Raw genomic sequence first — 57,671 nt, 5'->3', positions numbered from 1 at the left:
CCTTGTCATCGAACGTCACCACCTGCAGGTAACTGGTCCCGCTCACTACCTCGAGCCGACCGTCTTCGCGCGGCACACTCTGGATCGCGTTATAGATCCCCAGCGTCCCCGGTCCCCCGTGGATCGGCGTCTGTTTACCGCCGCTGCTGACCACCTGCACATCACCCCAGCGCATGTCCGCGCGCAAGCCCATTTTCGTCGCCAGTTCGGCGGAGGCCAGCATCGCTTCACGCAACGCCTTGGCAACCGGCGCCTGCTCGATGGCCAAGCCGCGTGGCGTGTGTTGCGCATCCTGCGGATCGAACGCGACACGCCAGACGTCCGGCGACTCCTGCAAGGTGCTCATGATGTTCTGGAAGTGCACCAGGCCCACGCCCGAGTCGAGGTTCGCCCGGCCGTCCCAGGCCTTGAGGCTGGCGCACACCGGTTTGAGTGCCGAGGCATCGGCACCCAGGTCAGCGGCGCAGAACTTCAGCAGATCCGGCATCACCTGGCCTGCCAGATACACCTGATCGTCCATGACCATGTGTTGCAGGTCCTTCACCGCCAGTGTCTCGCCCTGGTTCGGCGCCGTGAGGCGACTCAAGGCAAAGCGTGCACGCAGTCCCAGCGGCTGGCCGTCCTGGCTGATCAGCGGGGAGAACCCGGTCAGCGGCTGCGCCGGGTTGGCCAGCCACGCCGAATCGTTGGAATGCTGGACGAAGTCCTTGCGCAACAGCTGCGGCAACTGACTGGCAGGGTAAATGCCTGGCTGCGCCGCCTGCGGGTCAATATCCCAGGCGCAGGCGCTGTTGGAGCCGTCGAGCACGATCATTTGCAGGCCTGCGCGCGGATCGCTGCACTGGCCCAGTTTCTCGGCGTTGACGTTCGGCACCACCGACAGGTTCATGTACAGCGTCTGGCCCTTGTCATCCACGGCCAGGGTATTGACCCACGGGATGCCCTGGATCTTGTGTACCGAATCCTGCAGGTCCTGAAGGCTGGCCGCACGGTTCATCGCGTACCACTGCTTGAGCACCCGATCGTTGTCGAGATTGGCATCGCGCAGGCTGTAGGCGTACTGGTTGTCCCAGTCGAGTTTGCCCGGCCACTGCACGATCGGGCCGAACTGCGAGCTGTAGACATCGCGCGACACCGGCACGACCTGGCCGTCCGCCTGCTTGACCTGCACGGTCAGCGTCTGCTTGCTCATCGGCACGGATTTGCCATCGAGCAGATAGCGCGTCGGATCCTTCGGGTCGAGTTGCAGACGGTACAGCGTGAAATGCTTCGACGCGTCAACGGTGTGGGTCCAGGCCAGATGCTGGTTGAAGCCGATATTGATCATCGGCAGGCCCGGCAGGGCCGCGCCCATCACGTCGAGTTTGCCGGGGATGGTCAGGTGCATCTGATAGAAGCGCATGCCGCCCACCCACGGGAAATGCGGGTTGGCCAGCAGCATGCCGCGACCGTTGAACGAACGCTCGCTGCCCACCGCCACCGCGTTGCTGCCGCGATCCAGGGCGAAACGCTGCAGGCGTGCGTCTGCCAGCTCATAGGCGCGGGCGTCGTTGTCGATGCGCGCGGTGGCCGCTTGCGGCGGTGTGGCACCGGCCAGCGCTTCGGCGAACTGGCCGACACCGCCCTCGACCAGCAGGCGCCGGGTCAGCTTGACCAGATCGGCGGCGCCGATGTCGCGCACCCATTCACCCTGGCACTGCTGCGGCAGGCCCTGCTGGCGACGTTCGGCGAGGTACTGGTTGTAACCCGCCGCATAACCTTGCACCAGGTTCTGTACTTCAACCGGTTGCGCCTGCCAGAACGTGTTCACCGCCTGCGGGGTGTTGAGCCAGCTGAAAAACAGGTCACTGACGCGGTTTTCGCGTTGCTCGACGGTGAACTGCTCAGGCCCGAAGAACCGGGAACGCTCGCCGTTGACCGTGACGATTTCGTTGGCCAGCAGGCACAGGTTGTCCTGGGCATAGGCATAGCCGATGCCGAAGCCGAGGCCGCGTTCGTCCTGCGCGCGGATATGCGGTACGCCAAACGATGTGCGGCGGATGTCGGCGCCTCCCTGGCTGGTGGGGCTGAGTGCATGGGCCGACAGGCTCAGTCCGAGAAACATACCGGCGACGGCCAGTCCGGTTAACTGCCTGGAAATAATCACGCTCGCTCCTGATCGAAATACCGAAGAGCAGGCCTGCGTCGCCGGTCATCTGGCGCGCGACAGCCTGCTGCGGAAAACAGCCACGCACGCGTCCACGCGCAATGAGCCTTGCAAGGGAAACGAAGCCGGGGGAAAAAATTTAGCCGGGCGAACCGCGATATCGCCCCGTGATTACGGAGAAAACACGAATTAGCGACAAATTTTCTACATTTTGCCCTTCATGATTTGTCGGGCTGATTCGTCTTATACGCTGAGAGCACCCCAATACGTTTCCGAGCACGCTCTGAAAAGGAGTAACCGCATGTACAACTCGCAACTACCAACGGACGGTAGCCTGGCGCCAAAAGGAGCTTCCATGGGTTCGCGCGTCGGCGATTTCGGACACCGGGTCGAGCGCCACGGCAACGAGCGCATTCGACTGCTGCTCAAGAGTTTCGGACTGCGTACCAGCCTGATCCGGCTGAAAGTCATCGACGCCCTGCTGGTGGCCGCGCAAACCGACCGGCGCCTGGGTGTGCGCGGTGTCCATAGCCAATTGCTGGATCTGGACGTTCCGCTGTCGTTTCTCAGTGTGCGCGAAGTGCTCAAGCGGCTGTGCGCCGAAGGTGTGATCACCTTCAACGCCGACAAGAGCTACAGCCTGCATCCGCAGGCTGCCGCGGTGCTCAACTGCGATTGAAGCCCCCGCCGATCGCCGTCAGGGTTTGACCTTGCGGCGCATCACCCCGTTGATCACTACCACGACCACCGCCACGCCGATGGCGATGTACTGGAACATCTTCTCGCTGAGCATGCCCTGGTTTTGCAGCCAGGACAGGCCGAGCATGATCGCCAGCACCGTGAGGGCGATCAGAATCGAGTATTTCAAACGTTGCGACTGGGTCATTGCGGGTTCCTGAAACGATGGAAATGTATCCGGTTTGTATCGATTTGCATGCCATGCACTTACCGTGACGCGGGAATGCGCCACGGCAAACGGTGTCTCATGTTACAGCCGTGAAGAAGCTTTGGCTTCATGCGGTGTTAACCATGAGGATTTTGAAATGTTACGTCGAATCACCTGGCTGATTCCTGTCCTGGCAGTGCTGACTCTCAGCGGCTGCATTATTTTCCCCCACGGTGGCTGGCATGGCGATCACCATCGCTATTACCAAGAAGGTCCCGGTTACTATCATCGCTAGCCTGATTATTCATCCCACCAGTCTGTAGATGGATTAAACGGACGTCGCCCCAACAGGATTGACCGTCAACGATGCCCGCCTTGCGCGGGCATTTTTGTGCGCGCTGAAACATCCGGGCTAGACACCTCCCGACGCAATCAAGGCGTTTCTGCAGCGGCTTAAACATGCTGTAAGTATTTGAAACTTTCTGTCGCGGCAAAGCGTTTGGTGGCGCTGACGAGTTTATTTAGGCTCTGCGCATCTTTTACCCAGGCGGCACACAGGGATGTCTATGCAGAGAACCTTAATCGCGATCAAACCGCTGGCCATGCTCGGTTTCTGTCTGGCCGTGGCCGGCTTCGAACTGCTGACGTACATGGCCAGCGACATGCTGATGCCGGCCATGCTCGATGTCACCGCCGAGTTCGACGCCGCCGCGCACCATGTCGCCAACGCCTTCAATCTGTACCTGCTCGGCGGGGTCTGCGTGCAATGGCTGGTCGGCCCGCTCGCCGATCGTTACGGGCGGCGGCCGCTGCTGCTGACCGGCAGCGCCCTGTTCGCCCTCGCCTGCGCCCTGGCGGCAGGCACGACCAGCATCGAAGCCTTCAACCTGATGCGCCTGCTGCAAGGCATGGGCCTGGGTTACGTGGTGGCGGTCAGCTACCCGGCGCTGCAGGAAGTGTTCTGCGAAGCCGATGCGGTGCGGCTGATGGCATTGCTGGGCAATGTCGCCCTGTTGTCGCCGTTGCTCGGTCCCCTCCTCGGCAGCCTGTTGCTGCAATACCTGGACTGGCGCGAACTGTTCCTGGCCCTGGCGTTGGTCGCCGTGGCGGTATGGCTGGCGCTGTATCTGTGCACGCCGGAAACCGTCGGTGTCGCGCGCCATGACGGTCAGGTGATGGCGGCCGTCGCGTTCTCCGGGCGACAGTTGCTGCGCCGTTATCGTGCGCTGCTCGGCAATCGTCGTTTTCTCGCCGCCAGTCTTGCCCTGGGCCTGATGGGCCTGCCGCTGATTGCCTGGATCGGCGTCGCGCCGCTGCTGCTGATCGAGTTGCTGGGCATGACACCGGTGGAATATGGCCTGTGGCAGATTCCGCTGTTTTCCGCGGTGATCTGCGGCAATCTGCTACTCGATCGTTTGCTGCTGACGCACGCGCTGCCGCAACTGATCCGCCTGGCCCTGTGGCCATTCAGCCTCGGCCTGCTGAGCCTGATCGGCGTCGCCCTGCTCAATGCCGCACTCGGGCCGCTGATGGCGGGCCTGGCGCTGTATGCCCTGGGCCTGGGCCTAAGCAACGCCGCGCTGTACCGCATGGCACTGTTTGCCAGCGATGACAGCAAGGGCCTGGTGTCAGCCAGCATCGGCATGATTTCCATCGCCGTGATGGCCGCTGGCGGTTCCCTGATAGCCGCGCTCGGTGCCGGCGCAAAACTGCAATCCTTCGCCCTGCTGGCCGCCCTCGGTGGCTTGCTGGCGCTGCCCTTGCTCCTGAGCTTCCTGCGCAGCCAACCCACCGCGCACGCACTTCCACCCTCTCCGTAAAGGATCTTCGGATGTTCCATCTCCCTCACAGCGATGCGCTCTGCGCGTTGTCGAATCCCTATTGCCAGGATTCCGTTGCACCGCAACAGTTCGACCGGGCCATGGCTGAAATCAGCCAGTTCCATTGCCTGCAGACGCCTGGCTACGCCCATTGGCTGCAAGCCAACGGGCTCACGGCGGACGACTTGCACGGCCTCGACGATTGGGCGCGCCTGCCGCCGATCTTCGCCAGTTTCTTCAAACAGCACCTGCTCCTGAGTGCCAGCGGCAAGGACGCCCTGGAGCTGACCTCGTCCGGCACCAGCGGGCAGAAAAGCCGCATGCGCTACGACGCGCGCAGCCTCGCGGCCGCGCAACACATGGTCGAGCGGATTTTCTGTCATTACGCCTGGAACACCCCGGACACCCCGTGCAACTACCTGCTGCTGAGCTACGAACCGCACGGCCCGATCAGCCTCGGCACCTCGTTCACCGATCAGTTCCTGTGTCGTTTCGCGCCTGCCAACCGGGTGGTCTACGCGCTGCGCAGCACCGGCAGCGGCCATCAGTTCGATCCGTTCGGCGTGATCGAAGCCCTGCAATCCTTTGCCGAAGAAGGCCTGCCGGTGCGGATCTTCGGATTCCCGGCGTTTCTCTGGCAGGTCCTGCAACAGATGCAGGCGAGCGCCGTGCAGGATCTGCGCTTGCCGGCGCAATCACTGGCGATCTTCGGTGGTGGCTGGAAAACCCGGGCCGCCGATGAAATCCCCCGCCAGCAGCTGTATGCACAGATTCAGCAACAACTGGGCATTGCCGTGGCACGCTGCCGGGATGGCTATGGCGCCGTCGAACACGCGGTGCCCTACGTGGAATGTGCCCGGCATCACTTCCATGTGCCGGTGTACGCCCGGGTGATTGTGCGCAACCCGGTGGATTTCGCTGTGCAGCCCTATGGTCAGCCCGGTTTGCTCGGCTTCGTCTCGCCGTACATTTCTTCAAGCCCGGCGCACGCGGTCGTAATGAGCGACATTGCCACCCTGCACCCCGGCTCCAGCTGCGATTGCGGCCTGGACAGCGACTGGTTCGAGCTGCACGGCCGCGCCGGCACCAGCGCCGGGCGCAGTTGTGCCATGGCCGCCGCCGAACTGCTGGGGAGGCACTGAGATGTTTTTGATCGACGGCCACCTGCACGCCGAGCACGACCTCGAAGTCGCCCTGCAACAGCTGCACCGGCAACTGCCAGAACGCCTGCAGACGCCACTGCCAAGCGCCACGCTGTACGCCGCCGTGACGGCATTCGCCGCGCTGCTGAAAACCACCGCGCTGGGGCTGGACCAGGCACAACGACAAACCCTGATCGAGTTCTGCCGACCCCAGGCGCTGCGCGCGAAACGCCAGCGCGAGCTCGGCGAGCAACCCGACTCGCTGCGCCGCATCGACTACCGACAGCCACGTTTCGAACGCTGGAGCCCGCTGGGCCTGGTGGTGCACATCACCCCCGGCAATGCACCGCTGCTGGGGTTCTGCGCGGTGATCGAAGGTTTGCTGGCCGGCAACATCAACTGGCTGCGCCCCAGCAGCAGCGATCAAGGCCTGAGTGCGCGGCTGCTCGCGGCGCTGGTGCAATGCGACCGCAGTGGCCAGTTGCGTGGCCATGTCGCGGTGTTGCCCGCGGACACGGCGCAAATCGCTCGGCTGTGCGAGGCGGCCAACGGCGTCAGTGCCTGGGGCGGCGAAACGGCGCTGCGCGCGATCCGTTCCCAGATTCCCCCCGGTTGCCGCTGGATCGACTGGGGCCATCGCATCAGCTTTATCTACCTGACTGCGGACAGCGCCTCGCCGGCCGCACTGGAGGCCGTGGTCGATGAAGTGTGCCGGCTCGATCAGCAGGCCTGTTCCAGCCCGCAATGGCTGCTGGTCGACAGCGACGAAGCGGACGTCCTGCATGCGATCGGCAGCGGCCTGGCCGAAGCCTTCAGCCGCCGCTCGCCACTCTGGCCGGCGCTGACGCCTTCGTTGCAGGAAGCGTGCGAAATCACCACGCACAGCGAGATGGCGCGCCTCGGGCAGAGCTTTGCCGGCCACACCGGGCAGGTCTGGAGCACGCCTGGCTGGCGGGTCATCTGGAGCCATGACCGACAACTCGGGCCTTCGCCACTGTTTCGCAGCCTGCTGCTCAAACCGCTGCCCCGCGCCCAGCTCACCGGCACGTTGTTGCCGTGGCGCAACGTCCTGCAGAGCGCAGCGCTTGTCTGTCGCGAAGCGGAAATTGCCGAGCTGGCACGCGGCTTGATCGCCGCCGGGGTCACGCGCATTGCCCCGCTCGGCAGCCTGCACGATGGCTACGACGGCGAGCCGCATGACGGCGTGTATGCCCTGCAGCGGCTGAGCCGCAGGGTTTCCGTGAGTCTTGCCGCCAACACATTGCCTGCGCAGGCGACACTCGATCAGCCTGCCGCGCCGGCGCTGCCGGAAGGACCGATCATGAGCAAGGCAGACTTTGTCGCCCGGCCGATCCATGCCGCGGCGCAACTGTATTTCCGTTCCGGCGGCAGCAGCGGCACGCCAGTACTGGCGGGATTCAGCTACCGCGACTTCCAGCGGCAGATGCGCGCCACCGCCGACGGTTTGTTCGCCGCGGGCCTCGATCCACAGCAGGACCGGGTGATGAACCTGTTTTTCAGCGGCAATCTGTACGGCGGCTTCTACAGTTTCGCCAAAGCCCTGGAACTGCTTGAGGTCAGCCATCTGCCGATGGGTGCGCCAGCCGACGACGATTACAGCGAGATCGCGCAATTGATCGTCGAGCAGCGGGTCAGCGTACTGATCGGCATGCCGAGCACCTTGCACCGGTTGTTTCTCGACCAGCAGCAGCGCCTGCGTCGCTACGGAGCGATCCGCAAAGTGTTTCTCGGCGGTGAGCACATCAATCAGCACAGCCGTGAGCTGATGCACAGCTGCGGCGTGGCCAGCATTCGTTCGGCAATCTACGGCAGCGTCGATGCCGGCCCCCTCGGGCATGCCTGCCAGGCCAGCGACGACGGCGTGTTTCATCTGCTGAGCGATATCCAGCAACTGGAAATCGTCGCTTTCGAGCGCGACGAGACAGTCAGTGGCGACGAAATCGGCCGTCTGCTGTTCACCTCCCGTGCACGGGAGGGCCAGGACGTGGTGCGTTATGACATCGGCGACAGCGGCCGCTGGCTGCCCGGCCCGTGCGCCTGCGGCCTGTCGTCGCCGCGTTTCCAGCTGTTGCAGCGCCATGGTCGACTGGTGCGCATCGGCACCGATTTCATTTGCCTGACGGCGCTGGAGCGGCACCTGCAAACACCGTTTCAGGTGGTCCTCGAACATGCCCCCGACGGCGTCGAGCGCCTGCGCGTGCGCAGCCCGCGTATGCCGGAGGATGTGCAGCAGCGCCTGCTGAACGAGCCGACGCTGGCCACGCTGCTGCAAAGCGGGTTGCTGCGGCTAGAGGCGCAGGTTTGCCCACCCGCGCAATTCACCCGTCACAAACACAGCGGCAAGACCCCGGTAGTGATTGATTCGCGCCGCTGACCAGCCTCCGACTATTCAAAGAGAAACCCATGCGTCCAACTGACACGTTGCGCGAGCTGGTCGCGTTCGCTCGCCAGCACTCGCCTTATTACCGTGAACATTTCGCCCAAGTGGCCGGAGGCTTTACTGCCCTGAGTGAACTGCCGCTGGTTGATCCCGTCGCTTACTGGCGCGGCAGCCAGTGTCTGACCCAGTGTCCCGTGCTGACCGACCGTTTCGCCGACGGGCTGGTGTTCAAGACCGGTGGCAGCACCGGTGCGGGCAAGCTGTCCGTGTTCACTCGCACGGAATGGCAACAACTGGTGAGGGATTTCGCCCGCAGCGTCGCCGGGCAATTCAGGCCAGGCGACCGGGTGGCCAACCTGTTCTTCGTCGGCGATCTGTATGCCAGTTTCATATTCGCCCATGACGCCCTGGCCCACGTAGCACCGGGCGTCATCGAGTTCCCGTTCACTGGCACGGTCGAGCCGGCGGACCTCGCCGAGGCGATTGTCCGGCAGCGGATCAATGTGCTGATCGGCCTGCCCGCGCAGCTACTGACATTCGCGGCCTGGCTGCAAAGCCAGGGGCGCACGCTCGAGGCTGTCGACACCCTGCTCTACGGCGGTGAAAGCCTGTTCGCCTCGCAGCAGCAATTGCTGCGGCGGGTGCTGCCCAATGTGCGTATCGCCTCCATGGGCTACGCCAGCGTCGACGCCGGATTGCTCGGCGCCAGCCAGCGCGACTGCGCGCTGGGCGAGCATCGCATGGTCGACAACCACAGCCTGCTGGAAATCATCGACGAGCAGACCGGCGAAGTGATCGAGCAGTGTGATCGCGGCGGACTGCTGGTCATGACCAACCTGACCCGGCGCCTGATGCCGCTGATTCGCTATCCGGTGGGCGACCGCGCCTGTTGGCGCGAACCGGCGCAAACCCGCGCACGCAAGTTCGCCCTGCTCGGCCGCAGCGCCGATAGCCAGCGGGTGCGTGTGAGCATTCTCACTCTGTTGATCGACGAGATCGGCGCCATCGTCCGACGCATCGGCGACAGCGAGGACTGGCAATTGTTGATCGAACAGCGCGGCAGCCAGGACCTCATCAGCCTGAAATGGCTGCCGGCACTCGCCGCCTGTGACGTTGCTCGGCTCAACGGGCACATGCGCAGCGCCCTGCTCGCGCAGTACCCGCTGATCCTGCAGTTGGAAAACGATCGGTTGCTCGAACTGCACGTCACGCACTGCACGGCGACGCAGTTGGTGCGCCATCCGCGTTCCGGCAAACACCTGCGCGTGGTCGACCGACGCGTTTACGACGATGCGCTGGCGAAGCAGCCCTGATGGACAGTGTGATCCTGCGCAACTATCGCCCTGGTGATGCCTCGGCGCTGAGCCGCCTGTTCCGAACGGTCTACGGCGAGCATTACGCCAACCACCACGTCTACCTGCCCTGCATGTTCAATCAGAACCACGCCGAGCAGCGCTGGCATTCGCTGCTGGCGGTGGAGGGAGAAAAAATCATTGGCCACGCCACCTTGAGTCGCGGCGAAGGTTCCTGCAGCGCCGAGCTGGCGCTGAGCGTGGTGCACCCGGACACCCGCGGGCAGAACATTGCCACGCGCCTGGGTCAGCAACTGCTGGTGCATGCACAGGCGCTGGGCTGTCGCGGCGTGATCATCAAGCAGGTGACCCAGCATCCCTACACCCAGCGCATGGCCGCCCGGCTCGGCTTTTACAACTGTGGGTTGCTGGCGGACTACGCCCCGTCCCCCTTCGGCGACACGGCGCCAGAAAGCCTGGTGATCGGCTATCGGCCCATCGACGGTTACCGGCGCCCGCTGCCGCTGGTGAACTGGCCGCCGGCTTGCGCCGAGCTGAAGCAGCACCTGGTCAGCGTCTTTGGCGTGCGCGACCGGCAAGTGCGCTGGACACGCCCGGCGGTGCAGCTCGACGAGCAATGGGGCCGCCATGACGTGGTGCTGCGCCAGCTCGATCACGGCCTGCTGCGGCAATTGCGCCGGTTGCCGGCGCATTGGCGGATCTGCCTGAAGCTCAGGCTGAGCGCTGATCTGGCGACCGACGCGAGCCGACTGGCAGCCGCGGGTTTCACGTTCACCGGGCTGGCCCCCGATGACCGGGGCGCGGGGTGGCTGGCGCTGTTCCATCGCGGCACGCAACCGCGAGCCCTGCAACTGCATTGCCCGCACATGCAGCGGTTGCACGACGCGCTGCCAGCGCCGGTCGCTGACTCGGCATGAAGTGCCGGCGCTGAATGCAAAAAGCCCGTTCGACAAGCGAACGGGCTTTTTCTGTTGGTGCGGCTCAGGCCTTGGCGCTGACGCCCTTGTCGTCGGGCAGCTTTCGCTCGCCGCCCTGGCCGTAGATCTTCAGGTTCTGCAGGACGTAAATGGCTTTCTTGTACTCGGGGATCAACGTGTTGGCGTACTTGTTGCCCTTGAGGTTGTTGTTGTTGATGGTGTCCAGCTGCATGGCGAAATATTCCAGTGCATTGAACTTGGCATCAGGGTCTTTCTGGATGCCGAAGCGATCGAACTTGTCGCCGGCATTGAGCAAGGTCATCGAGGTCACTTCGGAAATCAGCCCGCGACTGCGCAGCATGGCACTCAGGCTGCCCAATTGCTTGGCCGAAACGTTTTCCGGGTCAAAGCCCTTGATGTTCTTGTGCAGCCGCTGCTTGTCCAGCTCGGCAACGCTGATCGCGGCAGGGTCGTTGCCGACCAGGGCGAGCATCTGCTTGACCTTGACGCTTTGCGCCACCGGTTTGCTCGAACTGGCCGTGTCGCGAACCAACAGGCCGGACTTGCTTTGCCAGGCACCGGTATAGCCGATAGTCATGACCAGGCTCCTTGCGCGAAGAACATGAAATTTCCTTTTTGCTACAGATGAATGGTCGCGAGTATCTGCCGGCCAACTGATGGCACCAACCTTTTTTTGATTTTTTTACAATTTTCGTACATTCACGATACAAAGCCTTCAGAGCCCCGCAGATCCTGGCCCAGAGCGCTTACGGCGAACGCGCGAAATTGGGTTTTCTGCTCTAACGAACGAGCTTGTTAGTTTGTCTGTACCAATGCCGATACTTTCCTCAGAGCGCTGCGGATTTTTTTAGCACGTCGGTACCTAAAGCTTCCTCGCGCCGCGACGATACGTAAGGGATACCCCTACTGCTTTACTCCCTGCCCCTAATAAGAAACGTCGCTCAAGGACCGGTCTCCATGCCCGCATTCCGCACCATTCAGGCTCGCTACACGCTGTTTCTGGTTCTGTTCATCCTGCTGCTGTCGGTACTGACGGTGGTGGGCATCAGCCAACTGGTCGCGCCGAAGCTGCGCCACACTGAAGAACAGGTGGTGCTCAACCGCATCGCCGAAGTTGCCCAGCAGATCCAGGGCGAACTGAACAAGGTGCAGGCGCAGCAACGCAGCATCACCCAGACCGTTCCCCTGCTCGACAGCGCCGCCATCGACACCGTGCTGCCGGGGCTGGTCGATCAGTACGGCGAATTGAAGGTATTCGGTGGCGGGATCTGGCCGCTGCCGGGGCAGCGCGAGGCCGGACGCAACAAATTCAGCACCTTCTGGCACCGCGACGCCTCGGGCAAACTGGCGGTCAACACCTTCTGGAACAGCGACGCCGCGCCCAACTACTACGACCAGAGCTGGTACAAGGGCGGCATGCAGACCCCACGCGGCCAATGCGCCTGGGCCGCTGCCTATAAGGACGACGCCAGCGCCGAGCCACGCACCAACTGCGCCATGGCGATCCAAAAGAACGGCAGTGCCTGGGGCGTGTCGACCATCGACGTCACCCTGGGTTTCTTCAACGATCTGGTGGCGCGCAAGGAAAAAGACCTCAGCGCGGAAATGCTCATCGTCGAGGCCGACGGCAAGATCATCAGCAACAGTTCGCGCATCAGCGGCCCCATCGTGCTGAAGAACATCAGCGAACTGGCCGCCGCCTCGCCATTCGCCAGCCAGGTCAAAGCCGGGCTGCAGAACCGCGATCAGGCGCAACGCGTCGAGTTCGATAACAACGGCGAAGCCAGCACCTTCTTCATGCGCCCGATCGAGGGCACGCCGTGGTACCTCGCCACCGCCCTGCCGAGCAAACTGATTACCGCCCAGCGCGACGACGTGCTGAGCACGCTCAGCCTGCTGCAGATTCCCCTGGTGATCCTGCTGGTGCTGTTGCAGGTCTACGCGATTCGCCAACTGGTATCGCGCATGAAAGCGCTGAAGGCCAACATCGATTCGCTGTCCAGCGGCGATGCCGACCTGACCCGCCGGATCACCATCCGCGCCGAAGACGAGCTGGGCGCCATCGGTCATTCGATCAACGCCTTTATTGCCTACCTGCAGAACATGATCGGCGAAGTCACCCACGCCACCGGGGCCATGGCCTCAAGCCTCGACAACCTGCAACGCACCTCGGCGCACACCAGCCAGATCCTCGCGCGCCACGCCTCGGAAACCGACCAGACCGTCACCGCGATCAACGAGATGAGTTCGACCGCCGAAAGCGTCGCGCAAAATGCTGCGGAAACCGCCGCCTTCACCCAGCGCGCCAACGAAAACGCCGACCGTTCGCGGGTGGTCGTCGGTGAGGCGACCAGCAGTGTCATCGCCTTGATCGACGAAGTGGCCAGCGCCACCCACAAAGTGGAAAACATGCAACAGGACGCCCAGCGCATCACCGAAATCCTCGGGGTGATCGGCGCAATTGCCGGACAGACCAACCTGCTGGCGTTGAACGCCGCCATCGAAGCCGCCCGCGCCGGTGAGCAGGGTCGCGGCTTCGCGGTAGTTGCCGACGAGGTGCGCGCCCTCGCCGCCCGTACCCAGGCCAGTACCTCGGAAATCAACGAAATGCTCACCCGCCTGACCCAGGGCGTGACCTCGTCGGTCAGCGCCATGGAAAACACCCAGGCCAGTTGCCAGTCTGCCGCCGACGCCACCTCGCGGGTCACCTCGGGCCTGGACGACATGGCCGGTTCGGTCAGCCACATCAACAGCCTGAGCACGCAGATCGCCACCGCCGCCGAGCAACAGAGCGCAGTGACGGAAGAGATCAACCGCAGCATGGTGCAGATCCGCCACATGGTCGACGAACTGGTGCAGAGCGGCCAGGCCAGCGAACTCAACACCCGCCAGCTGCTGGAAGCCAATAGCCGCGTCAGCGCGATCATGGGCCGTTTCAAGGTCAGCTGACAGATTTGTCATCTTGCGCTCAGGAGGCTGTCAGCGTTGATCTAGGATCATGCTGACAGCCAACCTTGTATCAACTGGAAACACTCCGTTGATGCCGGGCCAGAAAAACCGGTCAAAATGCGTTCTTTTCTGACCGTTACCCGAGTCGAGAACCCCTCATGCGAAATCATCTGCGTCTGGTCGCCCTGAGCGCCCTGTTCGTTTCCTCCCTGGCCCAGGCCGCCGAGCTGATCCCGATCGAAGTCCACCGCGACGCCAATTGCGGCTGCTGCAAGAAATGGATCAGCCACCTGCAAGCCAACGGTTTCAAGGTCGAAGATCACGTCGAAAGCGACATGAGCCGTTTCAAGCAGCAACATGGCGTGCCTCCGCGCCTGGCGTCCTGCCACACGGCGATCATCAACGGCAAATTCGTCGAAGGCCATGTGCCGGCGGAACAGGTGCTGGCCCTGAGCAAGCGTGACGACCTGCTCGGCGTGGCGGCGCCGGGAATGCCCATGGGGTCGCCAGGAATGGAAATGGACGGCATGAGCGACGCCTATCAGGTGATCGGCCTGAAAAAGGACGGCGCTGATGTGGTCGTGGCGGATTACCCGGCCCATTGATTGCAGGCGCTTACTTCGGCCTGTTCGTGGCGGCATTCGGCGCGGCGACGCTGCTGCCGTTGCAATCCGAAGCCTTGCTGGTCGGCTTGATCGTCAGCGAGCGCTACGTGTTGTGGGGCCTGCTGGTAGCGGCAACGCTGGGCAATGTGCTCGGTTCAGCGCTGAACTGGTGGCTGGGTCGCGGGGTGGAACGGTTTCAGGGAAGACGCTGGTTCCCGGTCAGCCCTGCGCACATGGATCGCGCCCGTGCGCATTACCGGCGCTGGGGCCATTGGTCGCTGCTGCTCAGTTGGCTGCCGATCATCGGCGATCCCCTGACCCTGATCGCCGGAGTCATGCGCGAACCGCTCGGGCGCTTCCTGTTGATCGTCAGCCTCGCCAAAGGCGCGCGTTATGCGCTGCTGGCCGTGCTCACCCTCGGCTGGCTCGGTTGAACGTTCCGGCCTGGCCATTGCCTGTGTTTAACGTCGCCCTAATCCGGCCGTTCCAGCATCGGCCGATTTCACACGGAGTTTGACCCTATGTCTGTGTCGCCGCGCTGGTTGCCTGGTCTGTTGCTGACCGCCGCATTGCCCCTGCTCGCCCATGCCGAAGGCCCGGAATACGGCCCGCAGCTGGAAGGTTTCGAATACCCCTACACACTCAAGCACTTCGCCTTCCAGTCCCAGGGCAAATCATTGCAGATGGGTTACATGGACGTCGCCGCCCACGGTAAGGCCAACGGGCGCAGCGTGGTGCTGCTGCACGGCAAGAACTTCTGCGCCGCCACCTGGGACAGCTCGATCAAGGCCCTGAGCGACGCCGGCTACCGAGTGATCGCGCCGGATCAGATCGGCTTCTGCACCTCGAGCAAACCGGACAACTACCAGTACACCTTCCAGCAACTGGCGGCCAACACCCAGCAATTGCTCAAGGCACTGGGCATCCAGAAAGCCACGCTGCTCGGCCATTCCACCGGCGGCATGCTCGCCACCCGCTACGCCCTGCAATACCCCGATCAGGTCGAACAACTGGCCCTGGTCAACCCGATCGGTCTGGAAGACTGGAAAGCCCTCGGCGTGCCGTATCGCACCGTTGACCAGTGGTACCAGCGCGAACTCAATGTCAGCGCCCAAGGCATCCGCGACTACGAACGCAGCACCTACTACGACGGCCGCTGGAAGCCGGAATTCGATCGCTGGGTCGACATGCTCGCCGGCCTGAGCAAGGGTCCCGGCAAGACCCAGGTGGCCTGGAACTCGGCGTTGATCTACGACATGATTTTCACCCAGCCGGTGTACTACGAGTTCAAGAACCTGAAAATGCCAACCCTGCTGCTGATCGGCACGTCCGACACCACCGCCATCGGCAAGGACATCGCGCCGCCGGAGGTCAAGGCGAAGATCGGTCACTACGATGTGCTCGGCAAACAGGTGGCCAAACTGATTCCGCAGTCGACGCTGGTGGAATTCCCCGGCATGGGCCACGCACCGCAGATGGAAGAGCCGGCGAAATTCCATGCCGCCTTGCTCGGCTGGCTGAACAACACCAATCCCGTTCGTTGACGAGGTAATGCCGATGGCAGTACGGATTGCGGTGATCGATGACTGGCAGGACGTGGCCCGTGATGTGCTCGACTGGTCAGTGCTGGACAGTCTGGGCGAGGTCAGTTTTGTCCACGACTACCCGGCAGACAACGCCACGCTGGCTGAGCGCCTGGCGCGCTACGAGGTCATTTGCGTCATGCGCGAGCGCACGCGATTCGATGCCGACCTGCTCGGGCGCCTGCCGAACCTCAAGCTGCTGGTAACCGGTGGCATGCGCAACGCAGCACTCGACCTGCCGGCGGCCGCCGCTCGCGGCATCCAGGTCTGTGGCACCGACAGCTACAAACACGCAGCGCCGGAGCTGACCTGGGCGCTGATCATGGCCGCCACCCGCAACCTGGTGAAGGAGGCCAACGCCCTGCGCGACGGTCACTGGCAGCAAGGTCTGGGTGGCGATCTGCACGGCAAGACCCTGGGCATCCTCGGCCTCGGCAGCATCGGCCAGCGGGTCGCGCAGTTCGGCCAGGTATTCGGCATGCGGGTGATCGCCTGGAGCGAGAACCTCACCGCCGAACGCGCGGCGCAGGCCGGCGTCGGCTACGTCAGCAAGCAGGAGCTGTTCGCGCAGGCCGATGTGTTGTCGGTGCACCTGGTCCTCAGCGAGCGCAGTCGCGGGCTGGTCGATGCCCAGGCGCTGGCATGGATGAAACCCACGGCATTGCTGGTCAATACGGCGCGCGGGCCGATTGTCGACGAGGCGGCGCTGATCAAGGCCTTGCAGAAGCAGCGCATTGGCGGTGCGGCGCTGGATGTGTACGACCAGGAGCCGTTGCCGGCGCTGCACCCGTTCCGCACCCTGGACAACGTACTGGCCACTCCGCATGTCGGTTACGTCAGCCGACAGAACTACCAGCAGTTCTTTTCGCAGATGATCGAAGACATTCAGGCATGGTCTGCGGGTAATCCGATTCGTTTGCTCAACTGAGCCCTTTGAAGCTGCGATCTGTTGATTCCGCTAAAGGATCGACGGATCGCAGCTTAATCGCACTTGGCGCCGCCGGCCGGTCTTGCCGCGCCTTGCCTTTCTGCTGCCTGCGGGCAATCAGCTGATCAACAGTTCATCCGCACCACAACAGTGCGTCGCGCCCGCGACCTAGCACAAAATCGTGACTGCCCAGTCACCGTTTTGACTCGTCGATGTAAATAAACCTGCACTTCGTCGGTGCGTTGCAGCCTGCACGCCGCGTGATTCGCTGTGCGCAAACCGATTGTCGAACAATTTCCCGCTTTGCTCTGGCCCGCTCTAGGATCTGGCCTAGACTGACTTTCGCGGGGCGAAACCGGCCGGTCACATCGCAGCAAAATATTCGAAACTTTTGCTGAAGACGGCGGGTCATCTGAAAGGCAGGGCCAAGGCGACTGGTGCATTCCTTGCAATGGCCTCTTCACCCATTCTGCTTGCGCGTGTTGGGTAGCGTTGCTTACCGATGCGTAGCGCGCTTGCGCCCGGCCACAGGACTTGGCCATGGACATCGCTTGTTAAAGACAAGAATCAGATTACAAACGGGAGATTCATATGATCAGTGCGGCATTGGATATTCAGGGAGAGCATGCTCACCAGTCGATCGGTGAATCGAGCAACGTGAGCGTTCCCGGCAGCCGGTCGATCAACGTCCCGGGCACCAAGACGCTGACGCCGGTAGCCAGCCAGAACCCCAACAAGAAAAAAGTGTTGTTTGTGACTTCGGAGATCGCCGACCTGGTCAAGACGGGCGGTCTCGGTGACGTGTCTGCCGCCCTGCCCCGGGCCATGGCCCATCTGCATGACGTGCGTGTGCTGATCCCTGGTTATCCGCAGGTGATGAACAGCGAGAACCCGATCCACATCATCGGCGAACTGGGTGGCCATGCCGCCTTGCCGCCGTGCAAGATCGGGCGCATGGACATGCCGGATGGCCTGGTGATCTACGTACTGATCTGCCCCGAACTGTATGCCCGCGAAGGCTCGCCTTACGGTGCCAACAACGGCCGCGACTGGCCGGACAACCATATTCGTTTCGCCCGCCTCGGGCTGGCCGCTGCCGATATCGCCGCCAACCTGGCACAGATTCACTGGTGCCCGGATCTGGTGCACGCCCATGACTGGCCGGCCGGCCTCGCGCCTGCCTACATGCACTGGCGTGGTCAGCGCACCCCGACGCTGTTCACCATTCACAACCTGGCGTATCAGGGCGTGACCAGCCTTGGCTCCTGCCCGGAGCTGGGCATCCCGACCCATGCCCTGCAGCAGGAAGGCATGGAGTTCTACGGCAAGATGTCGTTCCTCAAGGCCGGCATGGCCTATTCGAGCCACATCACCACGGTCAGCGCCACCTACGCTCAGGAAATCACCACCCCGGACTTCGGCTGCGGCCTCGACGGTTTTCTCGCCGCCAAGACCCAGCAAGGCCTGCTCAGCGGCATTCCCAACGGCATCGATGAAAGCTGGGACGCCGCCACCGATCCGCACCTGTTCGCCCCGTTCGCCATTGGCGACTGGGAAGGCAAAGCCATCAACGCCGCCCACGTGCGCCAACTGTTCGGCCTGAAAGATTCAGCAGGCCCGCTGTTTGCCGTGGTCTCGCGCCTGGTCTACCAGAAAGGCCTCGACCTGACCGAAGCCGTGTCCGAGTACATCGTGCAGAACGGTGGTCAGATCGCGATCATCGGCCGTGGCGAACCGGAAGAAGAGCAAGCCATGCGCGAACTGGCGCTGCGCTTTCCGGGCCAGATCGGCGTGCGCATCGGCTTCAACGAAACCGACGCGCGGCGCATGTTCGCCGGCAGCGATTTCCTCCTCATGCCGTCGCGCTACGAGCCGTGCGGCTTGAGCCAGATGTACGCCCAGCGTTTCGGCTCCTTGCCTGTTGCGCGCAACACCGGCGGGCTGGCCGACACCATCGAGAACGGGGTTACCGGCTTCCTCTTTGACGAATCCACCGCCGACAGTTACCGCGAAGCCCTGAGCCGCGCGTTCAAGGTGTTCGCCTTCCCCGAACTGCTCAATGCCATGCGTTGCCGCGCCATGGCCGCGCCGTTCAACTGGTGCAAGGCTGTGGAGCCCTACGCCGAACTCTATGAGCAACTGGTCGCCAAGGCGCTGGGTAAAGCCGGCCACAAATAATCAGGGAGCTTTGCACGATGCCGTTACGGACCCAAGAAAACTGGCCCCACGGCGCGATCATGCTGGATGCCGAACACACGCAGTTCGCGCTGTGGGCGCCGGATGCGTTTTACGTGAGTGTCGAGCTGGAACACGGACAATCCCTGCCCATGCTGCCCCAGGCCGATGGCTGGTTTGTGATCAAGACCCGCTGTCCGGCCGGCAGCCGTTACCGCTTCAATATCGACGGCGAACTGGAGGTGCCGGACCCGGCCTCCAGGGCGCAGGACGGTGACCTCGACCGCCACAGCGTGGTGGTCGATCCTCACGCTTACACGTGGCGACACACCGCGTGGCAAGGTCGCCCCTGGAGCGAAGCGATCATCTACGAGCTGCACGTCGGCGCGCTCGGCGGTTTCGCCGAAGTCGAAAATCACCTGGCGCGCCTCGCCGAGCTGGGCATCACGGCCATCGAACTGATGCCGATCGCGCAGTTTCCCGGTGAACGCAACTGGGGCTACGACGGCGTCCTGCCGTTCGCCCCGCAGGCGTCCTATGGCAGCCCGGAGCAGCTCAAACACTTGATCGATTGCGCGCACGGGCATGGCCTGGCGGTGATTCTCGACGTGGTCTACAACCATTTCGGCCCCGACGGCAATTACCTGCACCGCTACGCCAAGGGCTTTTTCCGCGAAGACAAACACACGCCGTGGGGCGCGGCGATCGATTTCCGCCGCCGCGAAGTGCGTGACTTCTTTATAGAAAACGCCTTGATGTGGCTGCTCGAGTACCGCTTCGACGGCCTGCGCCTGGATGCAGTGCACGCCATCGAAAGCCCGGACTTCCTGCCCGAACTGGCGCAGCGGGTGCGCCAGCAGGTCGACCCGGCACGGCATGTCTGGCTGACCGTCGAGAACGAGCTCAACCAGTCCAGCCTGCTCGAAGAAAACTACGACGCCCAATGGAACGACGACGGCCATAACGCCTTGCACGTGTTGCTGACCGGCGAGACCGACGCCTACTACGCCGACTACGCGCTGCAACCCACCGAGCAACTGGCGCGCTGTCTGAGCCAGGGTTTCGTGTTCCAGGGCCACATCACTCGCCACGGCGAGCCGCGCGGCGAACCCAGCGAACACCTGCCCTCCACCGCGTTCGTGCTGTTTCTGCAGAATCACGACCAGATCGGCAACCGCGCGTTCGGTGAGCGCCTGCACCAGTTGGCCGACCCGCGCGCGCTGCAGGCGGCCACCGTGCTGCTGTTGCTGTCACCGATGATTCCGCTGTTGTTCATGGGTGATGAATTCGCCGCCGAGCAGCCCTTCCTGTTCTTCACCAGCCACCATGGTGAACTGGCGAAGCTGGTGCGCGAAGGCCGGCGCAACGAGTTTGCCGCGTTCAGCGCGTTCACCGATCCGTACAAGCGCGAGCAGATTCCCGATCCGAATGCCGAGTCGACCTTCAACGACTCACGCCCGAGCCTGCGCGGCGAAGGCACGCCGCATCAGCAGGCGACTGCGCAGCTGTACCGCGAACTGCTGCAACTGCGCCACCGCTACATCATCCCGAACCTGTCCGGAACCCAGGCGCTGGGCGCGCAGATGCTCGGCCGTGGCGCGGTCAGCGCACGCTGGCGACTGGGCGATGGCAGCGAGCTGCGAATCGACCTGAACCTCAGCGATACGGCGGTGGTCAACCCTCCACGGACCGGCGCGGTGTGGCTGTTTCAACAGCCGCCCGCCGACGAGATGTCGGATGAGGGCCTGCTGCCTCCGTATTGCGCGCTTGTCAGCCTCACGGCCGCAACCCCTTTGCAACCTTTGGATGGAGAGCGCCTATGAGCGATGCGCAACTGGAAATTCTCGCAAGCCGCGCCGGCCTGGCCGTCGACTGGATCGACGCCAACGGGCGCCCGCAGAAAGTCGCCCCGGCGGTGCTGCGCAATGTGTTGACCGGCCTCGGTCATCCGGCCAATACGGCTCAGGAAATTGACGCCAGCCTGCTGCAACTGCAACAAGTCCAGCAAGACCGCCACCTGCCGCCGCTGCTCACCTGTGACGTCGGCGCCAGCGTAGATCTGGCGCGCTACTTCGAACCTGAAACCCCCTGCGAGATTCATCTGGAGGACGGTGCGCGCCTGAGCCTGAAACTCGATGCCGAGGCGCGCTTGCCGGGGCTGGTTCCGGTCGGCTATCAGCAAGTGCATATCGGCGATCAGCATTTCACCTTGGCCGTGGCGCCCGAGCGCTGCTACAGCGTCGGCGATGCCGTGGACAGTCCGATTCCCCGCGCCTGGGGCCTGAGCGTGCAGCTGTATGGCCTGCGCCGCCCCGGTGACGGCGGTTTCGGCGACACCCAGGCCCTCGAAGAGCTGGCCCGGGTGGCCGGCGAACGTGGCGCCGATGCGCTGGCGATCAGTCCGCTGCACGCGATGTTCAGCGCCGACACCGGGCGCTACAGCCCCTACTCGCCCTCCAGTCGGCTGTTTCTCAATTCACTCTACGCCGCGCCGGGCACGATCCTCGGGGAACGCGCGCTGCGCGATGCCATCGACGCCGCCGGCCTGAGCGATACCTTCAAGCAACTGGAAGACTTGCCGCTGGTCGATTGGCCGGCTGCCGCCGAAGCCAAACACAAACTCCTGCAGGCGCTGTACGACGGTTTCACCAGCGGTGACCACCCCTTGCATCCGGATTTCGCCAGTTTCCGCCACGCCGGCGGCGAGGCGCTGGAAAACCACTGCCGCTTCGAGGCCATCCAGGAAATGCGCGCCGCCCGCGGCGAAAGCCTCGACTGGCGCGAATGGCCCGAGCACTGGCATGACCCGCGCGGCGCCGCGTTGGGTGCGTTTGCCGAAGAATATGCCGAGCGCATCGGTTACTTCGCCTTTTGCCAATGGCTGATCCACCGCTGCCTGGAACGCGCGCAGAACACTGCGCGCAGCGCCGGCATGGGCATCGGGCTGATCGCTGACCTGGCGGTGGGTGCCGATGGCGCCGGCAGCCAGGCCTGGAGTTTCCAGGACGAATTGCTTGCCTCGCTGACCGTTGGGGCGCCGCCGGACATTCTCAACCGCTCCGGCCAGGGTTGGGGGATTTCCGCGTTTTCCCCGGAAGGCTTGATCCGCAACGGCTTCCGCGCCTTCATCGAAATGCTCCGGGCCAATTTCGCCCACGCTGGCGGCCTGCGCATCGACCACGTCATGGGCCTGCAACGGTTGTGGGTGATCCCGCAAGGCTCGCCGCCCGCTGACGGTGCCTACCTGTATTACCCGGTAGACGATCTGCTGCGCCTGTTGACCCTCGAATCGCACCGCCATCAGGCCATCGTGCTCGGCGAAGACCTCGGCACGGTGCCCGATGGCTTGCAGGAAAAACTCATTGCCCGTTCCATGCTCGGCATGCGCGTCTTGCTGTTCGAGCAGAACAACACCCATTTCAAACCGATCCTCGACTGGCCGGACAACGCCCTGGCCACCACCAGCACCCACGATCTGCCGACGCTCAACGGCTGGTGGCATGGCCGCGACATCGACTGGAATGCGCGCCTGGGGTTGGTCGACGCCAACGGTGAAATCGACTGGCGGCGCTACCGCGAGCGGGAGCGCGAAGGTTTGCGCAACGCCCTGCGCCAGGACCCGCAGAATTTCCGCGAGGAATCCCACGAAGCCGATCAAGTGGTCGACGCCAGCGTGCGCTTTTTAGGCCATACCCGCGCGCCACTGGTGCTGTTGCCGCTCGAGGATGCGCTGGGCATCGACGAGCAGGCCAACCTGCCAGGAACCATCGACACCCATCCGAACTGGTCGCGGCGCCTGCCGGGCACCAGCGAGGCGTTACTCGACGGTGCCGATGCCGCACGGCGTCTGGAACTGCTTGCCTGCGCCCGTCTCCAAGCTGCCGAGCGTGACCGATGAGTGCCTTCCCGAACCCGTTGCTACGGGCCACCCTGCGTCTGCAATTTCACAAGGGCTTTACCCTCGATCAAGCCGTACCGCTGGTGCCCTACTTCGCCAGACTGGGCATCAGCCACCTCTACGCTTCGCCGCTGCTCGCCGCCCGCGCCGGCTCCATGCACGGCTACGACGTGGTCGACCCGACCCGGGTCAACCCCGAGCTCGGTGGCGAGCCGGCATTGCGCCGCCTGGTCGCGGCCCTGCGCGAACACGACATGGGGCTGATCCTCGATATCGTCTCCAACCACATGGCGGTCGGCGGCGGTGACAATCCGTGGTGGCTCGACCTGCTGGAATGGGGACGGCTCAGCCCCTACGGCGAGTTCTTCGATATTCAGTGGCATTCGCCCGACCCGCTGATGGAAGGCCAGTTGCTGCTACCGTTTCTGGGCAGCGACTACGGCGTGGCCTTGCAGGACGCTACCCTGCCGCTGCGCTTCAATGCCGACAGCGGGCGGTTCTACGTCGAGCATTACGAGCATCACTTCCCGATCTGCCCCAGCGATTACGCCGATCTGCTGCAGCCGGATGAACGCCTCGACGCCGACCGCGGACAGCAGCTCAAGGCGCTGGCTGAACGCTTCAGCGCCCTCAGCTTCCAGAGCGACGCCCGGGCGTTGGCCCAGCCGCTCAAGGAAAACCTGCGCGAACTGGCCAGCGATGGGCCAATCCTCCAGGCGATCGAGCGCAATCTGCAGCGCTACGATTCGAAGACCGAGGACGGCTTTCAGCGCCTGCATCAACTGCTGGAGCGGCAGAGCTATCGCCTGGCGAGCTGGCGCACAGCGGCCGACGACATTAATTGGCGGCGGTTCTTCGACGTCAATGAGCTCGGTGGCCTGCGCGTCGAACGCCCGGCGGTGTTCGAGGCGACCCACGGCAAGATCTTCCAGCTGATCGCCGAAGGGCTGATCGACGGCCTGCGCATCGACCACATCGACGGCCTCGCCGACCCGCGTGGCTACTGCCGCAAATTGCGCCGCCGGGTCGACCTGCTGGCGCCCGGCCGGCATTTGCCGATCTACGTGGAAAAAATCCTCGGTGAAGGTGAAACCCTGCGCACTGACTGGGCCGTGGATGGCAGTACCGGTTACGAATTCATGAATCAACTGGCCCTGCTGCAACACGATCCGAACGGCGAAGCCGTGCTCGGCGAGTTGTGGCAACGCTACGCCGAACGGCCTGCGGCGTTTGCCGAAGAGGCGCAACTGGCGCGTCAGCAGATTCTCAATGGCTCGCTGGCCAGCGATTGCGAAAGCGTTGCCCAGGCCCTGCTGCAAGTGGCCCGCGACGACCTGATGACCCGCGACCTGACCCTCGGTGCGATCCGCCGCGTGTTGCAGGCGCTGATCGTGCATTTCCCGGTGTACCGCACGTATATCAGCGCCATGGGTCGCTCGGCGCAGGACGAGGTGTTCTTCCAACAGGCCATGGCCGGTGCCCGCGAAACCCTCAGCGAAGCCGACTGGCCGGTGCTCGATTGCGTCGCCGGCTGGCTCGGCGGCACGCCCTGGCGGCGCAAGCCGCGCGGGCGTTCGCGCAAGATCCTCAAGCACGCCTGCGTGCGCTTCCAGCAACTGACGTCGCCCGCCGCCGCCAAAGCCGTGGAAGACACCGCGCTGTATCGCTCGGCAGTGCTGCTATCGCGCAATGACGTGGGCTACAACACCGAACAGTTCAGCGCTCCGGTCAGTGACTTCCACGAGATCTGCGAGCAACGCCTGGCGACCTTTCCGGACAATCTGCTGACCACCGCCACCCACGATCACAAGCGCGGCGAAGATACCCGCGCGCGTCTGGCGGTGCTCAGCGAACGCAGCCAGTGGTACGCCGACCAGGTCAAGCTGTGGCACGTGCTCGCCCGCCCTCTGCGCGACGACGACCACATGCCGTCGGCCGGCGACGAGTTGATTCTGTTCCAGGCGCTGCTCGGCAGTTGGCCGCTGCAATTGCACGACGACGATCAGCAGGGCTTCAGCGACTACGCCCAGCGCATCTGCCAGTGGCAACAGAAAGCGCTGCGCGAGGCCAAGCTGCAGAGCAGCTGGAGCGCTCCGAACGAAGCCTACGAAAAAGCCGCTCAGACCTTCACCGAGCGCCTGCTGCTGGCGCCCGAAGGCGAGGTACTGCGCGGCAAGCTGAGCGAAACGGTCAACAGCATCGCCGCGGCCGGTGCCGTCAACAGCCTGGCGCAAACCTTGCTGCGCATGACCGTGCCGGGGATTGCGGATCTGTATCAAGGCAACGAGTTCTGGGACTTCAGCTTGGTCGATCCGGATAACCGCCGTCCGGTGGATTACCCCGCCCGCGAGCGCGCCCTACAGTCCCCCGCCCCCGTGGCGCAGCTGCTGGCGCACTGGCGTGACGGGCGCATCAAGCAGGCGTTGATCGCCCAGGTGCTGAGCCTGCGCGGTGCCCACGCCGAATTGTTCCGCCGCGGCTCGTACCAGGCCCTCGAGGTGCTGGGCAGCCAGGCGCACAACGTGCTCGCGTTCGCCCGCGAGCACGACGGGCAACGGCTGATTGTGGTGGTGCCGATCCGTTGCGCGACCCTGCTGGAAAACAGTGCCATCCCTCAGGTCGATGCGCTGCGTTGGGGCGATACACGGGTGGTTTTACCGTTCGCCGCCTCAGACGTAAATCTGAAGGGACTTTTTTCCAGCAGCGCAGTCACAAAAAACAGGGAGCTGGAGGTCAGCGCCGCGCTGGGGGATGTCCCGGTCAATCTGTTTATTCAACACGTGTAAGAGCATTGAATTCAGTTCAGGAGCATTGCGATGAGTACCGACGATAAACGCATCCGCGAATTCGCCTATCAGATCTGGGAGTCCGAAGGTAAACCCGAGGGGCATGAGGCTCGCCACTGGGAGATGGCGCGCAAGCTGGCCGAGGCCGAAGCCCTGGCGCCGAAAAAGTCACCCAAGGCTGCCGGCAGTAAAACCGCGGGCAAGACGTCCACCGCCAAACCTGTGGACACCAAGGCAAGCGATGCCAAGGCCAAGCCCGCAGTGAAAGCCAAGCCGGCCAGCGCGGCGAAAGTGATCCCCCCGGGCGAAAAAGCCGCCGAGAAAAAGCCGCGCGCACCGCGTAAGCCGCCAGCGGCCTGACGTCTCCCCAACCTTTGCCCTTTAACCACCGTGTGGCGGGTTCGCCCGCCACCGGGGACGCGTTCGTCCTCGAAAAACACGCATTCCACGCCGATTTGCAGGAGCAATCATGACCCGACCAAAGAAAGACGAACCCGCACCTCACGCCGAGCCATCGAGAATCCGCGAAGGCCTGCCCTTCCCGCTCGGCGCGACCTGGGACGGTCTGGGGGTGAACTTTGCGCTGTTTTCCGCCAACGCCACCAAGGTCGAACTGTGCATTTTCGACGATACCGGCGAAATCGAACTCGAACGCATCGAGCTGCCCGAATACACCGACGAGATCTATCACGGCTACCTGCCCGACGCGCATCCGGGGCTGATCTACGGCTACCGCGTCTACGGCCCGTACGATCCAGCCAACGGCCACCGCTTCAACCACAACAAACTGCTGATCGACCCGTATGCCAAGCAACTGGTCGGCGAGTTGAAATGGTCCGAAGCGCTGTTCGGCTACACCATCGGCCATCCGGACGCCGACCTCAGCTTCGATGAACGCGACAGCGCGCCGTTCGTGCCCAAATGCAAGGTCATCGACCCGGCGCACACCTGGGGCAACGACCATCGGGTCAGCGTGCCGTGGGACAAGACGATCATTTATGAGACCCACGTGCGCGGTATCAGCATGCGCCATCCGGCGGTGCCGGAGAATGTGCGCGGTACGTTTGCCGGGCTGATGGTCGACGATGTCCTCGAACACATCCGCAAACTCGGCGTGTCCAGCGTCGAGTTGCTGCCGATTCATGCCTTTGTCAACGACCAGCACCTGCTGCACAAGGGCATGACCAACTACTGGGGCTACAACAGCATCGCCTTTTTCGCCCCGGATCCGCGTTACCTGGCCAGCGGCAAGATCGCCGAATTCAAGGAGATGGTCGCGCACCTGCACGAAGCCAATCTCGAGGTGATTCTCGACGTGGTCTACAACCACACCGCCGAAGGCAACGAGCAAGGCCCGACGCTGTCCATGCGCGGCATCGACAACGCCTCGTACTACCGCTTGATGCCCGATGACAAGCGCTACTACATCAACGATTCCGGCACCGGCAACACGCTTGACCTGAGCCATCCGTGCGTCCTGCAAATGGTCACCGACTCGTTGCGCTACTGGGCCAGCGAGATGCACGTCGACGGTTTCCGCTTCGACCTGGCGACGATTCTCGGCCGTTACCACGACGGCTTCGATGAGCGTCACAGCTTCCTCGTTGCCTGCCGCCAGGACCCGGTGCTGCGCCAGGTGAAAATGATCGCCGAACCGTGGGACTGCGGTCCCGGCGGTTATCAGGTCGGCAACTTCCCGCCGGGCTGGGTCGAGTGGAACGACAAGTTCCGTGACACCGTGCGTGCGTTCTGGAAAGGCGACGACGGCCAGGTCGCCGACTTCGCGGCCCGCATGACCGCTTCCGGCGAGATGTTCAATCAGCGCGGGCGGCGGCCGTATTCTTCGGTGAACTTCATCACCGCCCACGACGGCTTCACCCTCAACGATCTGGTGTCGTACAACGACAAGCACAACGAAGCCAACGACGAGAACAACCAGGACGGCAGCAACAACAACCTGTCGTGGAACCATGGCGTCGAAGGCCCGACCGACGACCCGGAGATCAACGCCCTGCGGCATCGGCAGATGCGTAACTTCTTCGCCACCCTGCTGCTGGCCCAAGGTACGCCGATGATCGTCGCCGGCGACGAGTTCGCCCGCACCCAGGACGGCAACAACAATGCGTATTGCCAGGACAGCGAGATTGGCTGGGTCAATTGGGACCTGAGCGAGGACGGCAAGGCCCTGCTGAAATTCGTCAAGCGCCTGATCAAGCTGCGCATGGCCTATCCGATCCTGCGCCGCGGGCGGTTCCTGGTCGGCGAATACAACGAAGACATCGGGGTCAAGGACGTCACCTGGCTGGCGCCGGATGGCACCGAGATGACCACCGAACACTGGCACGACGCGCACAACCGCTGCCTGGGCATGCTCCTCGACGGGCGCGCGCAGGAAACCGGGATTCGCCGCAAGGGTGCCGACGCCACCTTGCTGCTGGTGGTCAACGCTCATCACGACATCGTCAACTTCGCTTTGCCGGAAGTGCCGGAAGGCAGTTTCTGGACGTGCATGATCGACACCAACCAGCCGTCGATTCGTGGCCAGGAGCGCTTCGAGTTCGGCCATGAATATTCGGTCACCGGACGCTCGCTGTTGCTGTTCGAACTGCAACGCGACGAAGAAGACTGATATGGACCTGCACTGCTATCTGGCGCGACGAGCGCCAGACTTTCCTGACACCCGGGCCCTCGGCCATTGCCTGCGGGCGATGGTCGAGGCCGGGCTGGATCAACTGCCCTTGCCCGGCAGCGGACGGACGCTGGAACGTTTCCAGCACCTGGCCGACGTCGGCGCGCACGACCTGGGGTTGTGCAAACTCTACGAGGGCCACACCGATGCCCTGGCGATCATCGAGCAGCTCGGCGGCTCGCCGACACCCGGCAGCACTTGGGGCATGTGGGCAGCCGAACCACCGAACGCCCGGGTCACGGTGTGGCCGTCCGGGCACATGGTCACGCTGCACGGCCGCAAGGCCTGGTGTTCCGGCGCCGCCGTGCTCAGTCATGGCCTGCTCACGGCGTGGGACGACCAGGGTGAGCAACAACTGGTCGCGGTGGCGCTCGATCAACCCGGCGTGAGCATTACCGATCAGGGCTGGCAAGCCGTCGGCATGGCCGCGACCGGCAGCGTCGAAGTGGTGTTCGACGGCGCCGAAGGTCAGGCCATCGGCAACCCCGGCGATTACCTCGGCCGGCCGGGCTTCTGGCAGGGCGGCATCGGCATCGCCGCGTGCTGGTACGGCGCGGCGCGGCAGCTTGGCGAAGCGCTGCGCGCGCAGTGTGCGCAACGTGCAGAGCCGCATGCACTGGCGCATCTCGGTGCGGTCGACACGGCATTGCAGGCGGCAGCCGCGATGTTGCGCTTCAGCGCGCTGCACATCGACGCCCACCCACAGGACAACGCCGAGCTGCTGGCACGCCGGGCGCGTGCGGTGGTCGAGCAATCGGCCGAACAGGTTCTGCGCAATGTCGGCCGCGCGCTCGGCGCCGGGCCGTTCTGCAAGGATCGGCATTTCGCCCGTCTGAGCGCCGATCTGCCGGTGTTCCTGCGGCAAAGCCACGCCGAGCGTGATCTGGCAGCCCTCGGCCAATGGCTGGCCGACTCTCCCAGCGAGGCCTGGACATTATGAAAGCCAATCCTATCGTCGGTCAGGGCACGCCCCTGCACCAATGGCAAAGCTCGCGGCATCTGGCCGAACTGGACAACATCGACATCCTCAGCCTCGTGCCCCCGGGATCGCGCGCCGTCATCATCGCGCCGCACCCGGACGATGAAGTGCTCGGCTGCGGCGGCCTGCTGCAACTGCTGGCCGCGGCCGGACGCAGCCTGCAGCTGATCTCGGTCACTGATGGCAGCGCCAGCCATCCCGGTTCCGAGCGCTGGCCGGTGGAACGCCTGAGCGTGGTACGCCCGCAGGAATCCGCCGAAGCCCTGCGCCGCCTCGGCTTGCCGATGCACCGTTTGAAATGGCTGCGTGGCGGCTTCCGCGACACCCAGGTGGCGGCCGAGGAAACGCAACTCAGCGCGTTCATCGAACGTCATCTGCGCCCCACCGACGTGGTCTTCACCACTTGGAGCGAGGACGGTCACTGTGATCACGAAGCCTGTGGCCGTGCGAGTGCCGAAGCGGCGCGACGCGTCGGCGCCACCTGTCATGAATTGCCCGTGTGGACCTGGCACTGGGCGACACCCGAGGACGCGTTGGTGCCGTGGCAGCGCGCGCGCAAGATCGAACTGACGCCGGCGCAGGTCGCACGCAAGCGCCACGCCATCCATGCGTTCGCCAGCCAGCTCGAAGGCGATCCGGCGGCGGGCCTGGGGCCGGTGTTGGCGCCCTATGTGCTGGAGCGCCTGCTGCAACCGTTCGAAGTGGTGTTCCTGTGAGTGTCGAGGATCGTTATTTCGATGGCCTGTATGCCGGCAACGATGACCCCTGGGCCTTTCGCCAGCGCTGGTACGAACAACGCAAACGCGCCATCACCCTCGCCGCCCTGCCGCGCCCGCACTACCGGGCGATCTTCGAGCCGGGATGTGCCAATGGCGAGCTGAGCGCCGAACTGGCCCGGCGCTGTGACCGCTTGCTCTGCTGCGATACCGCAGCGGCAGCGGTAAAACTGGCGCAAACCCGGCTGAGCCTGTTCGATCACGCGCACGTTGAGCAAAGTCGCCTGCCGCAGGACTGGCCTCAGGAGAAATTCGACCTGATCGTATTTAGCGAAATCGGCTACTACCTCGACAGCGCGGATCTGACAGCCGTCATCCGGCATATGGAAAACTCCCTCACCGCTGACGGCCAGTTGCTGGCCTGTCACTGGCGTCCGCCGATCGAGGGCTGCCCGCTCAACGCTCGCCAGGTGCACGACCGCATCCACGAAGTACTGGGCCTGCCGCGCCTGGTGCTGCATCAGGAAGCGGATTTCATCCTGGAAATCTGGAGCCGCGAACCGCGATCGGTGGCAGCACTGGAAGGTTTGCGCTGACCTCACCGTTCGAGCCTTGATAGCGCCGGAAACGGCGCCTTGGCTGGCCCTGTCTGCGCGATCAGGCACAGCTTGAATAAAAAAAAACGGTTCAGCTCGATCTGCCACGCGACGAATTGCGTGTCTTGAGCAATACTCTGCTGCGCGGCAATCCAGGGTTCGGAGCGCTGCATCGCGATCACCCGGCCCTGATGGGGGTCAACCACGCGTGCAAGAGCTGTGCGTGAGCGACCTGGGGGCGAAACAGACAAGGACGTATCACGCCATGAAACCTCTATCCCTCGGCGAAAACAGCCTGCCGGCGCAGATCTGGAACAGTGCCGCGCAACTCGACAACATCCCCGTCATCAATACCCGCAGCCTGGTACCCGCTGGCGCTCGCGCCGTGATCATTGCCCCGCACCCCGGCGATGAAGTGGTGACCTGCGGCGGCCTCCTGCAATTACTGGCCGGCCTTGGCCACCCCTTGCAGCTGTTGTCGATCACCGACGGCAGTGCCAGCCACCCCGGCTCGCGCCAATGGTCGGAGAAACGCCTGAGCGTGTTCCGCCCTCAGGAAAGCGTCGAAGCGTTGCGTCGCCTGGGCTTGCCGATGCACAGCCTGAAATGGATCCGCGGCGGCTTCACCGACAACGCATTACTCGACCAGGAGGCCGCCCTGGCCGAATTCATTGCCCGTTACCTGCGCCCCGGTGACGTGGTATTCAGCACCTGGTGCGAAGACGGCAATGAAGACCACGAAGTGGTCGGCCGCGCCAGCGCCAAGGCCGCGCAACAGGCCGGGGCAACCTTTCACGAAGTCCCGGTCTGGGCCTGGCACTGGCCGGAGCGCGATCAGGCGCAGTTCCCCTGGCACCGCGCGCGCAAATTGCGCCTGGATACCTGGACCGTCGCGCGCAAGAGCCACGCCACGCACGCCTACGCCAGCCAGCTCACCGGCGAGCCGGCGATCGGCATCGCGCCGATGCTGCCAAAGGTCATTCTCGAGCGCATGCGCCTGCCCTACGAGATCGTTCTGGTCTGAATCCCTGGCCCCGCCTGGGCGCGATGGCGATCGAAAGTGAACTGCCCGGTCACACATCAGTCGCATGCACAGGAAGCCAAGATTCAGAGGAGTGAACGTGTCCAGCGATCCCAAGCGTCAGGCCGAGGCGCAGCCCGTCAACCCGTCGGCCATCCATCGCCTGCGGGTATTGACCGTCAATACGCACAAGGGGTTTACCGCGCTCAATCGGCGTTTCATTCTCCCGGAATTGCGTGAAGCGGTGCGTAGCACCTGCGCCGACCTGGTGTTTCTGCAGGAAGTGGTCGGCGAGCACGAGCGGCATTCGAGCCGCTACAACGAATGGCCACAAACCTCGCAATACGAATTTCTTGCCGACAGCATGTGGAGCGACTTCGCCTACGGTCGCAACGCCGTCTATCCCGATGGCCACCATGGCAACGCGCTACTGTCGAAATATCCGATCCGTGAATACCGCAACCTCGACGTGTCGATCACCGGCCCGGAGCGGCGCGGTCTGCTGCATTGCGTGCTGGATGTGCCGGGGCATGCCGAAGTTCACGCGATCTGCGTGCACTTGAGCCTGCTGGAAAGCCACCGGCAATTGCAGTTGCAACTGCTCTGTCAGTTGCTCGAATCACTGCCCGATGACGCGCCGGTGATCATTGCCGGCGATTTCAACGACTGGCAGCTGCAAGGCAATGTCGCCCTCGCCCGCCGCGACTATTTGCACGAAGCGTTCGAGCGCCATCATGGCCGGCCGGCCAAGACCTACCCGGCGCGCTTCCCGTTATTGCGGCTCGACCGCATCTACTTGCGCAATGCCAGCAGCCACGATCCGCGCATCCTCGGCAACAAACCGTGGACGCATTTGTCGGATCACCTGCCACTGGCCGTCGAGGTGCATTTGTAGGCAGTTCTGACAGCCAACGAGCGCGGGCTGCGCTACGGAAAGTCCCCGCAAAGCGCGGTCAGTCCACCGGCGGTCGGTAATGCGACCGCTTCGGTGCGCCCATCGCGAAGCGTTTTTCCATGCAAACAACAGCTTAGATATGTGCAGAAAAACAAACGCTTGCGCAAGCTGTTCGTTAGCGACCGCTTATCGTTCACTTTCTTGACGCAGCGCCCCTCGTCTTCTTAGCTCTACCTTACTACCCCCGGAAATACTGTCCGGGGCGAACCTCCGGACTCTCGCGAAAACGAGCGGCCGCGGTTCGCCCCGCTCCATTCGGCCGCCCCTCGCTCGGGGTAGGAGAGACGCCACATCGAGATAGCGCATGCGATTGCAAGGTAGACCTCCATGAAGACTTCACTCACCTCACAAGAGATCAGAATAACGTTCTGCAGTGTTTCAAGTTCTATCTTGCTGTGCTCATCCATGGAGGCGCAGGCCAGTCCTGTGGCGGATGAGACGCTACCCTGGTATCGAGAGAATGTACCGGTCATGACCCTGCCGGCCACCGTCATCACCCCCGGCCCGCAGCGCTTCGACGTGCGCCCCGACCTGCAGGGCGCCGACCTGATCACCGAAGACCTCGCCCCGGCCGCGTGGGATCGCCTCTACGGCGCCAGTTCACGCCAGGCACAGGTCGACATCCTTACCCCCGGTTTTGCCATGCCCGGCAGCGGTGACTTCAAGGGCCCGGCGCTCATGACCGTGCGGAGCGGCAACGGCCATACGCAACAGGTCGGGTTGATCGGTGGCCTCAGCCAGATTCAAGGCAACAGCAACGGCCTGATCGCCACGCGCGCGCTGGCCGATCCCGGCAGCGACACCCTCAATATTCAAGGGCAGAGCCTCGGCGCTTACTACAGCCTGACCGGACCGCAAGGCTGGCATGTCGACCTGTCGGCCAGTGGTGGCCGGGTCAGCGGTTTCAGCCGCAACGAGCAAGGGGCACGCCTGGCGACTGAAGGCAGCGCCATGACGTTGTCGGTGGAAGGCGGTTACCCGATCGGGCTGAACGACAACTGGGTGGTGGAACCCCAGGCGCAACTGATCAACCAGCGCATCACGCTCGATACGCCCTACGCGGGTTCGGGCAATGCGTCGTCGAGTGACATTTCCTCATGGAGCGGCCGGGTCGGTGCCCGCCTGAAAGGCAGTTACGACCTCAATGGCCTGCCGGTCGAACCTTACGTGCGCACCAACCTCTGGCACACGGTGTACACCGGCAACACGTTGACCCTGGATCAGGTCGACAAAATCAGCAGCAGCCGCAAGTCCTCGACCGTCGAGTTGGGACTGGGCCTGGTGGCGAAGGTGACGCCGTCGGTGAGCCTGTATGTCAGTGCCGACTACAGCAGTGACGTCGATGACAACGATCTCAATGGCCTGATTGGCAGCCTCGGGGTGCGCATGCGCTGGTAGGCAGGCAAAACAACGGCGGGAGTGCTCAACACGCTCCCGCTGCTGTCACTCAGTTACCCGGTTTGAGGATCAACACCGCCAGGGGCGGCAGATTCAACACCAGCGACAAGGCCTGACCGTGGCTCGGCACCTCTTCGGTGAAAGCGCCGCCACCGTTGCCGTAGTTCGAACCGGCATAGGTATCCGCGTCACTGTTGAGCAGTTCGTTCCAGCGTCCGGCGAACGGCACGCCCACCCGATACGACTGACGGGGCACCGGCGTGAAGTTGGCCACCACCAGCACCGGCGAACCGTCCTTGCTCCAGCGCAGCCAGGCGTAGACGCTGTTGATCGCGTCGTCGCCAATCAGCCACTGGAAGCCCTGCGGCGCGTCGTCCTGCTCATGCAGCGCCGGTTCCTCGCGGTACAGACGGTTGAGGTCGCCCACCAGTTTCTGTACGCCCTGGTGCTCGGAGTATTGCAGCAGGTACCAGTCGAGCTGCTGATCGTGGTTCCACTCGCGCCACTGGCCGAACTCGCAGCCCATGAACAACAGTTTCTTGCCCGGATGGGTCCACATGAAACTCAGGTAGGCACGCAGGTTGGCGAATTTCTGCCAGCGGTCGCCAGGCATCTTGTCGATCAGCGAATGCTTGCCGTGCACCACTTCGTCGTGGGAAATCGGCAGGATGAAGCGCTCGGACCAGGCATAGACCAGGCCGAAGCTCAGTTCGTTATGGTGATGGGCACGGTACACCGGATCCTGCTGGATGTAGTGCAGGGAATCGTGCATCCAGCCCATGTTCCATTTGTAGGAAAAACCCAGGCCACCCTGCTGGGTGCTCTGGCTGACGCCAGGCCACGCGGTGGATTCCTCGGCGATCACCAGCGCACCCGGCGCTTCAAGGGCGACCACATCGTTCAAATGCCGGAGAAAATCGATCGCCTCGAGGTTTTCCCGCCCGCCGTGCCGGTTCGGCACCCACTCGCCGGCCTTGCGCGAATAGTCGCGATAGAGCATCGAGGCCACGGCATCGACGCGCAACCCGTCGACATGGAAGTGCTTCAACCAGTGCAAGCCCGAAGCCAGCATATAGCCGTGCACCTCGGTCCGGCCGAGGTTGTAGATCAGCGTGTCCCAATCCTGGTGGAAGCCTTCCAGCGGGTTGCCGTACTCATACAGCGCGGTGCCGTCGAATTGCGCCAGGCCGTGGGCATCGGTGGGGAAATGCGCGGGCACCCAGTCAAGGATCACGCCGATTTCCGCCTGGTGGCAGGCGTTGACGAACTCGGCGAACTGATCGGGCGAACCGTAACGCGCGCTCGGGGCGAATTGCGACAGCAACTGATAACCCCAGGAGCCGCCGAACGGGTGTTCCATGATCGGCATCAGCTCGATGTGGGTGAAACCCAACTCCTTCACGTACGGAATCAGCCGTTCGGCCAACTCCGGCCAGGTGTACTGCCGCGCCACTTCACCGAGATCGTCGAGCTCGCACTGCCAGGAGCCGGCGTGCAGCTCATAGATCGACAGCGGCGCGGCATGCTTCTGCCGCTCGCTGCGCGACGCCATCCAGTCTTGGTCCTGCCATTCGATCTGCAGTGGCGAAGCAACCTTCGATGCGGTGTCCGGTGGCAGGCTGGTCGCCAGTGCCATCGGGTCGGCTTTCAGCGGCAGAATGCCGTGCGCGCCGAGAATCTCGTATTTGTACAGGTCGCCCGCGTGCAGACGCGGGATGAACAGCTCCCAGACACCGGACGGATGGCGCAGACGCATCGGATGGCGACGGCCGTCCCAGACGTTGAAATCGCCGACCACCGATACCCGGCGAGCGTTCGGTGCCCACACGGCGAATCGCACGCCGTCGACACCATCGACCGTTTTCAATTGCGCGCCGAGGCAACTGCTCAGATCGCGGTGGTTGCCTTCGGCGAACAGGTACAAGTCCATCTCGCCGAGCAACTGGCCGAAGCTGTACGGATCTTCGGCGACCTGCTCGCCACCCGCCCAGCGCGTGCGCAGCAGATACGGTCGCGCCTGGTCGAAATGGCCGACGAACAGCCCCGCCGTTTCCGTGGCCTGCAACTCACCGCGCTCTTGCCCGGTGTCCTTGTCGAGCACCGTGACGTTCAATGCGCCGGGCAGATAGGCGCGGATGAACTGCCCGCCGGCGCCATCGCCGTGGGGGCCAAGGATGGAAAAGGGATCGGGATGCTCAGCGCGGACCAGGGCGTCGATATCCCCGGGCCCGGGCAGCAAACGTTCTTTGACGTGACCCTGTTCCTTGTTCGAGAAACTCATGACTACTCTCCACCAAGATCGGAAAAGGGTTTAAGCCCCATCAATAACCCATACAAACCGTGCAATGGCACGGGCAGCCACGTGGGGCGATTTTCGGCTTCATAGGCCACTTCGTAGGCCGCTTTCTCCAGACCGAACAACACCAGTGCGGCGTCGGCACCTTCAGGATCCTGCCAGGCATGATCAAGACTAGCTGCCGCGCGGCGATACGCCTCGACGAATGCCTCGCGGGCCTCACGCAGGTAGCGTTCGGCAACGCGGCGACGTGCCGCCTCGGCTTGCGGGCTGTTGTCGACGTTGTGCACGTTGATCGTCATCGCCGCCGCGTAATCGAACGAGCGCAGCACCCCACTGACGTCCTTGTACGGACTGTGCTTGCCGCGACGTTCGGCCAGAGGCCGCGCCGGTTCGCCCTCGAAATCGATCAGGTAGGCATCGCCCTTGATTACCAGCACCTGCCCCAGGTGCAAGTCGCCATGCACGCGGATACGCAAGCCGCCGACCGATTTCTTCGCCAGTTCCTGCACGTGGGCGAGAATGGCTTTCTTGTGATCCTGCAAACGTGCGACAAGTTTCTGATCCGCCGCATTGAGTTCGCCCTGATGCTGCTTGAGCAGTTTCAAGGCGTGCTCGATCTGTGCGGCAACGTCCTTGCCGCAGGCCTGGGCGTCCTTGGCGCTGCTGACCTGCGGGGCAAAATCCGGGTTGTCGCTGGGCGCAGCCAGAACCTGGTGCATTTCACCCAGGCGCTGGCCGAGCATGCCGGCGAAGTCTTTCAGTTCACCCAAGGCGTTGTAGTGCTGCTCCTGCTCGGACATGGCATCAGCCAGTTCGTCGCGCAGCGCGCGCTCCAGGTTGTTCTGCGTCCACTCCCAGGCATCGCCCTGATTGCTCAGGTAGCCTTGGGCGATCATCAGCAGGTTGTCTTGCCCACTGCCGTCGCGGCGAATCACCGACCCCAGCAGCGGAGAGATATTGGCAAATCCGGCCGCGGTCAGGTAAGCGCTCATCTCCAGTTCCGGGTGTACGCCAGAAGCGACTTTACGGATCAGCTTAAGTACCAGGCTATTGCCAATCACCACCGAGCTGTTGGATTGCTCGGCCGACAGATAACGCACTTCCGATTCGGCACCGAGGCCAAGCTGCTCCAGCTGCGGCGTCGATTCGAAGCGGATTTCGCCGTCATCGCTGGCCAGCACTGTATTGGCCTGCATGCCCTGCAGCACGGCGCGAATGAACGCCTCGAGACTGAAGGCATCGGTGATCAGCCCGACCTGACGACCACGCCGCACCCGAGCCAGTGCCAGCTGCTGCGGCAATGCCGGGCCGACCTGATCCTCGGCGATGAAACCGAACGGCAGTTGATAGCGACTGGTCTGCCCGCCGCTGCTGACTTCGATTTCGCTGAGCAGCACCGGATGCTGGGCATCGCCGAAGCGCACGCCGTAGGCCAGTCGGACCTGTTCGATCGCTGCGTCCTTGCCGGCGAACCAGCGCCGATTCTGCAACCAGCTCGGCAGAATGCCCTGCTCGAGGGTGGCGCGGCTCGGCGTTTCCAGCAGCTCCTCCATGCGTTTCTTCAGCACCAGGGTGGTGAAGTCCGGCAGGCTCTGCGCCGGTTCGACGTGCCAGCTCGGCATCTGGTTTTCCGCCGCCAGCACGAACCAGTAGAAGCCGTACGGCGCCAGGGTCAGCAGGAAATTCAACTGGCCGATCGGTGGGAAGGCGTTACCGCCGAGCATTTCCACCGGCACCATGCCGACGTAGGCCGACAGATCGAGCTCCGCCGCTTGTGCGCTGCGCGACACGTTGGCCACGCAGAGGATGATTTCGTGCTTGCCGTCGGCGTCGGTGAATTCACGGGTATAGGCCAGAATCCGCCGGTTGCTCGGCGAGAGCATTTTCAGCGTGCCGCGACCGAACGCCTTGGACTGCTTGCGCACGGCAAGCATGCGCCGCGTCCAGTTCAACAAGGAATGTGGATCGCCAGCCTGGGTTTCGACGTTGACCGACTGGTAACCGTACTGCGGGTCCATGATCGGCGGCAGCACCAGGCTGGCCGGATCGGCACGCGAGAACCCACCGTTGCGGTCAATCGACCACTGCATCGGCGTGCGCACACCGTCGCGGTCCCCCAGGTAAATGTTGTCGCCCATGCCGATTTCATCGCCGTAGTACAGCGTCGGCGTGCCGGGCATCGACAGCAGCAGACTGTTGAGCAGTTCGACGCGGCGACGGTCGCGCTCCATCAGCGGTGCCAGACGACGGCGGATACCGAGGTTGATCCGCGCACGGCGGTCAGCCGCATAGTAATTCCACAGGTAGTCGCGTTCCTTGTCGGTGACCATCTCCAGGGTCAATTCATCGTGGTTGCGCAGGAAGATCGCCCATTGGCAATTGGCGGGGATTTCCGGGGTCTGGCGCAGAATGTCGGTGATCGGGAAGCGGTCTTCCTGGGCCAGCGCCATGTACATGCGCGGCATCAGCGGAAAGTGAAACGCCATGTGGCATTCATCGCCATTGACCCCGGCGGCATCGGTGTCGCCGAAGTACAGCTGGGTGTCTTCCGGCCACTGGTTGGCCTCGGCCAGCAGCATGCGGTCGGGGTAATTGGCATCGATCTCGGCACGGATCTGCTTGAGGACGTCGTGGGTCTCCGGCAGGTTTTCGTTGTTGGTGCCGTCGCGTTCGATCAGGTACGGGATCGCATCGAGACGCAAGCCGTCAATGCCCATGTCCAGCCAGTAGCGCATCACCGACAGCACCGCTTTCATCACTTGCGGATTATCGAAGTTGAGGTCCGGCTGGTGCGAATAGAAGCGGTGCCAGAAGTACTGGCCGGCGACCGGGTCCCAGGTCCAGTTGGACTTTTCCGTGTCGAGAAAAATGATCCGCGTGCCGTCGTACTTCTGATCGTCATCGGACCACACGTAAAAATCACGCGCCGCCGAACCGGGCTTGGCCTTGCGCGCGCGCTGGAACCACGGATGCTGGTCGGAGGTGTGGTTGATGACCAGTTCGGTGATGACCCGCAGCCCGCGCTTGTGCGCCTCGGCAATAAAGCGCTTGGCATCGGCCATGGTGCCGTAGTCGCTGTGCACGCCACGGTACTCGGCAATGTCGTAACCGTCGTCGCGGCGTGGCGAGGGATAGAACGGCAATAGCCAGATGGTGTTGACGCCGAGTTCGGCGATGTAGTCGAGTTTGGCGATCAGGCCGGGAAAATCGCCGATTCCGTCATTGTTGGAGTCGAAAAAGGATTTGACGTGTACTTGATAGATCACCGCGTCCTTGTACCAGAGCGGGTCCTTGATGAAAGTGGCTGACTTGGGTTTCTTCGCCATGTGCAACTCCTGTTGAATTCTGTAAAAACCGTGAGCCGATCACTTGACTCGAAAACGGTGAGCAACCCTGTGGCAGCGAGCCCGCTGGCGAATGCGGATTAACCATCAGCATAAAATTCGCGCGAGCAGGCTCGGCGCCACAGGCGATCCGGGTTCAGGCCGTTATTCTCCAGATGCCGAACGGCTGGTACGAAGGATCGATACGCATGAATTGGTACTTGCCGTGCCAATCCCAGCGATGCCCGTTCATCAAGTCCTCACCGTGGGTCGTCGCGTCGTCCGGCAGTCCCATTTCCCACAGCGGCAGTTCGAAATTCGCTTCCTGGACGTTATGTGGATCAAGGCTGACCGCCACCAGAATGAAGTTGCTGCCATCGGCGCTGCGCTTGCCGAAATACAGGATGTTGTCGTTCCAGGCGTTGTAGATTTTCAGGCCCAGATGACTGTGCAGCGCCGGGTTCTGCCGGCGAATGCGGTTGAGCTGGGCGATCTCGGCAATGATGTTGCCCGGCGCATTGAAGTCGCGGACGCGGATCTCGTACTTCTCCGAATCGAGGTACTCCTCCTTGCCCGGCACCGGCGCCGATTCGCACAACTCGAACCCCGAATACATGCCCCACAGCCCGGACCCCATGGTCGCCAGCGCCGCGCGGATGAGGAATCCGGGCCGCCCTGATTCATGCAGGAACGCCGGGTTGATGTCCGGGGTATTGACGAAGAAGTTCGGCCGGTAGCACTCGCGCCACGGCGATTCGTTGAGTTCGCTGAAATACGTCGCCAGTTCGGCCTTGGTGTTGCGCCAGGTGAAATAGGTGTAGCTCTGGGTGTAACCGACCTTGCCCAGGCGCGCCATCATGGCCGGCGTGGTGAACGCTTCGGCGAGGAAAATCACCTCGGGATGCAGCGTGCGCACATCGGCGATCAGCCATTGCCAGAACGGCAGCGGCTTGGTGTGCGGGTTGTCGACGCGGAAAATCTTCACGCCTTCCTGCACCCAGCCAACAACGATATCGCGCAGCTCGACCCACAGGCTCGGAATGGCGTCCGGGGCGTAGAAGTCGACGTTGACGATGTCCTGATATTTCTTCGGCGGGTTCTCGGCGTATTTGATGGTGCCGTCCGGGCGCCAGTTGAACCAGCCCGGATGCTGCTTGAGCCACGGGTGATCCTGCGAACACTGAATGGCGAAATCCAGGGCGATCTCCAGGCCATGCTCGGCGGCGGCAGCCACCAGGCGGCGGAAATCTTCACGGGTGCCGAGCTGCGAATGAATCGCTTCGTGCCCGCCCTCCTCGCTGCCGATCGCATATGGGCTGCCGGGATCGTCCGGGCCGGCGGTCAGCGAATTGTTGCGGCCTTTGCGATGAGCACGGCCAATCGGGTGGATCGGCGTGAAATACAGCACGTCGAACCCCATGTCCTGAATCATCGGCAGGCGCGAGTGAACATCGTTGAAGGTGCCATGGCGGGCAGGATCGTCGGTAATCGAGCGGGGAAACAGCTCGTACCAACTGGCGAACTCGGCGAGTTCGCGCTCGACATCCACCGGGAATTCGGCACTGATGCTCAGGTAGGCGCGGTGATCGGCGTCCGCCATCAACTGCGCACTGCGCGAGTGCAGAAACAGTGCCACCTGCTCGGTTTCGAGCAGGCCGGACAATTCATGGTGCAGCGCCGCCAGTTGCTCGCTCAGTTGACCGTCGCTGCGCTCGGCCGCTTGTTGCACCATGCTGCGGCCTTCCTGCAGCTCGAGGCTGACGGGCACGCCGGCAGCGTGTTTCTTCTCCAGTTCGTACTGAAAACTGGCGAACTGGTCGATCCACGCCTCGATCAGGAACAGATAGCGGCCCTGGCGTTCAGGACGGAAACGCCCCTCCCAACCATTGTTGCCGAGATCGGCCATGACCTCGCTTTGCCAGGTTTCATCGCCGGTCTCGCGCCAACGAATGCGCACCGCGAGTTTGTCGTGACCGTCGGCGAATACCTTGCTGGTCACCCGCACCTCGCGTCCGGCAATGGCCTTGACGGCAAACTGCCCGCCGTCGAGGGTCGGCATGGTGTTCTCGATGACGATGCGCGGCATCAGCAACGCCTGAGACAGCGGGATATGCGGGTTGTAGCTCAATTCGGAAGGTTTTTCAGCAGTCATTGAGCATCTCTCCTTAACGCCCCAAGGACGCTCGTTTGCCTGTTCGGTATCCACGGCACGCCATCCGCCCGCCATGAACTCACTTAGGTTCCGAGCGATCCTCGCTGGCAAAAGTTCACAGCAATTACCGCGGACTTTTCCGCTGCCGACAAAAGCGGATCGAATTCGCTGCGAGGTGGTCAACCCACTTAAGCACTTCTCACGCCATGTGCCACACGGAGGTTCACCCGATGACAATCCCGATCCCCGCTGAAACACCCGATCCGAACATCGACAAACCGACCCTGCCGGAAACCGAACCGCAACCGATCCCCGAGCAGGAGCCCCCAGGCACCACGCCGCCGCCGAAGGAAGAACCGCCGAGTACGATGCCACCGGTGATCGTCTAGCACATGCCCTGCAGGAGTTGCCGAAGGCCACTCCTGCAGGGTTATCACGCCGCTGTTACAGATGCGGGTTCTTGTGCTCATCCTTTTCGAATAACCGCACAATTCTCGGCATCACGCTGAATATGCCCAGCGCCAGCAACGTGCTGAGCAGCGCCGTCGCCTCTTTGCCCAATCCGGTCGCCACACCGATCGCCGCCGTCATCCACAGCCCGGCGGCGGTGGTCAGGCCTTTGACGTGGCCTTCATCGCCCTGCTGATTTTTCAGAATCGTCCCGGCACCGAGAAAACCGATACCGGCGATGACGCCCTGCAACACCCTGCTCATGGCATCGGACTCGGCCCCGGACGTCTGCGGCACCAGCACAAACAGCGCCGCCCCCAACGCCACCAGCATGTGCGTGCGCACCCCGGCCGCCTTGCCCTTTTGCTCACGTTCAAAGCCCAGAATCCCGCCCAGCACCGCCGCCATCAGCAGGCGCACGGTGATGCGCGTCAGTTGCGAGGCATCGCCGATGTCGGCGAACTCCGCTTGCAGCGTTACCCACACTTCATGCCACCAGGCGTCCATCGCTGCGTCCTTCTTATAAGTAGTCAGTCGATGGACAACGCCGACCATTAATCGGTTGCGTAGAACGATCACCCACCGTCGAGCCCTAAACCTCTAGCCACCCCCGAAAAAAGGACAGTCTCATGCCCCTTCGAATCGATGAATCCAATCCCGAATCAAAAGTGTGTTTTTTCACTGTCGAAAATGGTGAGGAAATTCGTATATGCGACACGCTGGAAGTGAAGACCGACAGTGAAAAGGCCATGTCTTTCGTGGAAGTCGAAAGCCGGCGTATTTACATCACCGAAGCAGAAGCCGACGCATTGACCGTCGCAGGCGCCAGGGACGGTCGTAAGCACCTGAAGGCTGACGAGAGTGATTCGGTGATTTGACTGACCCTGATCAACACCTCGCGCAGACGCCTGCGATAGGCGTTTGCGCCTGCGCCTGCGCGCTGCTTCAAGTTGTCGCAGGGTGCGCGCGCAAAGGCATCTGATACGCTTTTTATTCAGATAGCTGAGTCTGTTATGCAAACAGATCGGCGCTCATGATTCGTTCGCCTGATGGAGGCTGATGAGCGAACGACCATGAGCGAACAAATCCCCGTCCGAACCGTAGAAGTTGCTCCACCGCAGATAAAAAGTGTGCCTGGTCGCCCAATGAAGGCGAAGGCCGGCTCCACCGACAAGCACATTCACACCCGCAGTTTTACCGGGTTGTTCCGCACCCTGCGGATGAGCGGCGCGGGATTTCTGTTCGTGCTGTTCTTCGGCACCGTGTGGCTGAACTGGGGCGGCCGGCAGGCAGTGCTCTGGGACCTGTCGGAGAGCAAATTCCACATCTTTGGCGCAACGTTCTGGCCGCAGGATTTCATCCTGCTCTCGGGATTGTTGATCATCGCCGCGTTCGGCCTGTTCGCCATCACCGTGTTCGCCGGCCGGGTCTGGTGCGGCTACACGTGCCCGCAGAGCTCGTGGACGTGGATTTTCATGTGGTGCGAGAAAGTCACCGAGGGCGAACGCAATCAGCGGATCAAGCTGCAAGCGGCGCCGTGGGGCCTGAACAAACTGCTGCGCCGCGCCGCCAAGCACAGCCTTTGGCTGGCCATCAGCCTGCTGACCGGCCTGACCTTCGTTGGCTACTTCACACCGATCCGGCCGCTGGCCGAAGAACTCCTGACCCTGCAGATCGGCGGTGTCAGCCTGTTCTGGGTGCTGTTCTTCACCGCCGCCACCTACATCAATGCCGGTTGGCTGCGCGAAGCGGTGTGCATGCACATGTGCCCGTATGCGCGGTTCCAGAGCGTGATGTTCGACAAGGACACCTTGGCCATTTCCTACGACGTCGCCCGCGGCGAAAACCGTGGTCCGCGCAAACGGGATGTGAAACCCGCCGAAGCCGGCCTCGGCGACTGCATCGATTGCCAGTTGTGCGTGCAGGTATGCCCGACCGGCATCGACATCCGCGACGGCCTGCAAATGGAGTGCATCGGGTGTGCCGCGTGCATCGACGCCTGCGATTCGATCATGGACAAGATGAATTACGCCCGCGGCCTGATTCGCTACACCTCCGAGCGTGAATTGCAGGGTGGCAAGACCCATCTGCTGCGCCCGAGACTGATCGGCTACGTCGCGGTGCTGGTGGTGATGATCGGCGCCCTTGCCCTGGCCTTGGTTGAACGGCCGATGGTGTCGCTGGACGTGACCAAGGACCGTGGCCTGTTCCGTGAGAACGGTCAGGGCCAGATCGAAAACATCTACACCCTCAAGGTCATCAACAAGACTCAGCAGCACCAGGACTACAGCCTGAGCCTGGTGGATGGCGATGGCTTCCAGTTGCAAGGCAAGACCGAACTGAGCCTGGCGCCGGGCGAAATTGTCGATGTGCCGGTATCCGTGGCGATGACCACCGACCGTGCGGCGAGCAGCTCGCAGACCCTGAGCTTCAAGATTGCCGACAGTGATGAACCCGACGTTTATAGCGTGGCGAAGAGCCGGTTTGTTGCGCCGATGAATCGCTGAGCCGTTAGACTGCGGCGCGGTCATTCGCCAGCAGGCTCGCTCCCACAGGGGAATGCGGTCAACTGTGGGAGCGAGCCCGCTCGCCAGTGAAGGCAACGCGATCTACCAGAATGAACCCCAACCCGGACCCAAGATGAAACGCTACGAAAAATTCGCCGACGACATCGCTGAACTGATCCGCTCCGGGGTTCTCGGCCCCGGCCAGCGCGTGCCCTCGGTGCGTTACGCCAGCCAGACCTACGGCGTCAGCCCGTCCACGGTGTTTCAGGCCTATTACCTGCTCGAGCGCCGCGGCCTGATTCGTGCGCGGCCGCGCTCCGGTTACTTCGTCAACACCCACGCCCCGAGCCCGTTCTCGGAGCCGGTAATCAGCAGCCACGTCAACGACTCCACCGAGGTCGACGTCAGCGAACTGGTGTTCTCGGTGCTGGAATCGATCAAGGACCCGAGCACCGTGCCGTTCGGTTCGGCCTTCCCCAGCCCGACTCTGTTTCCGCTGCAGCGTCTGTCCCGTTCGCTGGCCAGCGCCGCGCGGGAGATGGACCCGCGCATGGTGGTCACCGACATGTCGCCGGGCAATCCGCAACTGCGCCGGCAGATCGCCCTGCGCTACATGGTCGGCGGGCTGATGTTGCCGATGGAGGAATTGCTGATCACCAATGGCGCGCTCGAAGCCCTGAACCTGTGCCTGCAAGCCGTGACCGAACCGGGCGATCTGGTGGCCATCGAGGCGCCAGCGTTCTACGCCAGCCTGCAAGTGTTGGAGCGGCTCAAGCTCAAAGCCGTGGAAATCCCCGTGCACCCGCGCGATGGCATCGACCTCGGCGTGCTCGCGCAGACGCTGGAGCGGCATCCGATCAAGGCCTGCTGGTGCATGACCAGTTTCCAGAACCCGATGGGCGCGACCATGCCCGAAGCAAAAAAGCAGGAACTGGTCGAACTGCTGCGCCGACACCAGGTGCCGCTGATCGAGGACGACGTCTACGCCGAGCTGTATTACGGCCAGCAGGCGCCGAAACCGGCCAAGGCCTTCGACACCGAGGGACTGGTGATGCATTGCGGCTCGTTCGCCAAAAGCCTGGCCCCCGGCTACCGCATCGGCTGGGTCGCCGCCGGGCGCTACGCGCAGAAAATCGAACGACTGAAACTGATGACCTCGCTGTGCGCCTCGATGCCGGCGCAAGCGGCCATCGCCGACTACCTGCAACACGGCGGCTACGACCGCCACCTGCGCAAACTGCGCTACGCCCTGGAAGAACAGCAAAGCGCCATGCTCGCGGCCATCGCCCGTTACTTCCCGGCGCAGACTCGCGTCAGCCAACCGGCCGGTGGCTACTTCCTGTGGCTGGAGCTGCCACCGCAGATGGATTCGCTGAAATTGTTTCAGATGGCGCTGGCCCAGGGCATCAGCATTGCGCCGGGGCCAATCTTTTCGCCGACCCAGCGCTTTCGCAATTGCATTCGCTTGAATTACGGCAGCCCGTGGACCGAGGACTCGGAAAAGGCGATGGAAACGCTGGGGCGGATTGTGCGCTCGTTCTGACACTCGGATATTGACTGTGCTGGCCCCATCGCTGGCAAGCCAGCTCCCACAATATTGGATGTCAGCCGCGAATATTGTGTCCGGCGCTGAAACCTGTGGGAGCTGGCTTGCCAGCTCCCACAATGTTGGATGTCAGCCGCAAATATTGTGTCCGACGCTGAAACCTGTGGAGGCTGACTTGCCAGCTCCCACAATTGGATGTCAGCCGCGAATATTGTGTCCGACGCTGAAACCTGTGGGGGCTGACTTGCCAGCTCCCACCATTGGATGTCAGCCGCGAATATTGTGTCCGGCGCTGAAACCTGTGGGAGCTGACCTGCCAGCTCCCACAATGTTGGATGTCAGCCGCAAATATTGTGTCCGACGCTGAAACCTGTGGGAGCTGGCTTGCCAGCGAATCGGCCAGTTCAGCCCACACAAATGGCAAAGATCAGCGCCCGCCACCCAGATCGACAAACGTTCCCGTGGCATACGAAGCCTTGTCCGACAGCAGCCAGACAATCGCCTCGGCCACTTCATCAGGCCGACCGCCTCGGGCCATCGGGATCGCCGACTCCAGTTTGCTGACGCGGTCCGGATCGCCGCTCAAGGCGTGGAAATCGGTATAGATGTAGCCCGGACGCACCGCGTTGACCCGGATCCCCTCGCCCGCGACTTCCTTGGACAGGCCGACGGTGAACGTGTCAAGCGCGCCCTTGGACGCGGCGTAGTCAACGTATTCGTTGGGCGCGCCCAGACGTGCCGCGACCGATGAAACGTTGACGATGCTGCCACCCTGCCCGCCATGTTTGGGCGACATGCGCAGGATCGCGTGCTTGGCGCAGAGGATCGGCGCCAGAACGTTGGTTTTCATGATTTTCAGGATGCGGAATTCGGACATTTCGTCGACCCGCGACTTTTGCCCCACGGTGCCGGCGTTGTTCACCAGCGCAGTGACCCGGCCCAGCTCGGTGTCGACCCGGTTGAACAAGGCGATCACCTCGTCTTCGATGCTGACGTCCGCGCGCACGGCAATGGCCTGCGCGCCCAGGGCACGCACCTGATCGAGAACCTGATGAGCGGCCTCTTCATCGGACTGATAGTTGATGCAGATCCGATAGCCCTGCGCGGCAGCCAACAACGCCGTGGCGGCCCCGATTCCGCGCCCGCCGCCGGTGATCACAATGACTTTATCCATGCTGGCCTTCCCCCAAATGCACACGTAACAGTCGGGGCCAAGAATAACCGCCATTGCCGGGTTTTGCATGGGCTGTGTGTGGCCGGGGCACCGGCCAGCACTGACGAGCCGGTGCCGATGCCTGAATCAGACGGCGGTCAGTCGCTGACCGCGCATGATGTCCTGCATGAAGCGATCCGCCGGCATCGGATGGCCGAGCAGATAGCCTTGCAACGAATCGCAGCCCAGTTGCGTCAGGAAGTCCTGCTGCACACCGGTCTCGACCCCTTCGGCAACGATCCGCAAGCCCAGCGCCTGGCCCAGCGCGACAATCGCCGAAACAATCGCGGCGTCATCACTGTCGTGCTCGAGATCGCGCACGAAGCCGCGGTCGATCTTCAGCTCGTTGGCCGGCAGGCGCTTGAGGTACATCAGGCTCGAATAGCCGGTGCCGAAGTCGTCGATGGACAGATCGACGCCCATGTCGGACAGCTCCTGCAACACCGTCATGCTCGCATCGGCGTCACTCATGGCGGTGGTTTCGGTGATTTCCAGGGTCAGGCTGTTGGCCGGCAGATGATGGGTGGCCAAGGCCTTGGCCACGCTCTGCACCAGCCCGGCGTGACAGAACTGCAACGCCGACAGGTTCACCGCAATGCGCCAGTCGGTATAACCAAGCACGTACCACTCGCGCATCTGGCGGCAGGCTTCGTTGAGCACCCACTCGCCAATCGGAATGATCAGTCCGGTTTTTTCCGCCAGATCGATGAATTTGTCCGGCATCAGCATGCCCTGGGTCGGGTGCTGCCAGCGCAGCAGCGCCTCGGCCCCGACCGGACGGCCGTCGGCGGCGTCGAACTTGGGCTGGTAATGCAGGCTGAACTGGCGCTGCTCTACCGCGGCACGCAGGTCCTGCAACAATTGCAGTTGTTTGCGCGCGTTGCTGTTCATCGACACGTCGAAGAAGCTGTAGCCGTTCTTGCCGCCGCCCTTGGCGTGGTACATCGCAGCATCGGCGTTCATCAGCAGTTCCTGGGCGTTCTGGCCGTTGCCCGGATACAGCGCAATGCCGACGCTGGCGGAAATCTGCAGGTCATGTTCGGCGACCCGGAACGACTGCCCGATCAGGCCGACCTGGCGTGCCGCCAGCCCCAGTGCATCATCCGGCTCGTCGAGGCGCACCAACAGGACGAACTCGTCGCCGCCGATCCGCGCCAGAGTGTCCATGCTGCGCAAATCCTCACGCAGACGCACCGCCACCTCACGCAGCAACTGGTCGCCCATGTGATGACCGAACGCGTCGTTGACCGGTTTGAAACCGTCCAGATCGATGAACATCAGCGCAAAACAGCCGCCCTGCTCGTTGACCTTCTTCATCGCCTGATTGATCCGGTCATCCAGCAACAGGCGGTTGGGCAGGCCGGTCAGGGTGTCGTGCAGCGCCAGTTGGGTCAGTTCGCGGTTGGCGACGGTCAGCGAATGGGCCAGATCGGCGGTGCGCGCTTCGAGGCGGGCGTCGAGAATCGACGTCAGCAAGGCGATGCTCAGCACGGCCAGCGTGGTGATCAGCACCAGATTGTCCAGGCCGTTGCCGTTCAGGCCGCTGAGCGCCGCGCCACAGAAACTGCCCTCGGCGAAGCGCGCCGCCGCCATGCCGGTGTAGTGCATGCCGACGATCGCCACACCCATCACCACCGCCGCCCCGGCGCGGAAAACGCGGACATAGGGTGAATGCTGACGCAGGCGGAAGGCGATCCACAGGGCGGCGGCCGATGCGCCGACGGCAATCACCAGCGAGGCGCCGAACAAGGTCGGGTCGTAATCGATGCCGGGTTGCATGCGCATCGCGGCCATGCCGGTGTAGTGCATGGCGCTGATGCCGGCGCCCATGATCAACGCGCCAAACGCCAATTGCCACGCCGGCAGTTTCGGCTGGCTGACCAGCCACAGCGCGAAGCCGCTGGACAGCACCGCGATCAGCAACGACAGCGCGGTGATCGCAATGTCGTAACCGAGGTTGATCGGCAGTTTGAAGGCCAGCATGCCGATGAAGTGCATCGACCAGACGCCGATGCCCATGGCAAAGGCGCCGCCGGCGGTCCACAAATGCACGGCCCGCCCCTTGGCGGTGGCGATGCGGCCGGTGAGATCGAGTGCGGTGTAGGAAGCGAGGATCGCCACACACAGCGAGATGAAAACCAGGGTGAAGGAATAGCTACCGATGAGCATGGAAGTTCTCGTGACCACCCCACCGTACTGCGTCCGTTCTCAGCGGGGGCAAATGCGGCGATTGTACTGATTGCGCAGCAGAACGCACTGACAAAGTAACCAATTTGCCATCAAGCCGATGAAACGCTTGTTTGACACATTTCCACGGCTCTCGATCGGCAGACGAAACGCGGCCGATTCCCACGTAAATCAAGGCAATCGTGCCAAGTTTTTACTGGATATCGCTGCTTTCCAGCTGGCCATCCCAGCCACCGCCGAGCGCCGCGATCAATTGCACGCTGGCGATCAGGCGACTCTGCAATACGTTGAGCACGCTGCGTTCATTGCTCAGCGCGGTGGCCTGCACCGTGACCACGTCGAGGTAGGCGATAAGCCCGGCCTTGTACTGGTTTTCGGTCAGGCGCAACGAATCGCGCGCGGCGTCGAGCGCCTCCTGGCGCACCACCGCTTCGTCCTCGTACACCTTCAACTGCACCAGGTAGTTTTCCACTTCGCGGAAGCCATCGAGCACGGTCTGTCGGTACTTGGCCACCGTCTGGTCATACACCGCCTCGGTGCGGTCGACTTCCGCCGAGCGAATACCGCCGTCGAACAGCGGCAAGGTCAGTTTCGGCCCGACCGACCAGAAGCGGTTCGGCAGGCTGATCAGGTTCTGCGAAGTACTGCTGCTGTAGCCGCCACTCAGGCTCAGGCTCAGGTCCGGGTAGTACGCTGCCTTGGCCACGCCGATGTTGGCGTTGGCGGCGATCACCGAGCGTTCCGCCGAGGCGATGTCAGGACGTCGCTCCAGCAGTTGCGACGGCAGGCTCAGCGGAATCTGCGGCAACTTGGGGATGTCCTGGGTTTCCGCCAGGCTGAACTGCGCCGGCGGCTGGCCGATCAGCACCGCGATGGCATTTTCGAACTGGGCGCGCTGCCAGATCAGGTCCACCAGGTCGCCCTGGGTCGACTTCAATTGAGTCTGGGCCTGCGCCACCGCATCACGCCCGGAAACCCCGGCGTTGTACTGGTTCTGAGTCATCTTCAGCGAGCGCTCATAGGCCGCCACCGTCGACTCGAGCAGGCGCTTTTGCTGATCGATCACGCGCAATTGCAGGTAGTTCTGCACCAGTTCCGACTGCTGGCTCAGGCGCATCGCCGCGAGGTCGGCGAAGCTGGCCTGGGCGCTGGCCTCGTCGGCTTCCAGACCGCGGCGCAACTTGCCCCAGATGTCCGCTTCCCAACTGACGCCCAACTGCGCGTTGTAGGTGTCACGGATGCCACTGGCGGAACTGCTCAGGCTCGAACTGCTGCTGCCGGTGCCCTGACTGGAACGGGTCTTGCCCACACTGAGATCGACGCTGGGGTAAAACGCGCCACGGGCGCTGCGCACCAGTGCCTGGGCTTGGCGGTACTGCGCTTCGGACTGGGCGACGGTCTGGTTGGCGCTGTTGAGTTTCTCGATCAGTTCGTTGAGCTGGCGGTCGCCGTACAGCTCCCACCAGGCGCCACGGGCAAGAGAATCGCTGGGGTTGGCCTGACGCCAGCCCTCGGCCTCTTTGTACTGGGCGATTTCGGCGGTTTGCGGCCGGTGATAGTCCGGGCCGACGGCGCAGGCACTGAGCATCGCCACACACAGCGACAGACTCAACAGGCGCGAGCCCCGGGCAGTGGCCAGATTGAGAAGCGAACGGTCAGTCATAGCGGAGTTTCCAGTGCGGCATCGGTACGTACGCCACGCCATTTATTGAAGCGATGGCGCAGTTTGTCGAGATAGAGGTAAACCACCGGGGTGGTGTAAAGGGTCAGCACCTGGCTGAAAATCAGCCCGCCGATAATGGTCAGGCCCAGCGGCTGGCGCATTTCCGCGCCTTCGGCACGGCTGAGCAACAGCGGCAGTGCGCCAAGAATCGCCGCCAGCGTGGTCATCAGGATCGGCCGCAAGCGTTGCAGGCAGGCGCTGCGGATCGACTCCAGCGGAGTCAGGCCCTGATGGCGCTCCAGTTGCAGTGCCAGGTCGATCATCAGGATCGCGTTCTTCTTCACCACCCCGATCAGCAGGAACAAGCCGAGCAGCGAAATCAGGCTGAATTCGCCGCCCAGCGCATAGATCGACAGCAACGCACCGACCCCGGCCGACGGCAACGTCGAGAGAATCGTCAGCGGGTGAATGTAGCTTTCGTACAGCACACCGAGCACCAGGTACACCGCCAGCAGCGCACCGAGGATCATCAACGGCTGACTCTTCTGCGTGGCGGCGAAGGCATCGGCGGTGCCGGCCATTTTCGCGATGACATCTTCCGGCAGGCCGACCTTGGCAATCGCCCGCTCGATGGCGGCACTGCCCTGCTCCACCGTCACGCCTTCGGCCATGTCGAAGGCAATGCTTTCGGAGGCAAACTGGCCCTCATGGCTGACGCGGTCGTCCTCCAGGCTGTTTTCGTAATGGGCGAAAGTCGACAATGGAATCCGCGCGCCGTCGGCGGTGATGACCTGCACCTGCTTGAGCGTGACCGGGTCCTGGGCGTATTTCGGATTGACCTCCATCACCACCTGGTACTGGTTGAGGCTGTCGTAGATCGTCGAGATCTGCCGCTGGCTGTAGGCGTTGTTCAGCACGGCAGTGACCATGTTCATGTCGACGCCCAGGCGCTTGGCCTGATCACGGTCGACAATCAGCGTCACTTGCTGCGCACCGCGGCCTTCGCGGGCATCGATAGCGGTCAGCTCAGGCAAGGCGCGCAGTGCGGTGACCACTTTCGGATACCACTCACGGAGCGCTCCCAGATCACCACTCTGCAGGATGTAGCTGTACTGCGACGTGGTCTGCTCGCGACCGCCGCCGAATTGCAGGTCCTGGTCGGCCATCAGCATCAATTGCGCGCCCGGCACCTTGGGCATTTCCTTGCGCAGGCGCTCGATGACCTTCTGCGCGGAAATATTGCGTTCCTTGATCGGTTTCAGGCGCACCAGCATGAAGGCGTTGTTGGTGCCGTTGGTGCCACCGATGAAACCGGCGACGCTTTCCACGGCCGGGTCCTTGAGCACTTCGCGGCGGAAGATTTCCATCTTCGGCTGCATCACGCTGAACGACAGGCCGTCATCGCCACGCACGAAGCCGATCAACTGGCCGGTGTCCTGCTGCGGCATGAAGGTCTTCGGCACCACGACATACAGGGCCACGTTGACGCCGACCGTGACGATCAGACTGAGCAAGGTCAGGCGCCGGTGCCGCAGCACCCAGTCGAGGCTGGTGGCGTACTTGCCGACCATCCAGTCGTTGGTGCGCCGGCTCCAGCGTTGCAGGCGGTTTTCCTGGCCCGGGGTGTGCGGCTTGAGCCAGCGCGCGCAGAGCATCGGCGTCAGGGTCAGCGAGACCACCAGCGACACCACGATGGCCGCCGCCAGCGTGATGGAGAACTCGCGGAACAGGCTCTCGACGATTCCGCCCATGAACAGGATCGACAGGAATACCGCGACCAGCGACACGTTCATCGACAGCAAGGTGAACCCGACTTCCCTGGCCCCGAGGTACGCGGCCTGCATCGGTTTGACGCCTTCGTCGATGTGCCGGGAAATGTTCTCCAGCACGACGATGGCGTCGTCCACCACCAGCCCGGTGGCGAGAATCAGCGCCATCAGCGACAGGTTGTTCAGCGAAAAGCCGTAGAGGTACATCACGGCAAAGGTGCCGACCAGCGACACCGGCACCGCCAGGGTCGGGATCAGCGACGCGCGGAAGTTGCCGAGAAACAGAAACACCACCAGGATCACCAGCGCCACGGCGATCAGCAGGGTCATCTCCGCTTCGTGCAGGGTGGCCTTGATCACTGGCGAGCGGTCCATCGCCAGGTTCAGCTTGACGCTGGCCGGCAAGACCGCCTGCAGCGCCGGCAGCTGGGCCTTGATCTCGTTGACCGTTTCGATGATGTTGGCGCCGGCCTGGCGGTTGATCACCAGCAGTACCGCCGCGTCATCGTTGAAGAAACCGCTGTTGTAGCGATCCTCGACGCCATCGCTGACCTTGGCCACATCCTTGAGGCGCAGCGCGGCGCCATCGGCGTAATGGATGATCAGCGATTCATAATCCTTGGCTTTCTCCAGTTGATCGTTGGCCTGGATCTGCCACAGCCGCTGGCCGTCCTCGACCGAACCTTTCGGCCGCCGCACGTTGGCCTCGGCAATGGTCTTGCGTACGTCATCCAGTGCCACGCCGTACTGGTTCAGCGCCTGCGGTTCGAGCTCGATGCGCACCGCCGGCAGCGAACTGCCGCCAATCTGCACTTCACCGACACCCTGCACCTGGGACAGGCTCTGCGAGAGAATGGTCGAGGCCAGGTCGTAGAGCTGGCCCTTTTCCAGCACATCCGACGTCAGCGACAGCACCATGATCGGCGCTTGTGACGGGTTGACCTTCTTGTAGGTCGGCATGCTGCGCATCCCGCTCGGCAGCAGATTGCGCGAGGCGTTGATCGCGGCCTGCACTTCCCGCGCCGCGCCGTTGATGTCGCGGTCGAGGTCGAATTGCAGGATGACCCGGGTCGAGCCCTGGCTGGAGCGGCTGCTCATGGTGTTGACGCCGGCAATCGCGCCAAACGAACGTTCCAGCGGCGTGGCCACCGTGGAGGCCATGACTTCCGGACTGGCCCCCGGCAGGCTGGCCTGCACCACGATCACCGGGAAATCCATCTGCGGCAGCGGTGCCACCGGTAGCAGGCCGAAACTCACGCCCCCCAGCAACATGATCGCCAGGCTCAGGAGCATGGTCGCCACCGGGCGCTTGATGAAAGGACCGGACAGGTTCATGGCTGTTCTACCGGCTCCACCGCCGAAGGCGCACGGCCCCAGCGTCGACCGAGACGGTCGAAGTACAGATAGATCACCGGCGTGGTGAACAAGGTCAGCACCTGGCTGACCAACAGGCCACCCACCATCACCAGCCCCAGCGGCTGCCGCAGTTCTGCGCCCGAACCGGTGGCCAGCATCAACGGAACCGCACCGAAGAGAGCTGCCAGCGTGGTCATCAGGATCGGTCGGAACCGCAACAGCGCCGCCTGATAGATCGCCTGTTCCGGCACCATGCCCTGGTTGCGTTCGGCGTCGAGGGCGAAGTCGATCATCATGATCGCGTTCTTCTTGACGATGCCGATCAGCAGGATGATGCCGATGATCGCGATCATGCCCAGGTCATTGCCGCTGAGCAGCAACGCCAGCAAGGCGCCGACCGCCGCCGACGGCAAGGTCGATAGAATGGTGATCGGATGGATATAGCTCTCGTAGAGCACGCCGAGCACGATGTACATGGTCACCACCGCCGCCAGGATCAACAGCAAGGTGCTCGACAGCGAAGCCTGGAACGCTTCGGCCGCGCCCTGGAACTGGGTCTGCACGCCAACCGGCATGCCGATGTCCTTCTGCACCTGCTCGATGACATCCACCGCATGCCCCAGCGCCACGCCGGGCGCGAGGTTGAACGACATCATGACCGCCGGGAACTGGCCGATGTGCGTGATCGCCAGTTGCGCCTGGCGCTCTTCGACATGGGCCAGGCTCGACAGGCGCACCTGCGCGCCGTCGGTGGTCTTGACGTGAATCTGATCCAGCGCCTGCGGGCCGATCTTCTCGCCCGCCTGCGCCTGCAGCACCACACGGTACTGGCTGGCCTGGGTGTAGATGGTCGAGATCTGCCGCTGACCGAAGGCGTCGTACAGCGCGTCGGTGATGTTCGACACCGACACCCCGAGGCGCGACGCCGCATCGCGGTCGATCACCAGATAGACCTGCAGGCCCTTGTCCTGCAGATCGCTGGCGACGTCGGTGAGCTCCGGTCGCTGGGCCAGTGCCTCGACCAGGCGGCCGCTCCACAGGCTCAGCAACTCGGAATCCGGCGACGACATGCTGAACTGGTACTGGGTACGGCTGACACGGTCTTCGATGGTCAGGTCCTGCACCGGTTGCATGAACAGGCGGATCCCCACCAGTTTGTCCAGTTGCGGTTGCAGGCGCGCGATCACTTCGGCGGCGCTGAGATCACGCTGCCCGTGTGGCTTGAGGTTGATCAGCAAGCGGCCGCTGTTGAGCGTGGCGTTGTCACCATCGACACCAATGTAGGACGACAGGCTCTGTACCGCCGGATCCTGCAGGATGATTTTCGCCAGTTCCTGCTGACGCTCGCCCATGGCGGCGAAGGAAATCGACTGCGGCGCTTCGGAAATACCCTGGATCACCCCAGTGTCCTGCACCGGGAAGAAGCCCTTGGGCACCACCATATAAAGAAACACGGTCAGCGCCAGGGTGGCGATGGCCACCAGCAGGGTCAGCGGTTGGTGCTTGAGCACCCACTGCAACTTGCGCCCGTAGGCGGCGATCATCCAGTCGATGAAGCCACCGCTGGCGCGGTAGAAACGGCCCTGCTCGTGTTCCTGCGGCTCACGCTTGAGCAGGCGCGCGCACATCATCGGCGTCAGGGTCAGCGAAACCACCAGGGAAATCAGGATGGCCACCGCCAGGGTGATGGCGAACTCGCGGAACAGCCGCCCGACCACATCGGCCATGAACAGCAGCGGTATCAGTACGGCGATCAGCGACAGGGTCAGGGAAATCAGGGTGAAGCCGATCTGCTTGGCGCCCTTGAGCGCGGCCCGCATCGGACTGTCACCCTCTTCGATGAAGCGCGCGATGTTCTCCAGCATGACGATGGCGTCGTCGACCACGAAGCCGGTGGCGATGGTCAGCGCCATGAGCGTCAGGTTGTTTACCGAGAAACCGGCCAGGTACATGACGCCGAAGGTGCCGATCAGCGACAGCGGCACCGCGACCGACGGAATGATCGTGGCACTGGCACGGCGCAGGAACAGGAACGTCACCATCACCACCAGGGCGATGGCGATCAGCAGTTCGTGCTGCACGTCGGTGACCGAGGCGCGGATGGTCTGGGTACGGTCGGTGAGAACGGTGACGTCGAGGCCGGCCGGCAGGTTGTCGGTGATGCTCGGCAGCAGTGCCTTGATCCGGTCGACCACTTCGATCACGTTGGCGCCCGGCTGGCGCTGGATGTTCAGCAGCACGGCCTGATTCTGGTTGGCCCACGCGGCGAGCCGCTCGTTCTCGGCGCCGTCGACAATTTCCGCGACATCCTTGAGCCGCAGCGGCGCACCGTTCTTGTAGGCCAGAATGAGGTTGGCGTAGTCCTTGGGCGATGTCAGCTGGTCATTGGCGTCGAGCATCGACACCCGGGTCGGGCCGTCGAAGTTGCCCTTGGGCTGGTTGACGTTGGACGCGCCGATCAGGGTGCGCACGTCCGACAGGTTGAGGCTGTTGGCCGCCAGGGCTTCGGGGTTGACCTTGATCCGCACGGCCTGGCGCTGGCCGCCGGCAATGCTGACCATGCCGACGCCGCTGATCTGGGCGATCTTCTGCGCCATGCGCGTATCGACCAGGTCGTTGAGCTTGGGCAGGAGCATGGTTTTCGAGGTGATCGCCAGGGTCAGCACCGGGGTATCGGCCGGGTTGACCTTGTTGTACACCGGCGGCGCCGGCAGATCGGTCGGCAACAGATTGGTCGCGGCGTTGATCGCCGCCTGCACCTGCTGTTCGGCGACATCCATGTTGATATCGAGGCTGAAGCGCAGGGTCAGCACCGAGGCACCGCCCGAGCTGGTCGAGGCCATCTGGGTCAGGCCGGGCATCTGGCCGAACTGGCGCTCCAGTGGCGCGGTGACGGCACTGGTCATCACGTCCGGACTGGCACCGGGGTAAAGCGTCATGACGCGGATGGTCGGGTAATCGACCTGGGGCAACGCCGACACCGGCAGCAGACGATAAGCGATCAGACCGGCCAGGACGATGGCCAGCATACTCAGCGTGGTGGCTACCGGACGGAGAATGAACAGCCGCGAAATGTTCATGCGCCCTTCTTGGCCTTGTCGGTGACCGCGGTATCGGCCGGAGTGGCAGCGGTTTTGCCTTGCAGGTGTTCGGTCGGGGTGGTGGGCACGTCCTTGCTGTCGTTGACCACTTCCACTTCACTGCCTTCCTTCAGGCGGTCGGTGCCTTCCAGCACCACGCGATCGCCCGCGGCGAGGCCCTCGGTGACCACCGTGTTGGTAC

41 protein-coding genes (2 of these 41 cut by a window edge) are annotated in these 57,671 nt (G+C 63.2%); 27 read left to right on the top strand and 14 right to left on the bottom strand.

Annotated features, from left to right (window positions below):
* Positions 1 to 2,146 carry the 5' portion of a bifunctional acylase PvdQ gene (gene pvdQ / locus QRN70_RS01525; RefSeq protein WP_285415455.1) on the bottom strand. The gene continues 203 nt to the left of window position 1, outside the view, so only the first 2,146 of its 2,349 coding nucleotides appear in the window; it begins with the start codon at positions 2,144 to 2,146; the stop codon falls past the left edge of the window.
* A 301-nt stretch (positions 2,147 to 2,447) separates the two neighbouring features.
* Here pvdQ and QRN70_RS01520 point away from each other — a divergent pair, with 301 nt between their 5' ends.
* Positions 2,448 to 2,825 carry a fe2+ zn2+ uptake regulation protein gene (locus QRN70_RS01520; RefSeq protein WP_285415454.1) on the top strand — a complete coding sequence of 126 codons (378 nt, stop codon included), beginning with the start codon at positions 2,448 to 2,450 and terminating at the stop codon, positions 2,823 to 2,825.
* A gap of 18 nt (positions 2,826 to 2,843) precedes the next feature.
* Here the strand turns inward: QRN70_RS01520 and QRN70_RS01515 are convergent, their stop codons facing one another.
* Positions 2,844 to 3,032 (bottom strand): hypothetical protein, encoded by a 189-nt coding sequence (locus tag QRN70_RS01515; RefSeq protein ID WP_285415453.1) that lies wholly within the window; start codon positions 3,030 to 3,032, stop codon positions 2,844 to 2,846.
* Between the two features lie 566 nt (positions 3,033 to 3,598).
* Here QRN70_RS01515 and QRN70_RS01510 point away from each other — a divergent pair.
* The 5 genes from QRN70_RS01510 to QRN70_RS01490 are packed head-to-tail and all read left to right on the top strand — an operon-like array spanning position 3,599 to position 10,625.
* Complete coding sequence (locus QRN70_RS01510; protein ID WP_285415452.1) at positions 3,599 to 4,852, top strand: MFS transporter; 1,254 nt, start codon at positions 3,599 to 3,601, stop codon at positions 4,850 to 4,852.
* Positions 4,853 to 4,863: 11 nt separating this feature from the next.
* Positions 4,864 to 5,994 (top strand): LuxE/PaaK family acyltransferase, encoded by a 1,131-nt coding sequence (locus tag QRN70_RS01505; protein ID WP_285415451.1) that lies wholly within the window; start codon positions 4,864 to 4,866, stop codon positions 5,992 to 5,994.
* A gap of 1 nt (position 5,995) precedes the next feature.
* A complete protein-coding gene (locus QRN70_RS01500; protein WP_285415450.1) occupies positions 5,996 to 8,389 on the top strand; it encodes an aldehyde dehydrogenase family protein in 2,394 nt (797 codons plus the stop codon).
* 29 nt (positions 8,390 to 8,418) lie between these two features.
* The gene (locus QRN70_RS01495) at positions 8,419 to 9,708 is read left to right on the top strand and encodes a phenylacetate--CoA ligase family protein (RefSeq protein WP_285415449.1); all 1,290 of its coding nucleotides are present in this window, start codon (positions 8,419 to 8,421) and stop codon (positions 9,706 to 9,708) included.
* Entirely contained in the window at positions 9,708 to 10,625 is a 918-nt protein-coding gene (locus QRN70_RS01490; protein WP_285415448.1) for a GNAT family N-acetyltransferase, read from the top strand. The genes QRN70_RS01495 and QRN70_RS01490 overlap by 1 nt, the downstream gene beginning before the upstream one ends.
* 64 nt (positions 10,626 to 10,689) lie before the next feature.
* Here the strand turns inward: QRN70_RS01490 and QRN70_RS01485 are convergent, their stop codons facing one another.
* Complete coding sequence (locus QRN70_RS01485; RefSeq protein ID WP_285415447.1) at positions 10,690 to 11,223, bottom strand: hypothetical protein; 534 nt, start codon at positions 11,221 to 11,223, stop codon at positions 10,690 to 10,692.
* A 380-nt stretch (positions 11,224 to 11,603) separates the two neighbouring features.
* Here QRN70_RS01485 and QRN70_RS01480 point away from each other — a divergent pair, with 380 nt between their 5' ends.
* The 14 genes from QRN70_RS01480 (at position 11,604) to QRN70_RS01415 (ending at position 30,550) form a co-directional block, all read left to right on the top strand.
* Positions 11,604 to 13,595 (top strand): methyl-accepting chemotaxis protein, encoded by a 1,992-nt coding sequence (locus QRN70_RS01480; protein ID WP_285415446.1) that lies wholly within the window; start codon positions 11,604 to 11,606, stop codon positions 13,593 to 13,595.
* Between the two features lie 158 nt (positions 13,596 to 13,753).
* Positions 13,754 to 14,200 carry a DUF411 domain-containing protein gene (locus QRN70_RS01475; RefSeq protein WP_285415445.1) on the top strand — a complete coding sequence of 149 codons (447 nt, stop codon included), beginning with the start codon at positions 13,754 to 13,756 and terminating at the stop codon, positions 14,198 to 14,200.
* Positions 14,200 to 14,634: a YqaA family protein gene (locus QRN70_RS01470; RefSeq protein ID WP_285417986.1), complete on the top strand. Its 435-nt coding sequence runs from the start codon at positions 14,200 to 14,202 to the stop codon at positions 14,632 to 14,634. The genes QRN70_RS01475 and QRN70_RS01470 overlap by 1 nt, the downstream gene beginning before the upstream one ends.
* Before the next feature lie 87 nt (positions 14,635 to 14,721).
* Positions 14,722 to 15,744, top strand: a complete 1,023-nt coding sequence (locus QRN70_RS01465; protein ID WP_285415444.1) for an alpha/beta fold hydrolase — start codon at positions 14,722 to 14,724, stop codon at positions 15,742 to 15,744.
* A 13-nt stretch (positions 15,745 to 15,757) separates the two neighbouring features.
* A complete protein-coding gene (locus QRN70_RS01460; RefSeq protein WP_285415443.1) occupies positions 15,758 to 16,711 on the top strand; it encodes a D-2-hydroxyacid dehydrogenase family protein in 954 nt (317 codons plus the stop codon).
* 591 nt (positions 16,712 to 17,302) lie between these two features.
* Positions 17,303 to 18,889 carry a glycogen synthase GlgA gene (gene glgA, locus QRN70_RS01455; RefSeq protein WP_285415442.1) on the top strand — a complete coding sequence of 529 codons (1,587 nt, stop codon included), beginning with the start codon at positions 17,303 to 17,305 and terminating at the stop codon, positions 18,887 to 18,889.
* Between the two features lie 17 nt (positions 18,890 to 18,906).
* Positions 18,907 to 20,709, top strand: coding sequence for a malto-oligosyltrehalose trehalohydrolase (gene treZ, locus QRN70_RS01450; protein ID WP_285415441.1), 1,803 nt, complete (start codon positions 18,907 to 18,909; stop codon positions 20,707 to 20,709).
* Positions 20,706 to 22,784, top strand: a complete 2,079-nt coding sequence (malQ, locus tag QRN70_RS01445; protein ID WP_285415440.1) for a 4-alpha-glucanotransferase — start codon at positions 20,706 to 20,708, stop codon at positions 22,782 to 22,784. Before treZ ends, malQ begins: the two co-directional genes overlap by 4 nt.
* Positions 22,781 to 25,570, top strand: a complete 2,790-nt coding sequence (locus QRN70_RS01440; RefSeq protein WP_285415439.1) for a malto-oligosyltrehalose synthase — start codon at positions 22,781 to 22,783, stop codon at positions 25,568 to 25,570. The genes malQ and QRN70_RS01440 overlap by 4 nt, the downstream gene beginning before the upstream one ends.
* 30 nt (positions 25,571 to 25,600) lie before the next feature.
* Positions 25,601 to 25,930, top strand: a complete 330-nt coding sequence (locus QRN70_RS01435) for a DUF2934 domain-containing protein (RefSeq protein WP_285415438.1) — start codon at positions 25,601 to 25,603, stop codon at positions 25,928 to 25,930.
* A 109-nt stretch (positions 25,931 to 26,039) separates the two neighbouring features.
* On the top strand, positions 26,040 to 28,199 hold the full coding sequence (gene glgX / locus QRN70_RS01430) for a glycogen debranching protein GlgX (protein WP_285415437.1): 2,160 nt from the start codon (positions 26,040 to 26,042) through the stop codon (positions 28,197 to 28,199).
* Position 28,200: 1 nt separating this feature from the next.
* Entirely contained in the window at positions 28,201 to 29,199 is a 999-nt protein-coding gene (locus QRN70_RS01425; RefSeq protein WP_285415436.1) for an acyl-CoA dehydrogenase family protein, read from the top strand.
* Complete coding sequence (locus QRN70_RS01420; RefSeq protein WP_285415435.1) at positions 29,196 to 29,954, top strand: PIG-L deacetylase family protein; 759 nt, start codon at positions 29,196 to 29,198, stop codon at positions 29,952 to 29,954. Before QRN70_RS01425 ends, QRN70_RS01420 begins: the two co-directional genes overlap by 4 nt.
* Entirely contained in the window at positions 29,951 to 30,550 is a 600-nt protein-coding gene (locus QRN70_RS01415) for an SAM-dependent methyltransferase (RefSeq protein WP_285415434.1), read from the top strand. Before QRN70_RS01420 ends, QRN70_RS01415 begins: the two co-directional genes overlap by 4 nt.
* A 2-nt stretch (positions 30,551 to 30,552) precedes the next feature.
* On the opposite strand, the gene QRN70_RS01410 is transcribed toward QRN70_RS01415, so the two are convergent.
* Positions 30,553 to 30,723, bottom strand: coding sequence for a hypothetical protein (locus QRN70_RS01410; RefSeq protein ID WP_285415433.1), 171 nt, complete (start codon positions 30,721 to 30,723; stop codon positions 30,553 to 30,555).
* Positions 30,724 to 30,815: 92 nt separating this feature from the next.
* Between QRN70_RS01410 and QRN70_RS01405 the strand changes: the two genes are divergently transcribed.
* The 3 genes from QRN70_RS01405 to QRN70_RS01395 all read left to right on the top strand — a co-directional run bounded on the left by QRN70_RS01405 (position 30,816) and on the right by QRN70_RS01395 (position 33,924).
* Positions 30,816 to 31,574 (top strand): PIG-L deacetylase family protein, encoded by a 759-nt coding sequence (locus QRN70_RS01405; RefSeq protein WP_285415432.1) that lies wholly within the window; start codon positions 30,816 to 30,818, stop codon positions 31,572 to 31,574.
* A gap of 97 nt (positions 31,575 to 31,671) precedes the next feature.
* The gene (locus tag QRN70_RS01400; protein WP_285415431.1) at positions 31,672 to 32,466 is read left to right on the top strand and encodes an endonuclease/exonuclease/phosphatase family protein; all 795 of its coding nucleotides are present in this window, start codon (positions 31,672 to 31,674) and stop codon (positions 32,464 to 32,466) included.
* Positions 32,467 to 32,853: 387 nt separating this feature from the next.
* On the top strand, positions 32,854 to 33,924 hold the full coding sequence (locus QRN70_RS01395; protein ID WP_285415430.1) for an autotransporter domain-containing protein: 1,071 nt from the start codon (positions 32,854 to 32,856) through the stop codon (positions 33,922 to 33,924).
* 49 nt (positions 33,925 to 33,973) lie between these two features.
* On the opposite strand, the gene glgB is transcribed toward QRN70_RS01395, so the two are convergent.
* From glgB to QRN70_RS01380, 3 genes are all read right to left on the bottom strand, one after another.
* Positions 33,974 to 36,205: a 1,4-alpha-glucan branching protein GlgB gene (gene glgB / locus QRN70_RS01390; protein WP_285415429.1), complete on the bottom strand. Its 2,232-nt coding sequence runs from the start codon at positions 36,203 to 36,205 to the stop codon at positions 33,974 to 33,976.
* A gap of 2 nt (positions 36,206 to 36,207) precedes the next feature.
* Positions 36,208 to 39,549 (bottom strand): maltose alpha-D-glucosyltransferase, encoded by a 3,342-nt coding sequence (gene treS, locus QRN70_RS01385; protein WP_285415428.1) that lies wholly within the window; start codon positions 39,547 to 39,549, stop codon positions 36,208 to 36,210.
* Positions 39,550 to 39,703: 154 nt separating this feature from the next.
* On the bottom strand, positions 39,704 to 41,698 hold the full coding sequence (locus QRN70_RS01380) for an alpha-1,4-glucan--maltose-1-phosphate maltosyltransferase (RefSeq protein ID WP_285415427.1): 1,995 nt from the start codon (positions 41,696 to 41,698) through the stop codon (positions 39,704 to 39,706).
* Between the two features lie 230 nt (positions 41,699 to 41,928).
* Between QRN70_RS01380 and QRN70_RS01375 the strand changes: the two genes are divergently transcribed.
* Positions 41,929 to 42,087, top strand: a complete 159-nt coding sequence (locus QRN70_RS01375) for a hypothetical protein (protein ID WP_172828146.1) — start codon at positions 41,929 to 41,931, stop codon at positions 42,085 to 42,087.
* 55 nt (positions 42,088 to 42,142) lie between these two features.
* Here the strand turns inward: QRN70_RS01375 and QRN70_RS01370 are convergent, their stop codons facing one another.
* Entirely contained in the window at positions 42,143 to 42,655 is a 513-nt protein-coding gene (locus QRN70_RS01370) for an MgtC/SapB family protein (RefSeq protein ID WP_285415426.1), read from the bottom strand.
* A gap of 122 nt (positions 42,656 to 42,777) precedes the next feature.
* Between QRN70_RS01370 and QRN70_RS01365 the strand changes: the two genes are divergently transcribed.
* The 3 genes from QRN70_RS01365 (at position 42,778) to mapR (ending at position 46,198) form a co-directional block, all read left to right on the top strand.
* On the top strand, positions 42,778 to 43,026 hold the full coding sequence (locus QRN70_RS01365; RefSeq protein WP_285415425.1) for a DUF3203 family protein: 249 nt from the start codon (positions 42,778 to 42,780) through the stop codon (positions 43,024 to 43,026).
* A gap of 195 nt (positions 43,027 to 43,221) precedes the next feature.
* Positions 43,222 to 44,655 (top strand): cytochrome c oxidase accessory protein CcoG, encoded by a 1,434-nt coding sequence (ccoG, locus tag QRN70_RS01360; protein WP_285415424.1) that lies wholly within the window; start codon positions 43,222 to 43,224, stop codon positions 44,653 to 44,655.
* A 133-nt stretch (positions 44,656 to 44,788) separates the two neighbouring features.
* Positions 44,789 to 46,198: a GntR family transcriptional regulator MpaR gene (mapR, locus tag QRN70_RS01355; protein WP_008087199.1), complete on the top strand. Its 1,410-nt coding sequence runs from the start codon at positions 44,789 to 44,791 to the stop codon at positions 46,196 to 46,198.
* Between the two features lie 430 nt (positions 46,199 to 46,628).
* On the opposite strand, the gene QRN70_RS01350 is transcribed toward mapR, so the two are convergent.
* The 6 genes from QRN70_RS01350 to QRN70_RS01325 all read right to left on the bottom strand — a co-directional run.
* Positions 46,629 to 47,375 (bottom strand): SDR family oxidoreductase, encoded by a 747-nt coding sequence (locus QRN70_RS01350; RefSeq protein ID WP_285415423.1) that lies wholly within the window; start codon positions 47,373 to 47,375, stop codon positions 46,629 to 46,631.
* A gap of 126 nt (positions 47,376 to 47,501) precedes the next feature.
* A complete protein-coding gene (locus QRN70_RS01345; protein WP_285415422.1) occupies positions 47,502 to 49,583 on the bottom strand; it encodes a putative bifunctional diguanylate cyclase/phosphodiesterase in 2,082 nt (693 codons plus the stop codon).
* 211 nt (positions 49,584 to 49,794) lie between these two features.
* On the bottom strand, positions 49,795 to 51,264 hold the full coding sequence (locus tag QRN70_RS01340; protein ID WP_285415421.1) for an efflux transporter outer membrane subunit: 1,470 nt from the start codon (positions 51,262 to 51,264) through the stop codon (positions 49,795 to 49,797).
* Positions 51,261 to 54,368, bottom strand: coding sequence for an efflux RND transporter permease subunit (locus QRN70_RS01335; protein ID WP_285415420.1), 3,108 nt, complete (start codon positions 54,366 to 54,368; stop codon positions 51,261 to 51,263). The genes QRN70_RS01340 and QRN70_RS01335 overlap by 4 nt, the downstream gene beginning before the upstream one ends.
* Positions 54,365 to 57,469 (bottom strand): MdtB/MuxB family multidrug efflux RND transporter permease subunit, encoded by a 3,105-nt coding sequence (locus QRN70_RS01330; RefSeq protein WP_285415419.1) that lies wholly within the window; start codon positions 57,467 to 57,469, stop codon positions 54,365 to 54,367. Before QRN70_RS01330 ends, QRN70_RS01335 begins: the two co-directional genes overlap by 4 nt.
* On the bottom strand, positions 57,466 to 57,671 hold the end of the coding sequence (locus QRN70_RS01325; RefSeq protein WP_285415418.1) for an MdtA/MuxA family multidrug efflux RND transporter periplasmic adaptor subunit. Its footprint extends 1,102 nt past the window's final position; 206 of the gene's 1,308 nt are visible here — the last part of the coding sequence; its start codon lies off the right edge, out of view; it ends in the stop codon at positions 57,466 to 57,468. Before QRN70_RS01325 ends, QRN70_RS01330 begins: the two co-directional genes overlap by 4 nt.

This window comes from Pseudomonas sp. efr-133-TYG-5 (genome assembly GCF_030209175.1).
Classification (GTDB): domain Bacteria; phylum Pseudomonadota; class Gammaproteobacteria; order Pseudomonadales; family Pseudomonadaceae; genus Aquipseudomonas.
The sequence above is the reverse complement of the archived record's forward strand: the minus strand, read 5'-3'. Positions and strand labels throughout refer to the sequence as shown.

Bases quoted from the DNA above. Each gene is read 5' to 3' on its own strand.
- QRN70_RS01520 (WP_285415454.1), top strand. From the start codon at position 2,448: ATGTACAACTCGCAACTACCAACGGACGGTAGCCTGGCGCCAAAAGGA.
- QRN70_RS01515 (WP_285415453.1), bottom strand. From the start codon at position 3,032: ATGACCCAGTCGCAACGTTTGAAATACTCGATTCTGATCGCCCTCACG.
- QRN70_RS01510 (WP_285415452.1), top strand. From the start codon at position 3,599: ATGCAGAGAACCTTAATCGCGATCAAACCGCTGGCCATGCTCGGTTTC.
- QRN70_RS01505 (WP_285415451.1), top strand. From the start codon at position 4,864: ATGTTCCATCTCCCTCACAGCGATGCGCTCTGCGCGTTGTCGAATCCC.
- QRN70_RS01500 (WP_285415450.1), top strand. From the start codon at position 5,996: ATGTTTTTGATCGACGGCCACCTGCACGCCGAGCACGACCTCGAAGTC.
- QRN70_RS01495 (WP_285415449.1), top strand. From the start codon at position 8,419: ATGCGTCCAACTGACACGTTGCGCGAGCTGGTCGCGTTCGCTCGCCAG.
- QRN70_RS01490 (WP_285415448.1), top strand. From the start codon at position 9,708: ATGGACAGTGTGATCCTGCGCAACTATCGCCCTGGTGATGCCTCGGCG.
- QRN70_RS01485 (WP_285415447.1), bottom strand. From the start codon at position 11,223: ATGACTATCGGCTATACCGGTGCCTGGCAAAGCAAGTCCGGCCTGTTG.
- QRN70_RS01480 (WP_285415446.1), top strand. From the start codon at position 11,604: ATGCCCGCATTCCGCACCATTCAGGCTCGCTACACGCTGTTTCTGGTT.
- QRN70_RS01475 (WP_285415445.1), top strand. From the start codon at position 13,754: ATGCGAAATCATCTGCGTCTGGTCGCCCTGAGCGCCCTGTTCGTTTCC.
- QRN70_RS01465 (WP_285415444.1), top strand. From the start codon at position 14,722: ATGTCTGTGTCGCCGCGCTGGTTGCCTGGTCTGTTGCTGACCGCCGCA.
- QRN70_RS01460 (WP_285415443.1), top strand. From the start codon at position 15,758: ATGGCAGTACGGATTGCGGTGATCGATGACTGGCAGGACGTGGCCCGT.
- glgA (WP_285415442.1), top strand. From the start codon at position 17,303: ATGATCAGTGCGGCATTGGATATTCAGGGAGAGCATGCTCACCAGTCG.
- treZ (WP_285415441.1), top strand. From the start codon at position 18,907: ATGCCGTTACGGACCCAAGAAAACTGGCCCCACGGCGCGATCATGCTG.
- malQ (WP_285415440.1), top strand. From the start codon at position 20,706: ATGAGCGATGCGCAACTGGAAATTCTCGCAAGCCGCGCCGGCCTGGCC.
- QRN70_RS01440 (WP_285415439.1), top strand. From the start codon at position 22,781: ATGAGTGCCTTCCCGAACCCGTTGCTACGGGCCACCCTGCGTCTGCAA.
- QRN70_RS01435 (WP_285415438.1), top strand. From the start codon at position 25,601: ATGAGTACCGACGATAAACGCATCCGCGAATTCGCCTATCAGATCTGG.
- glgX (WP_285415437.1), top strand. From the start codon at position 26,040: ATGACCCGACCAAAGAAAGACGAACCCGCACCTCACGCCGAGCCATCG.
- QRN70_RS01425 (WP_285415436.1), top strand. From the start codon at position 28,201: ATGGACCTGCACTGCTATCTGGCGCGACGAGCGCCAGACTTTCCTGAC.
- QRN70_RS01420 (WP_285415435.1), top strand. From the start codon at position 29,196: ATGAAAGCCAATCCTATCGTCGGTCAGGGCACGCCCCTGCACCAATGG.
- QRN70_RS01410 (WP_285415433.1), bottom strand. From the start codon at position 30,723: ATGCAGCGCTCCGAACCCTGGATTGCCGCGCAGCAGAGTATTGCTCAA.
- QRN70_RS01405 (WP_285415432.1), top strand. From the start codon at position 30,816: ATGAAACCTCTATCCCTCGGCGAAAACAGCCTGCCGGCGCAGATCTGG.
- QRN70_RS01395 (WP_285415430.1), top strand. From the start codon at position 32,854: ATGAAGACTTCACTCACCTCACAAGAGATCAGAATAACGTTCTGCAGT.
- glgB (WP_285415429.1), bottom strand. From the start codon at position 36,205: ATGAGTTTCTCGAACAAGGAACAGGGTCACGTCAAAGAACGTTTGCTG.
- treS (WP_285415428.1), bottom strand. From the start codon at position 39,549: ATGGCGAAGAAACCCAAGTCAGCCACTTTCATCAAGGACCCGCTCTGG.
- QRN70_RS01380 (WP_285415427.1), bottom strand. From the start codon at position 41,698: ATGACTGCTGAAAAACCTTCCGAATTGAGCTACAACCCGCATATCCCG.
- QRN70_RS01375 (WP_172828146.1), top strand. From the start codon at position 41,929: ATGACAATCCCGATCCCCGCTGAAACACCCGATCCGAACATCGACAAA.
- QRN70_RS01370 (WP_285415426.1), bottom strand. From the start codon at position 42,655: ATGGACGCCTGGTGGCATGAAGTGTGGGTAACGCTGCAAGCGGAGTTC.
- QRN70_RS01365 (WP_285415425.1), top strand. From the start codon at position 42,778: ATGCCCCTTCGAATCGATGAATCCAATCCCGAATCAAAAGTGTGTTTT.
- ccoG (WP_285415424.1), top strand. From the start codon at position 43,222: ATGAGCGAACAAATCCCCGTCCGAACCGTAGAAGTTGCTCCACCGCAG.
- mapR (WP_008087199.1), top strand. From the start codon at position 44,789: ATGAAACGCTACGAAAAATTCGCCGACGACATCGCTGAACTGATCCGC.
- QRN70_RS01350 (WP_285415423.1), bottom strand. From the start codon at position 47,375: ATGGATAAAGTCATTGTGATCACCGGCGGCGGGCGCGGAATCGGGGCC.
- QRN70_RS01345 (WP_285415422.1), bottom strand. From the start codon at position 49,583: ATGCTCATCGGTAGCTATTCCTTCACCCTGGTTTTCATCTCGCTGTGT.
- QRN70_RS01340 (WP_285415421.1), bottom strand. From the start codon at position 51,264: ATGACTGACCGTTCGCTTCTCAATCTGGCCACTGCCCGGGGCTCGCGC.
- QRN70_RS01335 (WP_285415420.1), bottom strand. From the start codon at position 54,368: ATGAACCTGTCCGGTCCTTTCATCAAGCGCCCGGTGGCGACCATGCTC.
- QRN70_RS01330 (WP_285415419.1), bottom strand. From the start codon at position 57,469: ATGAACATTTCGCGGCTGTTCATTCTCCGTCCGGTAGCCACCACGCTG.